The sequence below is a fragment of the Rhizobium sp. BK591 genome (assembly GCF_014195045.1).
Lineage (GTDB): Bacteria > Pseudomonadota > Alphaproteobacteria > Rhizobiales > Rhizobiaceae > Rhizobium > Rhizobium anhuiense.
Window position 1 is genome coordinate 338,530 of record NZ_JACIAZ010000005.1, and the last position, 57,671, is coordinate 396,200.

Annotated in this window: 49 protein-coding genes, 1 tRNA gene and 1 pseudogene (2 of these 51 only partly in view); 17 read left to right on the forward strand and 34 right to left on the reverse strand. The window is 60.8% G+C overall.

The window, feature by feature from the left end:
* On the reverse strand, nt 1-776 hold the 5' end (the start) of the coding sequence (locus FHX10_RS23600; RefSeq protein WP_028756525.1) for a helicase-related protein. 2,434 nt of this gene lie to the left of the window's left edge; the window shows 776 of its 3,210 coding nt (coding positions 1-776); the start codon lies at nt 774-776; the stop codon falls past the left edge of the window.
* Nucleotides 777-1,583: 807 nt separating this feature from the next.
* Between FHX10_RS23600 and FHX10_RS23605 the strand changes: the two genes are divergently transcribed.
* The 3 genes from FHX10_RS23605 to FHX10_RS23615 all read left to right on the forward strand — a co-directional run bounded on the left by FHX10_RS23605 (nt 1,584) and on the right by FHX10_RS23615 (nt 2,375).
* The gene (locus FHX10_RS23605) at nt 1,584-1,739 is read left to right on the forward strand and encodes a DUF3309 family protein (RefSeq protein ID WP_017962528.1); all 156 of its coding nucleotides are present in this window, start codon (nt 1,584-1,586) and stop codon (nt 1,737-1,739) included.
* A gap of 27 nt (nt 1,740-1,766) precedes the next feature.
* Nucleotides 1,767-2,024 carry a YMGG-like glycine zipper-containing protein gene (locus tag FHX10_RS23610; RefSeq protein ID WP_018244057.1) on the forward strand — a complete coding sequence of 86 codons (258 nt, stop codon included), beginning with the start codon at nt 1,767-1,769 and terminating at the stop codon, nt 2,022-2,024.
* Nucleotides 2,025-2,216: 192 nt separating this feature from the next.
* The gene (locus FHX10_RS23615) at nt 2,217-2,375 is read left to right on the forward strand and encodes a hypothetical protein (protein ID WP_176707329.1); all 159 of its coding nucleotides are present in this window, start codon (nt 2,217-2,219) and stop codon (nt 2,373-2,375) included.
* A gap of 81 nt (nt 2,376-2,456) precedes the next feature.
* Here FHX10_RS23615 and FHX10_RS23620 read toward each other — a convergent pair whose 3' ends face one another.
* Both FHX10_RS23620 and FHX10_RS23625 read right to left on the reverse strand, forming a co-directional pair.
* Nucleotides 2,457-3,182 (reverse strand): beta-ketoacyl-ACP reductase, encoded by a 726-nt coding sequence (locus FHX10_RS23620; RefSeq protein ID WP_063473842.1) that lies wholly within the window; start codon nt 3,180-3,182, stop codon nt 2,457-2,459.
* A gap of 71 nt (nt 3,183-3,253) precedes the next feature.
* The gene (locus tag FHX10_RS23625) at nt 3,254-4,435 is read right to left on the reverse strand and encodes an acetyl-CoA C-acetyltransferase (RefSeq protein ID WP_028756527.1); all 1,182 of its coding nucleotides are present in this window, start codon (nt 4,433-4,435) and stop codon (nt 3,254-3,256) included.
* A gap of 239 nt (nt 4,436-4,674) precedes the next feature.
* On the opposite strand from FHX10_RS23625, the gene phaR reads away from it, so the two are divergent.
* Nucleotides 4,675-5,247, forward strand: a complete 573-nt coding sequence (gene phaR / locus FHX10_RS23630; RefSeq protein ID WP_028756528.1) for a polyhydroxyalkanoate synthesis repressor PhaR — start codon at nt 4,675-4,677, stop codon at nt 5,245-5,247.
* Here the strand turns inward: phaR and FHX10_RS23635 are convergent.
* From FHX10_RS23635 to mtgA, 5 genes are all read right to left on the reverse strand, one after another.
* The gene (locus FHX10_RS23635; RefSeq protein ID WP_028756529.1) at nt 5,242-5,649 is read right to left on the reverse strand and encodes a hypothetical protein; all 408 of its coding nucleotides are present in this window, start codon (nt 5,647-5,649) and stop codon (nt 5,242-5,244) included. The genes phaR and FHX10_RS23635 overlap by 6 nt on opposite strands.
* A gap of 143 nt (nt 5,650-5,792) precedes the next feature.
* Entirely contained in the window at nt 5,793-5,978 is a 186-nt protein-coding gene (gene rpmF, locus FHX10_RS23640) for a 50S ribosomal protein L32 (protein ID WP_003543812.1), read from the reverse strand.
* Between the two features lie 155 nt (nt 5,979-6,133).
* Entirely contained in the window at nt 6,134-6,781 is a 648-nt protein-coding gene (locus FHX10_RS23645) for a glutathione S-transferase family protein (protein ID WP_028756530.1), read from the reverse strand.
* A gap of 13 nt (nt 6,782-6,794) precedes the next feature.
* Nucleotides 6,795-7,517, reverse strand: coding sequence for a DUF1868 domain-containing protein (locus FHX10_RS23650; protein ID WP_063473843.1), 723 nt, complete (start codon nt 7,515-7,517; stop codon nt 6,795-6,797).
* A gap of 222 nt (nt 7,518-7,739) precedes the next feature.
* Complete coding sequence (mtgA, locus tag FHX10_RS23655; protein ID WP_028756532.1) at nt 7,740-8,492, reverse strand: monofunctional biosynthetic peptidoglycan transglycosylase; 753 nt, start codon at nt 8,490-8,492, stop codon at nt 7,740-7,742.
* 136 nt (nt 8,493-8,628) lie between these two features.
* Here mtgA and FHX10_RS23660 point away from each other — a divergent pair, with 136 nt between their 5' ends.
* Nucleotides 8,629-9,543: a polyprenyl synthetase family protein gene (locus FHX10_RS23660; protein WP_028756533.1), complete on the forward strand. Its 915-nt coding sequence runs from the start codon at nt 8,629-8,631 to the stop codon at nt 9,541-9,543.
* A gap of 135 nt (nt 9,544-9,678) precedes the next feature.
* Here FHX10_RS23660 and hisC read toward each other — a convergent pair whose 3' ends face one another.
* The 4 genes from hisC to FHX10_RS23680 form a co-directional block, all read right to left on the reverse strand.
* Nucleotides 9,679-10,740, reverse strand: coding sequence for a histidinol-phosphate transaminase (hisC, locus tag FHX10_RS23665; RefSeq protein WP_028756534.1), 1,062 nt, complete (start codon nt 10,738-10,740; stop codon nt 9,679-9,681).
* A gap of 16 nt (nt 10,741-10,756) precedes the next feature.
* Nucleotides 10,757-12,007, reverse strand: a complete 1,251-nt coding sequence (gene ispG, locus FHX10_RS23670; protein WP_028756535.1) for a flavodoxin-dependent (E)-4-hydroxy-3-methylbut-2-enyl-diphosphate synthase — start codon at nt 12,005-12,007, stop codon at nt 10,757-10,759.
* Between the two features lie 199 nt (nt 12,008-12,206).
* Entirely contained in the window at nt 12,207-13,397 is a 1,191-nt protein-coding gene (locus FHX10_RS23675) for an MFS transporter (protein WP_028756536.1), read from the reverse strand.
* A gap of 65 nt (nt 13,398-13,462) precedes the next feature.
* The gene (locus FHX10_RS23680) at nt 13,463-14,239 is read right to left on the reverse strand and encodes a DeoR/GlpR family DNA-binding transcription regulator (RefSeq protein WP_028756537.1); all 777 of its coding nucleotides are present in this window, start codon (nt 14,237-14,239) and stop codon (nt 13,463-13,465) included.
* A 211-nt stretch (nt 14,240-14,450) separates the two neighbouring features.
* Between FHX10_RS23680 and FHX10_RS23685 the strand changes: the two genes are divergently transcribed.
* The 4 genes from FHX10_RS23685 (at nt 14,451) to FHX10_RS23700 (ending at nt 17,886) form a co-directional block, all read left to right on the forward strand.
* Entirely contained in the window at nt 14,451-15,320 is an 870-nt protein-coding gene (locus tag FHX10_RS23685; RefSeq protein WP_028756538.1) for a DMT family transporter, read from the forward strand.
* A 152-nt stretch (nt 15,321-15,472) separates the two neighbouring features.
* Complete coding sequence (locus FHX10_RS23690) at nt 15,473-16,246, forward strand: amino acid ABC transporter substrate-binding protein (RefSeq protein ID WP_017995516.1); 774 nt, start codon at nt 15,473-15,475, stop codon at nt 16,244-16,246.
* Nucleotides 16,247-16,447: 201 nt separating this feature from the next.
* Nucleotides 16,448-17,128, forward strand: coding sequence for an amino acid ABC transporter permease (locus FHX10_RS23695; RefSeq protein WP_012759450.1), 681 nt, complete (start codon nt 16,448-16,450; stop codon nt 17,126-17,128).
* Nucleotides 17,125-17,886, forward strand: a complete 762-nt coding sequence (locus tag FHX10_RS23700) for an amino acid ABC transporter ATP-binding protein (protein ID WP_028756539.1) — start codon at nt 17,125-17,127, stop codon at nt 17,884-17,886. Before FHX10_RS23695 ends, FHX10_RS23700 begins: the two co-directional genes overlap by 4 nt.
* Before the next feature lie 300 nt (nt 17,887-18,186).
* Here the strand turns inward: FHX10_RS23700 and FHX10_RS23705 are convergent, their stop codons facing one another.
* The 3 genes from FHX10_RS23705 to FHX10_RS23715 form a co-directional block, all read right to left on the reverse strand.
* Nucleotides 18,187-18,759, reverse strand: coding sequence for an NADPH-dependent FMN reductase (locus tag FHX10_RS23705; protein ID WP_028756540.1), 573 nt, complete (start codon nt 18,757-18,759; stop codon nt 18,187-18,189).
* Nucleotides 18,760-18,949: 190 nt separating this feature from the next.
* Nucleotides 18,950-22,414: a pyruvate carboxylase gene (gene pyc, locus FHX10_RS23710; RefSeq protein ID WP_028756541.1), complete on the reverse strand. Its 3,465-nt coding sequence runs from the start codon at nt 22,412-22,414 to the stop codon at nt 18,950-18,952.
* 216 nt (nt 22,415-22,630) lie between these two features.
* Nucleotides 22,631-23,386, reverse strand: a complete 756-nt coding sequence (locus tag FHX10_RS23715; RefSeq protein ID WP_028756542.1) for a helix-turn-helix transcriptional regulator — start codon at nt 23,384-23,386, stop codon at nt 22,631-22,633.
* Nucleotides 23,387-23,708: 322 nt separating this feature from the next.
* On the opposite strand from FHX10_RS23715, the gene FHX10_RS23720 reads away from it, so the two are divergent.
* Nucleotides 23,709-25,472 (forward strand): glucan ABC transporter ATP-binding protein/ permease, encoded by a 1,764-nt coding sequence (locus FHX10_RS23720; protein WP_028757674.1) that lies wholly within the window; start codon nt 23,709-23,711, stop codon nt 25,470-25,472.
* 405 nt (nt 25,473-25,877) lie between these two features.
* Nucleotides 25,878-26,231, forward strand: a complete 354-nt coding sequence (locus FHX10_RS23725) for a VOC family protein (protein WP_028757673.1) — start codon at nt 25,878-25,880, stop codon at nt 26,229-26,231.
* Nucleotides 26,232-26,280: 49 nt separating this feature from the next.
* Here FHX10_RS23725 and FHX10_RS23730 read toward each other — a convergent pair whose 3' ends face one another.
* The 13 genes from FHX10_RS23730 to FHX10_RS23790 all read right to left on the reverse strand — a co-directional run bounded on the left by FHX10_RS23730 (nt 26,281) and on the right by FHX10_RS23790 (nt 47,567).
* Nucleotides 26,281-27,519, reverse strand: coding sequence for an OpgC family protein (locus FHX10_RS23730; protein WP_063473844.1), 1,239 nt, complete (start codon nt 27,517-27,519; stop codon nt 26,281-26,283).
* Between the two features lie 100 nt (nt 27,520-27,619).
* Entirely contained in the window at nt 27,620-36,139 is an 8,520-nt protein-coding gene (locus FHX10_RS23735) for a GH36-type glycosyl hydrolase domain-containing protein (protein ID WP_063473845.1), read from the reverse strand.
* Nucleotides 36,140-36,745: 606 nt separating this feature from the next.
* Entirely contained in the window at nt 36,746-36,910 is a 165-nt protein-coding gene (locus FHX10_RS23740; protein WP_168333612.1) for a hypothetical protein, read from the reverse strand.
* A 127-nt stretch (nt 36,911-37,037) separates the two neighbouring features.
* Nucleotides 37,038-37,226 (reverse strand): hypothetical protein, encoded by a 189-nt coding sequence (locus tag FHX10_RS23745; protein ID WP_063473847.1) that lies wholly within the window; start codon nt 37,224-37,226, stop codon nt 37,038-37,040.
* Nucleotides 37,227-37,388: 162 nt separating this feature from the next.
* Complete coding sequence (locus FHX10_RS23750) at nt 37,389-38,138, reverse strand: ABC transporter ATP-binding protein (protein WP_063473848.1); 750 nt, start codon at nt 38,136-38,138, stop codon at nt 37,389-37,391.
* Nucleotides 38,135-38,968 carry an ABC transporter ATP-binding protein gene (locus FHX10_RS23755; protein ID WP_028757716.1) on the reverse strand — a complete coding sequence of 278 codons (834 nt, stop codon included), beginning with the start codon at nt 38,966-38,968 and terminating at the stop codon, nt 38,135-38,137. Before FHX10_RS23755 ends, FHX10_RS23750 begins: the two co-directional genes overlap by 4 nt.
* Nucleotides 38,965-39,900 (reverse strand): ABC transporter permease, encoded by a 936-nt coding sequence (locus tag FHX10_RS23760; protein WP_028757715.1) that lies wholly within the window; start codon nt 39,898-39,900, stop codon nt 38,965-38,967. Before FHX10_RS23760 ends, FHX10_RS23755 begins: the two co-directional genes overlap by 4 nt.
* Nucleotides 39,897-40,964: an ABC transporter permease gene (locus tag FHX10_RS23765; protein WP_028757418.1), complete on the reverse strand. Its 1,068-nt coding sequence runs from the start codon at nt 40,962-40,964 to the stop codon at nt 39,897-39,899. The genes FHX10_RS23760 and FHX10_RS23765 overlap by 4 nt, the downstream gene beginning before the upstream one ends.
* Nucleotides 40,965-40,983: 19 nt before the next feature.
* Complete coding sequence (locus tag FHX10_RS23770) at nt 40,984-42,627, reverse strand: ABC transporter substrate-binding protein (protein WP_028757417.1); 1,644 nt, start codon at nt 42,625-42,627, stop codon at nt 40,984-40,986.
* A 38-nt stretch (nt 42,628-42,665) separates the two neighbouring features.
* The gene (locus tag FHX10_RS23775; protein ID WP_028757416.1) at nt 42,666-43,724 is read right to left on the reverse strand and encodes a dipeptidase; all 1,059 of its coding nucleotides are present in this window, start codon (nt 43,722-43,724) and stop codon (nt 42,666-42,668) included.
* A 242-nt stretch (nt 43,725-43,966) separates the two neighbouring features.
* On the reverse strand, nt 43,967-44,992 hold the full coding sequence (locus FHX10_RS23780; RefSeq protein WP_028757415.1) for an ABC transporter permease: 1,026 nt from the start codon (nt 44,990-44,992) through the stop codon (nt 43,967-43,969).
* Between the two features lie 34 nt (nt 44,993-45,026).
* Nucleotides 45,027-46,568, reverse strand: a complete 1,542-nt coding sequence (locus FHX10_RS23785) for a sugar ABC transporter ATP-binding protein (RefSeq protein ID WP_028757414.1) — start codon at nt 46,566-46,568, stop codon at nt 45,027-45,029.
* Between the two features lie 69 nt (nt 46,569-46,637).
* Nucleotides 46,638-47,567 carry a sugar ABC transporter substrate-binding protein gene (locus tag FHX10_RS23790; RefSeq protein ID WP_028756155.1) on the reverse strand — a complete coding sequence of 310 codons (930 nt, stop codon included), beginning with the start codon at nt 47,565-47,567 and terminating at the stop codon, nt 46,638-46,640.
* A 372-nt stretch (nt 47,568-47,939) separates the two neighbouring features.
* Between FHX10_RS23790 and FHX10_RS23795 the strand changes: the two genes are divergently transcribed.
* Nucleotides 47,940-48,437, forward strand: coding sequence for a DUF1993 family protein (locus FHX10_RS23795; protein ID WP_028759213.1), 498 nt, complete (start codon nt 47,940-47,942; stop codon nt 48,435-48,437).
* Between the two features lie 122 nt (nt 48,438-48,559).
* On the opposite strand, the gene FHX10_RS23800 is transcribed toward FHX10_RS23795, so the two are convergent.
* Nucleotides 48,560-50,107, reverse strand: a complete 1,548-nt coding sequence (locus tag FHX10_RS23800) for an alkaline phosphatase family protein (RefSeq protein ID WP_063473849.1) — start codon at nt 50,105-50,107, stop codon at nt 48,560-48,562.
* Nucleotides 50,085-51,068 carry a UDP-glucose 4-epimerase GalE gene (gene galE / locus FHX10_RS23805; protein WP_028757679.1) on the reverse strand — a complete coding sequence of 328 codons (984 nt, stop codon included), beginning with the start codon at nt 51,066-51,068 and terminating at the stop codon, nt 50,085-50,087. The genes FHX10_RS23800 and galE overlap by 23 nt, the downstream gene beginning before the upstream one ends.
* 320 nt (nt 51,069-51,388) lie before the next feature.
* Between galE and FHX10_RS23810 the strand changes: the two genes are divergently transcribed.
* Nucleotides 51,389-52,033 carry a ThuA domain-containing protein gene (locus FHX10_RS23810; RefSeq protein WP_063473850.1) on the forward strand — a complete coding sequence of 215 codons (645 nt, stop codon included), beginning with the start codon at nt 51,389-51,391 and terminating at the stop codon, nt 52,031-52,033.
* 161 nt (nt 52,034-52,194) lie between these two features.
* Entirely contained in the window at nt 52,195-52,764 is a 570-nt protein-coding gene (locus FHX10_RS23815; protein WP_063473851.1) for a GNAT family N-acetyltransferase, read from the forward strand.
* A 33-nt stretch (nt 52,765-52,797) separates the two neighbouring features.
* Here FHX10_RS23815 and FHX10_RS23820 read toward each other — a convergent pair whose 3' ends face one another.
* Entirely contained in the window at nt 52,798-53,052 is a 255-nt protein-coding gene (locus FHX10_RS23820; protein ID WP_028757237.1) for a DUF2934 domain-containing protein, read from the reverse strand.
* A 200-nt stretch (nt 53,053-53,252) separates the two neighbouring features.
* Here FHX10_RS23820 and FHX10_RS23825 point away from each other — a divergent pair, with 200 nt between their 5' ends.
* On the forward strand, nt 53,253-54,689 hold the full coding sequence (locus FHX10_RS23825) for a DUF6880 family protein (RefSeq protein WP_063473852.1): 1,437 nt from the start codon (nt 53,253-53,255) through the stop codon (nt 54,687-54,689).
* Nucleotides 54,690-54,725: 36 nt separating this feature from the next.
* The gene (locus FHX10_RS23830) at nt 54,726-55,280 is read left to right on the forward strand and encodes a DsbA family protein (RefSeq protein ID WP_028758422.1); all 555 of its coding nucleotides are present in this window, start codon (nt 54,726-54,728) and stop codon (nt 55,278-55,280) included.
* 60 nt (nt 55,281-55,340) lie between these two features.
* Here FHX10_RS23830 and FHX10_RS23835 read toward each other — a convergent pair whose 3' ends face one another.
* From FHX10_RS23835 to FHX10_RS23840, 3 genes and pseudogenes are all read right to left on the reverse strand, one after another.
* On the reverse strand, nt 55,341-56,972 hold the full coding sequence (locus tag FHX10_RS23835) for an ArnT family glycosyltransferase (protein ID WP_063473912.1): 1,632 nt from the start codon (nt 56,970-56,972) through the stop codon (nt 55,341-55,343).
* A pseudogene (locus FHX10_RS35245) lies at nt 56,967-57,089 on the reverse strand (ATP-dependent DNA ligase); the annotation flags it as partial. The pseudogene FHX10_RS35245 and the gene FHX10_RS23835, both read right to left, overlap by 6 nt.
* Before the next feature lie 185 nt (nt 57,090-57,274).
* A tRNA-Ser gene (locus FHX10_RS23840) sits at nt 57,275-57,364 on the reverse strand.
* Nucleotides 57,365-57,669: 305 nt separating this feature from the next.
* Here FHX10_RS23840 and rplU point away from each other — a divergent pair.
* Nucleotides 57,670-57,671 carry a 2-nt sliver of a 50S ribosomal protein L21 gene (rplU, locus tag FHX10_RS23845; protein WP_003543907.1) on the forward strand. 316 nt of this gene lie beyond the right edge of the window, so a 2-nt sliver of its 318-nt coding sequence is all that appears in the window; the start codon is cut by the window's right edge — 2 of its three bases fall inside, at nt 57,670-57,671; its stop codon lies off the right edge, out of view.

Sequence of the window (57,671 nt, forward strand, 5' to 3'; positions counted from 1 at the left end):
TTGAGATTGCGGAACTGGTAACCGTCGAATTTCCGGTCTTGGGCAAAGGCGACGTGATCGACATCGAGGTTGAGGCCCATGCCGATCGCATCGGTCGCCACCAGATATTCGACGTCGCCCGCCTGATAGAGTGCGACCTGCGCATTGCGGGTGCGCGGGCTGAGCGCGCCGAGCACGACAGCCGCGCCGCCACGCTGGCGGCGGATGAGCTCGGCGATGGCATAGACCTCGTCGGCCGAAAACGCGACGATGGCAGAACGCTGCGGCAGCCGGGTGATCTTCTTCTGGCCGGCATAGAAAAGATGCGAAAGCCGCGGCCGCTCGACGACAGTGATGCCCGGCAGGAGCTGCTGCAGGATCGGCCGCATCGTCGCCGCGCCAAGCAGCAGCGTTTCCTCACGGCCGCGAAGATGCAGAATGCGGTCGGTGAAGATATGACCGCGCTCGAGATCGCCGGCGAGCTGAACCTCGTCGATGGCAACGAAGGCGGCCTTGGTCTCACGCGGCATCGCCTCGACGGTACAGACGGAAAAACGCGCATTGGGCGGCGAAATCTTTTCCTCACCGGTGACCAGCGCCACATTCTGCACGCCGACCTTCTCCACCACCCGCGTATAGACCTCGCGCGCCAGCAGCCTGAGCGGCAAGCCGATCACGCCGGTCCCGTGCGCGACCATGCGCTCGATGGCATAATGGGTCTTGCCGGTATTGGTCGGTCCGAGCACCGCGGTCACACCGCGTCCACTCAGAATCATCGGCTGCGAAGTCAGAGTCATGGGTCCATGCAAATGAGGCGGGTGGCCCCAGGAAAATCTCAGCCCCACGAGGGAAGCTAAAGAACACATGGACAGCTGCCGCCGCAAACGCAAGGGCAGATTTCAAAATGCACCGGGGATTACGACCTTTGCGAGTCTTGTGGAACGTCTGAATTCACGATTCGGAACAGCGTGAGAACGAATCAGCGACGAATCGCTGACTCCAGCTGATTCAGCTTTTGTTCACGGCTAAGTATTGATTTTGAATCACTTTTTCCCACTAGATGCTGAATCGCGAGACTCCCTCCCATTCGCATTTTCGCCGTCGTGAGCGACGATTCCCGCGCCGATTTTGAACAGGCGAGAGCGTCCCGAAATTAACCTCTCGACCAAAGCCGGAACGAATCGGAGACGAATCGCTGACTCCGCGGTTTTCGCCTTTCGTTCACGACCAAATCTGGTGGCATCACCAGGTCCGGACGCTAGATGCGGAATCGGCAGCGGAACTCTTCGCCCGCCTCCTGGCATAGGCATTAATCTTTTTGAAGCCGGATTCAGACAGCGTTAAGTCAAGGCGGCCAATCGCGATGGGTCGATCAAAAGCGGAACGAATCGCTGACGAATCGGCGACACCGCGGCTTTCCCTCTTTGTTCACCGCAACATATTGTATTTAAATGTAATTTTAACCATAGCGGCAATTTTCCGAGATGACGGAAATTAACCGTGAATCACGCCCTTGTCACATTTCCAAGCTTAACCGGGAACAAAAATCGCCAATGCGTGTTTCTGGTCCATCCAAATTGCGGATGAAATGAAGGAAACACACCATGCTTGGCACGATACTTCTAATTATCCTCATTCTGCTCTTGATCGGAGCCTTGCCGAATTGGGGTTACAGCCGTGGCTGGGGCTATGGACCTTCTGGCGGTTTGGGGCTAGTTCTCGTGATTATCATTATCCTTGTACTAATGGGCCGCATCTAAAGGCCAACGAACCTGGGGAGTTACGACATGATGAAGAAGATTGTTCTTATTGGTGCGCTGGTCGGCGCTCTGGCATCCTGCACAGCAACCGAGCAAGGTACGGCGATCGGCGCCGGCACCGGTGCGGTCATCGGCGGTGTCGTCACCAACAGCTGGGGCGGTGCCGCCGTCGGCGCCGTGGCCGGCGGTCTAACCGGCGCTCTCATCGGCCACTCGGTCGAACGCCGCGGCTACTGCGTCTATCGCGACCGCTACGGCCGCCGCTACGAGGCTCGTTGCCGCTAATCGGCAAAACCATATCGGACTCCCAACGGGCGCTTCTGCGCCCGTTTTTTTGGCCTGCCGCATCCGTCAACGAGACGTTGACAATCGGTTATGAAAGCCACACCTACTGCTACCCAACAGGCAGGCACATATTTCCTTCACCAGCGCAACGGACAGGCACAGCCGCCCGGCGCACCGGAAAGGAACGCTTTCATGATCCAGATTTTCCTGAATTCCCTTGTCGCCGTTCTCATCGCATCGGCCTCTCTGACGACTGCGATAACAGCCCTTAGCAGCCAGGATCGCTCGCTGCGGAAAGTACCGGTCAAGGTTCGGACAGAGCGGCAACCGAATGCCGACCGCCGCTCTTAATCCCGTAAATGATCAAAGCGATGGCGCGTCCTGCCGGACGCGCCATCGCTTTGATCTGCGTATAACCGTTTAAAGGAATAATTAGGCGAAGAACTGTCCGCCATTGGCCGTCAGCGTCGAACCGGTGATGAAGCCGGCATCGTCGGAGATGAGGAAGGTGACGCAGCGCGCGATCTCTTCCGGCTCGCCGAGACGGCCGACGGGGATCTGCGGAATGATGCGTTCGTTCAGCACCTTCTCCGGCACGGCAAGCACCATTTCCGTGCCGATGTAACCGGGGCAGATGGCGTTGACGGTGATGTTCTTGGCTGCCCCTTCCTGGGCCAGCGCCTTGGTGAAGCCGAGATCGCCCGCCTTGGCCGCCGAATAATTCACCTGGCCCATCTGGCCCTTCTGGCCGTTGATCGACGAGATATTGACGATGCGGCCGAAGCCGCGATCGCGCATGCCGGTCCAGACCTGATGCGTCATGTTGAACAGGCCGGTGAGGTTGGTATTGATCACCTCGTGCCACTGCTGCGGCGTCATCTTGTGGAACATCGCGTCGCGGGTGATGCCGGCATTGTTGACGAGGATTTCGACCGGCCCGATCTCGCTTTCGATCCTGGCGATCCCTTCGCCGCAGGCAGCGTAGTCGGAAACATCCCATTTGAACACCGGAACGCCGGTGACATCGTGAAAGGCTTTGGCCTTCTCGTCGTTGCCGGCATAGCTGGCCGCGACCCTGTATCCGGCATTTTTCAGTGCCATGGATATTGCCGCGCCGATGCCGCGTGTACCCCCGGTGACCACAGCCACTCTGCTCATGCTTCGCTCCCCTTTTGTTTTTCGCCCCGCCGCATGGCGGGATTTTCAATCAATCCTGGATCGTATGCTATTTAAAGCGCTTCAAAGCACATGGCCACACCCATGCCGCCTCCGATGCAGAGCGTGGCGAGACCCTTCTTGGCGCCGCGGCGCTTCATTTCGAACAGCAGTGTGTTGAGAACACGCGCGCCGGACGCGCCGATCGGATGGCCGATCGCGATCGCGCCGCCATTGACGTTGACGATCGCCGGGTCCCATCCGAGATCCTTGGTGACAGCGCAGGCTTGCGCCGCGAAAGCTTCGTTCGCTTCGACGAGATCGAGATCGTTCACCGACCAGCCGGCCTTTTCGAGCGCCTTGCGCGAAGCCGGGATCGGCCCGGTGCCCATAATGGAAGGATCGACGCCCGCCGTTGCCCAGGAAACGATGCGGGCGAGCGGCTGGATGCCGCGCCGGACGGCTTCCGCTTCGCTCATCAGCACCGCCGCAGCGGCGCCGTCGTTAAGGCCGGATGCATTCGCGGCCGTCACAGTGCCGTCCTTGTCGAAGGCCGGGCGCAATTTCCCCATCGCTTCCAGTGTGGCGCCGTGACGGATATATTCGTCGGCATCGACCGTAACGTCGCCCTTACGTGTCTTGATGACGTAGGGGATGATCTCGTCGGCAAAACGGCCGGCCTTTTGCGCCGCTTCCGCCTTGTTCTGCGAAGCCACGGCGAACTGATCCTGGTCGTCGCGCGACAGCTGCCACTGACGCGCGACATTTTCGGCGGTGATGCCCATGTGATAACCATGGAAGGCGTCGGTCAAACCGTCCTTGATCATCGTGTCGACCATCTTCATGTCGCCCATCTTGACGCCGCTGCGTAAGTGCGCGGCATGCGGGGCCATCGACATGGATTCCTGGCCGCCGGCAACGATGATCTTGGCGTCGCCGGTGGCGATCTGCTGCATGCCGAGCGCGACCGCGCGCAGGCCCGAGCCGCAGAGCTGGTTGACGCCCCAGGCAGTCGCCTCCTTCGGAATGCCGGCCTTTATCGCCGCCTGGCGGGCCGGGTTCTGGCCCTCGCCGGCGGCAAGCACCTGGCCGAGGATCACCTCATCCACCTCGCCGGCATCGACGCCGGCGCGCTCGAGCGCCCCCTTTATGACCGCCGCCCCGAGCTCATGCGCGAGGACCGTCGCGAAAGCGCCGTTGAACGAGCCGACTGCTGTTCGCCCTGCACTGGCGATGACGATGGATGAATTGCTCATGGGGACGCTCCTCGTTTTCGTCTCACTTACATAAGGAGAAACTGGCAAAGCTTGGAGCACAAGTCAAACGCGAAGACCGGCTGCCGCCATTTTTCAGCCGAAGCGCTCCCAAGCCCGATTCATCTGCTCTGTTAAAGGTTTGCCGCATCGCACAAAGAGATTGTCACCGGCCTTCTTTTGCGTTTACAGTCTCAAGTGGAGGAAGATCCATAAATCAGACGGGGGTTCAGGAGACTGATATGGCGAAGCATGAGGGTCAGATCGTTATCAAGAAATACGCCAATCGCCGCCTATATAACACCGGCACCAGCACCTATGTGACGCTGGAAGACTTGGCGGAGATGGTGAAGAAAGGCGAAGACTTCACCGTACAGGATGCAAAAAGCGGAGATGACATCACCCATTCGGTGCTGACCCAGATCATTTTCGAACAGGAATCGAAGACCGGCAACACGTTGCTCCCGATCTCCTTCCTGCGCCAGCTCATCACCTATTACGGCGACCAGATGCAGATGGTGGTGCCGAGCTTTCTCGAACATTCGATGCGCGCCTTCACCGAACAGCAGTCGCAGATGCGCGAGCAGGTGAACCGCGCCTTCGGCGAGACGCCGCTCGGCAAGAACCTGCAATTGCCGATGCAGATGGTCGAAGATCAGGTTCGCCGCAACACCGAGCTGTTTCAGCAGGCGATGCAGATGTTCTCGCCCTTCATGACGCCGCCTGCCAAGGAAAGCCGCAAGGCCGAGGCCAAGGATATCGATGAGCTGAAGGAACAGCTCCGCGCCCTTCAGAACAAACTCGACAACCTATAATCCGATCGAGACATCACGCCCGGCGCTCCGGATCGAGACGGCAAAACCGCCGATCACATCGATCAGGGCGATCGTCATCAAAATGAAGAATACCTGCGTCGCAGCATCCCGGACGAGCAGAAACTCGACCAGGAAGGCGATGAACACCAGCATCGACAACATATGGTTGACGAGATTGCCGGGGCCGGTTCTGGTCGCCTTGAGGATTTCGAAGAACAGCACGACAAGGGCGATGACGATGAACAGATCGCCGAGCGCCATGCTCCAGATCGCGCCCGAGATCATCGACAGCACGATGACATCATGCTGCAGGGCCGGAATGCCGCCATCGCCCATCAGGCCCAGCATCGCCAGATTGTAAAGAATAAACGGGATAATCATCAGCGGCATTGCGGCTATCATCGGCAGTCTCCTCAGCGCAAGAAGAATACTGCCGCAAACCGCTGCCAGACCGCAAGTCATTGCAAATATTATACCGTCGAAATAGAAAAGGCCGGCGTGACGCCGGCCTTGAAACTTTCGATCGGACAAGCCGGATCAGGAAATTATGCGCTTTCCTTCGGCGTCAGAACCTGGCGGCCGCGATACATACCGGTCTTCAGGTCGATATGGTGCGGGCGGCGCAGTTCGCCGGAGTTCTTGTCTTCGACATAGGTCGGAGCCTTCAGTGCATCTGCCGAACGGCGCATACCGCGCTTGGACGGGCTTGTTTTTCTCTTCGGTACAGCCATTTCTCTTACTCCACTTGCGGGCAAAACATTCCCACGGCCAGACTGGCGGCCGAAACGGACATGTCGCGATTTCGGAATTTGGCGCGCTTATACATGCAAGGGGTGGCCTTGACCAGTCCCCATGCGTATTTTTTGCGAAGCCGATGATTCCGGGCTCAGACTTCGTCTTCCGGCACGATCCAAGGCTCCGCGCGGGCCGCCTCTTCCCATTTTCGCCAGGCCGGATGCGCCTTCATGGTCTCCATATAGGCCAGCGTATCGTTTCGGCTGACGAGATCATAAATGTCGAAGCGGTTGACGACGGGCGCAAACATCGCATCCGCCCCGCTGAACGCACCAAAGAGAAACGGTCCGCCGGATTGCTGCAACAGGTCGCGCCAGATTGTCTCGATGCGGCTGATATCGGCGTCGACACCATCCGGCAATGCGATCTTGGCCTTCGGCCGGCGGATATTCATCGGGCAGGCGTTGCGCAGCGCCCGAAAGCTCGAGAGCATTTCCATCGAAACCGAACGGGCAAGCGCCCGCTCGGCCCGATCCCCAGGCAGAAGGCCGGCCTCCGGATAAAGCTCGGCGGCGTATTCGATGATCGCCAGCGATTCCCAGATCTTCAACGCGCCGTGCTTGAGAAGCGGCACTCGCCCGGTCGGCGAAACCGCCTTGATATGGGGATTGCCACCAGGATAATCGAAGGGGATCAGGACTTCCTCGAAATCGATGCCGACGCCCGTCAGCGCCATCCAGGGCCGAAACGACCAGGAGGAATAGTTCTTGTTGGCGATATAGAGCGTCGGTTTGTCCATGGGCCTCCTCCGTTCAGGCTTCGAAATCAAAGATCAGCAATTCGTGGAAATGGTTCATGTCCTCGAACACGCAGAATGCCGGCGGGGTAAGCTCGAAAACGGGAGCCTTGCGGCGGATATCCTCGGCCACGTCATCGAGCATCGCCTGCCAGCGCGGCAAGGCTCCGTCCTCAAGCCGTTCGACCGCATAGGCGAAGGTCATGTGGAACTTATAATCCTCGTGGTTCGGCTGGCGATAGCCGAGAAGATCGGCCAGCGCGTTGCGCCAGGCGCGCATGACCTTGCGGTCCGTCTCCGTCGCCCCGTCGACGAGCAGGCCCGACGGGCGAGCTTCGACGATCGCGACCCTGAAGGGGTCAGCCATCGAGAAACCTTCGAGCCTGGCCGCCATCAACTCGGTCATGTCTTCGATCGGCGTATCGAGCGGCAGATCGCCCGGCCAGCAATCCTGCCGGCGCCGGGTTTCGATGACGCCTTCGAAAAGTGTCATGTGAAGACTTGATATCGGCGTAAAGAGGAACTGCGGAGCCTCGGGCATGGCCAGATATGTCTCGCGCGCCTCGATCAGCGCCATCTGCGTCTGCGAACCCTTCTCGATATGGCAGACGATGGTGTTGCCGGCTTCCGGGAGAAAGCCGCCGATTTTGCGATAGCGGCTGCCGAGATGGGCGGGCGGGTTCGGATTGTGCGTCTTCGAATAAGAGAGAAGCTCGGGCGAAAATGTCGTGATGGTCATGGGCGAATCAGGGCTCTGGTTGGACTGCATCCGTCCATATGGCAGAACCAAGAATGTCAGATGACGCTTACCGCCTCTAGAGCATGATGCCGAAAAGTGTGCGCGGTTTTCTCATGACATCACGCTCTCACAATATAATTTAGAACAGGATTCAGATTTCAGGCCGCCCCCGGGCTAAAATCATCCTGTTCTGACGACAAGTTCTGATGTCAATCTCTGATGTCAATCATAGATGCACTTGATGTAATCGCCCGAACCTTGCGCACGCCTCTCGATCACGCCGGCAAGCCGGCGAAGGCCGCGTCCGGGCTTGCCGGCATTGCGGTCGATCGGGTTCGGCAGCGAGACGGCTAGCAGCGATGCCTGGCGCCGCGTCAGCTTCGAGGCCGGCACCTTGAAATGATGCTGGGCGGCCGCCTCGATGCCGTAGATGCCGGGGCCCCATTCGGCGATATTGAGATAGATTTCCATCAGCCGCCGTTTCGACAGGACGAAATCCGTGGCGACCGCAAGTGGAAGCTCCAGCGCCTTGCGCACAAAGGAGCGGCTGTTCCAGAGGAAGAGGTTTTTCGCCGTCTGCATCGGGATGGTGCTGCCGCCGCGCGTCGCCTGGCCTTTCAGCGTATCCTCGACCAGCATGCGCATTTCAGCCCAGTCGACGCCGCCGTGAAAGCAATATTGCCCGTCCTCCGACATCATCACCGACTGCACCACGACCGGGGCGATGTCATCCAGCGACACCCATTGCCTGTCGTAACCGCGCAGCAGAAGAAGATCGCGCAGCATCAGCGTCGAGACGGGGTGAATGAAGGGCAGCAGATAGAAAAAGATCAACGCGTAGGGAAGGATCAGAAAGACCAGGACGGCAAGAACAATGCGTTTCAACACGCGCCGATCTCCGAACCGCCGATCTCCGAACCATTGCCGACGAACCGGCATGTCGACGCTGTCCTCTCTCTCCGGCGCTATATCCAATGTTCCCCAGTCCGATTTCGCTCCTCTCGTTCTCATAGCGCCTGTACAGAGCTTATGCCAGAGTGCGTGGTGAATCTTGCCGCTGTCATCGACAATTCCGTTGCAAGCCCGGGGGCGCTCATGCCAAACAGCGCCCATGGACGCGAACCGGGACACTTTCGAAACGAGGCTGAAGAACAACGCCCACGAGATCGAGGCGCTGCTCGACGCATTGCTTTCACCAAGCATCCTTTCCGATGAAATCGCCAGGCCCGAAAGGCTGCGCGATGCCATGCATTATGCCGTGCTGAACGGCGGCAAGCGGCTGCGCCCATTCCTGGTCGTCGAAAGCGCTGCCCTTCTCGGCGGCAACGCTGAGGCAGCACTTCGCGTCGGCGCGGCACTCGAATGCGTCCACTGCTATTCCCTCGTCCATGACGACCTGCCGGCCATGGACGATGACGACCTGCGCCGCGGCAAACCAACGGTACACATTAAATTCGATGAAGCGACCGCGATCCTCGCCGGCGACAGCCTGCTGACCTACGCCTTCGATATCGTCGCCGCGCCGGAAACGGCGCTTCCCGATACCAGCAAGGCATCGCTGGTGCTGGCCCTTGCCCGCGCCGCCGGTCTTGGCGGCATGGCCGGCGGCCAGGCCCTCGATCTGGCAGCGGAAAAACAAGCCCCTGACGAGGCCGGCATCATCCGCCTGCAGGCGATGAAAACGGGCGCGTTGATCCGCTTCGCCTGCGAAGCCGGCGCCATCATCTCGGCAAGTGCGCCGGAAGACCGCCGCCGCCTGCGCGCCTTCGGCGAAAAGATCGGCCTTGCCTTCCAGCTGGCCGACGACATTCTTGACCTGACTTCGGACACCGAGACCATGGGCAAGGCGACCGGCAAGGACGCAGCCCGGGGCAAGGGAACGCTCGTCGCCCTGCGCGGTATGGAATGGGCCGAGCGCCAGCTCCACCAGCATGTCCGCGATGCCGAGGCGCTGCTTACCCCTTACGGCGCCCGTGCCTCGACCCTTACCGCTGCGGCGCATTTCATCGCCGACCGGAAGAGCTAGAGCAATTCCAGGAAAAGTGCGAAGCGGTTTTCCCAGGCAAAGCGCGACGCGTTTTTACCGGGAATTACGTAAAACAAAGGAATAGAGTGGTTCTGCGCTTCCGTTAAAAGCTGAACCGCTCTATCCCTTTCCAGGTCAGGCTGCCAATATTTCCGTGAGAGCCGAAACCAGGCGGGCACATTCCTCGTCCGTGCCGATGCTGATCCGCAGGAAGTCCGAAATACGCGGCTTGGCAAAAAGCCGGACGAGAATGTTCCGCTCGCGCAGGGCGGTGAGAAGCGCTGCACCCGACTGACTTTGGTGCCTTGCGAAAACGAAATTCGCCTGGGACGGCAAGACCTCGAAATCCAGCGCTTGGAGTTCGGAGACGAGGTTTTCCCGGCTGGCGATAAGCTTCCTCCGGCATGTCTCGAACCACGCCTCGTCCTTGATCGCCGCCGTCGCGGCGACCTGCGCCAGGCGATCGAGCGGATAGGAATTGAAACTGTCCTTGACGCGCACCAGCGCCTCGATCAGTTCCCGCTGCCCCAGCGCGAAGCCGACGCGCAGGCCTGCGAACGAGCGGGATTTCGACAGGGTCTGAATGACAAGCAGATTGGGATATTTTGAAATGAGCGGGACGGCGCTTTCGCCGCCGAAATCGACATAGGCCTCGTCGATCACGACGACCGCATCCGGGTGAGCGGCGACAAGCGCCTCTATGTCGGCACGCGGCAGGCCGATCCCGGTCGGTGCATTCGGATTGGGGATGATGATCGCGCCGCACGGCCTGTCGTAATCCGCCAGTCGGATCTGGAACCCGTGATCGACAGGCACTTCGATCGCTTCGACATCGTATAGCAGGCTATATGTCGGGTAGAAGCTATAGGTCACATCGGGATAGAGAAGCGGCCGTTCGTGTTTCAACAGCGCCTGAAACGCGAGGGCGAGGACCTCGTCGGAGCCGTTGCCAACGAATACTTCTTCTGCCATCAGGCCGAAACGGGCGGCGATCGTCTCGCGCAATTCCGTCGCCGCGGGATCGGGATAGAGCCGCAGACGATCGTCCGTCGCTTGCCGGATTGCCTCGAGTGCCTTCGGAGACGGCCCGTAGGGATTCTCGTTGGTGTTGAGCTTGACCAAGCCGGCGATACGCGGCTGCTCTCCGGCGACATAGGGCCGAAGCTTGCTGACGATATCAGACCAGTACCGGCTCATTCGAACTCGCGGGCGTTCATTCCGCCGCCGTCCGCTGGCCGAAACGCTTCTCGATATAATCGACGACAAGCGCCTCGAAGTCGGCGGCGATATTGGGGCCGCGCAGCGTCAGCGCCTTACGGCCATCGATGAAAACAGGGGCGGCCGGCGTCTCGCCGGTGCCTGGAAGCGAAATGCCGATATCGGCATGTTTGCTTTCACCCGGCCCGTTGACGATGCAGCCCATGACGGCGACGTTCAGCGCCTCGACTCCGGGATACTTTTCGCGCCAGACCGGCATGTTCTTGCGAATGTCGTTCTGGATGTTCTGGGCAAGCTCCTGGAACACCGTCGAGGTCGTGCGTCCGCAGCCCGGACAGGCGGCAACGACCGGTATGAACTGGCGGAAGCCCATGACCTGCAGGATCTCCTGCGCCACCTGGACTTCGCGGGTGCGGTCGCCATTCGGCTCGGGCGTCAGCGACACGCGGATCGTATCGCCGATGCCATGCTGCAACACGAAGCCCATGGCCGCCGACGAGGCGACGATGCCCTTGGTGCCCATGCCGGCTTCGGTCAGACCGAGATGCAGCGCGTGATTGGAGCGTTCGGCGAGCATCGAATTGACGGCGATCAGATCCTGCACCTGGCTGACCTTGGCCGACAGGATGATGCGGTTGCGCGGCAGGCCGATCTCCTCGGCAAGGGCTGCCGAAAGCAGCGCCGACTGCACGATCGCCTCACGCGTCACCTGCCGGGCCGAAAGCGGCGAACCGGCCGCGGCATTCTGGTCCATCAGCGCCGTCAGCAGATCCTGGTCGAGCGAACCCCAGTTGACGCCGATACGCACCGGCTTGTCATGGCGGATCGCCATCTCGATGATCTCGGCGAACTGCTTGTCCTTCTTGTCCTTGAAGCCGACATTGCCGGGGTTGATGCGGTATTTCGCCAGCGCCGCGGCACAATCGGGATGATCGGCGAGCAGCTTGTGGCCGATATAGTGGAAGTCGCCGATCAATGGCACGTCCATGCCGAGCCGCAGCAGCCGCTCGCGGATCTTCGGCACGGCAGCCGCACTCTCGTCACGGTCGACGGTGATACGCACAAGCTCCGAGCCAGCCCGGAACAGGGCGGCGACCTGCGCGACGGTCGAGTCGATATCGGCCGTATCGGTATTCGTCATGGATTGCACGACGACCGGCGCCCCGCCGCCGACGATGACGCCGCCGACATCGACGGCAACGGAAGCGCGGCGCGGTTTCGGATCAAAATCGGCGGCTGACAACATGAAGAGTTCTTGCACCCCTAAAGCATGTCGCGCAAAAGTATGCAGCGGTTTTGCGATCACGACATGCGCAAAATAAAGACCTAAAGCGCGAGAAGCAAATCTGAAAGATTGCGACGCGCTTTAGAAACAGCGCCTTTCAGGTGGATCATGACCGCTTTCTTGTCAACCGCCCCCGATATCACTTTTGGTTGGAGGCGGTTCAGTGGCCGCCTCCGGAGGTCCCATCGGCATAATGGGCCAGTTTGGAAAACAGGAGGACGACGAGCAGCAGCACCGGCAGCGCCATGAAGACCGCAGCGAAGCCGACATGCTCGGCGACGAAGCCGATCAAGGACGGTGCGACCAGCATGCCGGAGTAGCCCATGGTCGTGACGACCGAGATGCCGATGCCGGGCTTGAGGCCGGGAATATTGCCCGCCGCCGAGAAAGCGATCGGCACCATGTTGGAAATCCCGATCCCGCAAAAGGCAAAACCCAGGATAGCGATCTCGGCATTGGGGGCCAAGCCTGCAAGCAGCATGCCGACGATCGCAAACAGCGTGCAGATGCGCAGCGTCTTGACGCCGCCCAGACGGTCGCGCACCAGATCGCCGGCAAAGCGCATGATCGCCATGGTCGCCGAAAAGGCTGCGAAACCAAGACCGGAAAGTGCCACGGATGCATCCATTTCCTGCCGGAGATAGAGCGCGCCCCAGTCGAGAACCGCACCTTCCGGCACCATGCTGAACAGCGCCATCAATCCGAGCAGCCACGGCAGCGGCACCATCGGCAGCTTCGTCTTTTCCTTCTTGGTGTCGGGATGCGGCGGGTCCGCAAGGATCATCGGCCATGCCAGAGCAAGGAAGATTGCCGCCAGCACCGTCGCCAGTTCCGCATGACCGAGAATACCGAGCTTGGAAATCACGATGCCGCCGAGACCTGAGCCGATCAGTCCACCAAGACTCCAGAACGCATGGCAGGACGACATGATGGCGCGGCGCATGGATTTCTCGACCGACACCGCATTGGCATTCATCGCCACATCCATTGCGCCAATGAAGCCGCCGAACAGGAAGAGCGAGATGGCCCCGGTGATCACATTTGGCGCGAGCGTCAATGCCAGCAGCAACGGCAGCACGCAGACAGCCGTCACCTGAACGACGATACGCGAGCCGTGCTTGGCAATCTGCGCACCGGCAATCGGCATCATGACCAGCGAGCCGACGCCGAAGACGAGGATCATCAGCCCAAGCTCGAACTTGCTCAGCGCCAGACGCTCGGCAAAGTCCGGAATCTTCGGCGCCCAGCAGCCGACGACGAAGCCATTCATGAGAAAGAGCAGGGAAACCGCCGCCCTGCTTCTGGTAACGAAGCCGCTCCGGACCCCCGGCGCACTTACATGACTGTCCATTTCTCGGTCTTTCCTCATTGCCGGGCTTGCAAGCGCCCGATTTCCCTAAACTCTGTGACGTCGCCTCAGTTCGTTTTCTCGGCGATAACAGTCCTGCATCCGCGCTCGCGGTAGCGGCCGAGAATTGCCGGATCGGCATCGTGTTCGACCACCAGACATTCGCAATGGGCAACCGGCAGGACACTATGGGGGGCGGCAGTGCCGAATTTCTCCGAGGTTGCAGCCACCAGCACCCTTTTGCTCCTCGACGTCGCAAACCGCTTGAACTCCGCATCCTCGAAACCGAACACCGTGATGCCGGCCTCAAGGTCGACGCCGCAGGCGCCGAGAATGCAGAGGTCGGGCGAAATCTGCTCCATATCGCGCAGGGCCTTGGCGCCGAGCGCACCGCCCGTCTGCCGATCGACCATCCCGCCGATCAGGATGACGTTGATGGCAGGCTTGTCGATCAGCGCTGCGGCAATCGCCGGCGCATTCGTCGCAGCCGTCAGCGCAAGATCGGCCGGCAATGCATGGGCAATCGCCAGATTGGTGCTGCCGGCATCGAAGAACACGGTCGAACCGGCGGCGATCTGCTGTGCCGCAGCGCGCGCCAGCGCCTGTTTCCGGTCGGCGGCAAAGCCGATGCGCTGCGTCAGGCTTCCATGCGCCGGCGAGACCGGCAATGCGCCGCCATAGACCCGCTCGCAGAGCCCCGCGGCCGCCATCTCGCGCAGATCGCGCCGCACCGTATCCTCGGAGACGCCGAATTCGAGCGCAAGTTCCGCCGCCAGCACGCGGCCATTCATCCGCAACCTCTCGGAAATCACCCCTTGACGCTCGCGTAATAGAAAATCCTGCATGTTCCTACCGGATCGACATCTCACAAATCTAGAAACGTGCATAAACACTTATGATCGTGCAGGCAATACGCATTGCTACACGTTTTCTGACGTTTTGAAACAAAGTCACTACCAGAGCGAAATATGTCCTATTGACCGGTCTAAGAGGCAGGAATATCGATTCATCATTCCCGATTCCCTCCGGCATATCCGCCATCTGGTGCGTCTTCCTGTGAAAAACTCCGTCAGCCTGGGCATCCTGCTCACGACCGTCGCCTATATGGCGTTTACCTTCCATGACGCGATCATCAAGATCCTGACTTCAAGCATTCCCGTCTGGCAGATCCTGTTTTTCCGCAGCCTCACGATCTTCCTCGGTTGTCTCGCCTATGGTCGCGGCAAACTCGTTCGCCAAACGATCACATCGCCGATCGTCAAGCCGATGATCGCCCGCAGCATCCTTCTTCTTTGTGCCTGGCTTTCCTATTATTCCGCGGCAAGCCGCCTGCAGCTTGCCGAAGTGACGACGCTTTATTACGCCGCACCTGTCGTCGGTACCCTGCTCGCATGGGTCATCCTGAAGGAAGAGGTCACGCCGGCGCGCTGGCTGGCCGTCGGCGTCGGTTTCGTCGGTGTCTTGATCGCCTGCAATCCGGTCGGCCTCACCATTTCCTGGCCGGTCTATCTTGCGCTGCAGGCGGCCGTCCTCTGGGCATCCGCCATGGTGCTGCTGCGCAAGACGTCGCTGCACGAAAAGACCATCGTGCAGCTCACCGTTTCCAACGTCTTTTTTCTTGCCCTGACCGGCCTTGCCGTTCTCTACACCTGGCAGACCCCCGATATGACGCAGCTCGCGCTGCTCATTGCCACAGGCATCGTTGCCGGCTGCGCCCAGTTCGCCCTTTTCGAAGGCATGCGCCAGGCGCCCGTCTCCGTGCTTGCACCATTCGAATACAGCTCTCTCGTCTGGGCCTTCCTCCTGGGCTATCTGATCTGGGCCGACATCCCGACGCACAATGTGGTCGTCGGCGCGGCCCTGATCCTCAGCGCCGGATTGATCATCATCGTCAGCGAAAGGCTGCGCCGCCGGGCCGGAGCATGATGCCTGTTTCCGCAGGATTCATGGTTGGAACGGCCGCTTGAGAAAATTATTTGCAGTTGCTGCTTTTATTCGCAGTTTTCTACGCTTCCGGCGCCATAATTTTCTGCAAAGTATCCCCATCCGATGACAACCTCCCAAGGATGGATAAAACAATGAACTGGTTGAAAACCGTCGCCGCTGCCGCCCTCATTCAGGCTGCGGCCCTCCTGCCTGCCCATGCCGGCGAGAACCTCGCCGCCATCAAATCGGCCGGCGTCTTCAAGATCGGTACCGAAGGCACCTATGCGCCCTTCACCTATCATGACGAAAGCGGCAAGCTCGTCGGCTTCGATGTCGAGATCGGCGAAGCGATCGCCGCCAAGCTCGGCGTCAAGGCCGAGTTCGTCGAAGGCAAGTGGGACGGCCTGATCGCCGGCCTCGATGCCAAGCGCTACGACACCGTCATCAATCAGGTCGGCATCACCGAAACCCGCAAGCAGAAATATGATTTCTCCGAGCCCTATATTGCCTCCAAGGCCGTGCTGATCGCCCGTGACGGCGATGACAGCATCAAGTCCTTCGCCGATCTGAAGGGCAAGAAGGCCGCCCAATCACTGACCAGCAACTTCGGCAAGCTCGCCACCGAAGCCGGCGCCGAACTCGTCGGCACCGACGGTTTCGATCAGTCGATCCAGCTCGTGCTGACCAAGCGCGCCGACGCCACGATCAACGACAGCCTCTCCTTCCTCGATTTCAAGAAGCACAAGCCGGACGCGCCGGTGAAGATCGTCGCCGAACAGGAAAATGCCGACTACTCCGGCGTCATCATCCGCAAGAACGAGCCGGAGCTTCTCGCCGAAATCAACAAGGCGCTTGCCGACATCAAGGCCGACGGCACCTATAAGAAGATCGCCGACAAGTATTTCGGCCAGGACGTTTCCAAGTAAGCTTCGTTCAAGAAAAGAACCCCCGCCCCCACAAGGGCAAGGGGGTTCGATGCCGCGCCGCCTCATCTCAGAACAGCCTCCCCGCCACAGTACGGTCGCTATTTGGCGCGCCGAAGGCCCCGATAAGCCCCTCCCCCTTGTGGGGAGGGGTTGGGGAGGGGTATTCCACTTCGACGCACCAACCGACCAGAAGGAATTCCCTTGGCGCACTGGCTCCAACTGATGGCGGAATCGCTGCCTTCGCTCCTGTGGGCGGGGCTGATCTTCACGATTCCGCTGACCCTGCTCTCCTTCGTCTTTGGCCTGGCCCTCGGGCTCGCCACCGCGATCGCCCGACTCTTCGGGCCGATGCCGCTCTCCGCCGTCGCGCGCTTCTATGTCTGGGTCATCCGCGGCACGCCGCTGCTCGTTCAGCTCTTTGTCATCTTCTACGGCCTGCCGAGCCTCGGCATCCTGCTCGATGCCTTCCCGGCCGCCCTCATCGGCTTCACCCTGAATATCGGCGCCTATAGCTCCGAGATCATCCGCGCCGTCATTTCCTCGGTGCCGAAAGGCCAGTGGGAAGCTGCCTATTCGATCGGCATGAGCTGGCGCCAGGCGATGAGCCGCACCATCCTGCCGCAGGCCGCCCGTGTCGCCGTGCCGCCTTTGTCGAATACTTTCATCTCGCTGGTCAAAGACACTTCGCTTGCCGCCGCCATCACCGTGCCGGAACTCTTCCAGGCGGCGCAGCGCATCGTCGCCACCACTTATGAGCCGTTGATCCTCTATATCGAGGCGGCGCTGATCTATCTCGTCCTGAGCTCCGTCCTCTCGCAGCTGCAAGTGCGGCTGGAACGCCGCTTCGCGCGTTATGGCGGTATGCTGGAGGCAAATGCATGATCGAGCTTTCCAACATCGAAAAGCGCTTCGGCGATGCGGTCATCCTGAAGGATATCAGCATCCGCATCCCCGAAGGCAGCGTCACCGCGCTGGTCGGACCTTCCGGCGGCGGCAAGAGCACGCTGCTGCGCTGCATCAACCTGCTCGAAATTCCGACAGCAGGCGCGATCCGCCTGGGAGAGGAAACGCTGGCCTTTACCCCGGACAAACGAACGAGCTGGCAGGCGATCCAGAAGATCCGCCGCCAGACCGGCATGGTCTTCCAGAACTTCCAGCTCTTCCCGCATCAGACCGCGATCGAGAATGTCATGGAAGGTCTGGTGACGGTGCTGAGATGGCCGAGGGAAAAGGCCCGCGAACGCGCAATGGAATTGCTGACCAAGGTCGGCATGACCCACAAGGCCGACGCCTGGCCTTCGACACTATCGGGTGGCCAGCAGCAGCGCGTCGCAATTGCCCGGGCACTGGCGCCATCGCCGCGCGTGCTTCTTTGCGACGAGCCGACATCCGCGCTCGATCCCGAACTTTCGGCCGAGGTGGTCGATGTGCTTGGCAAGCTTGCCAGCGAAGGCACGACGATGGTGATGGCGACCCATGATCTCCGGCTCGCCTCGAAGATCGCCAATGACGTCGTTTTCCTGGAAGCCGGAAGCGTGGTGGAAACGGGCAGCGCCAGGGCGATCTTCAATACGCCGGAGCGCGAGCGCACCAAGCGCTTCATCTCGACGATCAACGCCGCCAATACTTACGATATCTGAGCTAGAGCCTTTCCGGGTTAGATTGCAGCATTCTGTTGGCTCAAACGGAGTCGGATGGTCGACCGGCCGGCGCGCGTCGTAGCCCGGCTCTACGGCCAAGCCGGCCCGTTTCAGCCAACCCTCCCGCAGATTTGCCTTGCAAATCTGCAAGACTTTAGAAGCGCCGGACGCACCTATTGCTTCGCATAGTGAAGCAGTGCGGCCGGTGGGCCGGGCATCTTTGCGCCGGCAGAATGCTGCAATCCAACCGGGAAAGGCTCTGGTGCCGGGATGCGAACATCCCGGCATTGCTCGCTGCAATCAGGAGGCCGTAACGACGGCGCGCGCGGCCTTCAGCGCATTGCCCCACCAGGTGAGCTGATCGAGCATGTTCTTGGCGGCCTCATTGAGATGGGCGTAATCACCGAGGCTCTTGCCTTCCTTGAGAACCGCAAGATATTCGCTGAACGCGATGTGGACGGCGGTCTTGACGGACGCTGCGCTCATTTCGACGAAGATCAGGCGAAGCTGCTCGACCGCACGTGCGCCGCCGACGCCGCCGTAACCGACGAAACCGACCGGCTTCTGAATGAATTCGCCGAGATCGATCGCGTTCTTCAGAACCGCGGTCGGCGCATGGTTATATTCGGCGGCGGTAAAAATGAAGCCGTCGAACTCGCGCAGCTTCTTCTTCCAGTTCTCTGCGGTTTCGCTTTCCGCCGTGGTGGCGCGCTCTTCCCCGAAGAAATGCATGGGGTAGTCGAGAAGGTCGAGAACTTCGACTTCGAGATCAGAGCGCTGGCTGGCGAAATCTGCGATCCACTTGGCCGGATGCTGGGCAAAACGGCCAATACGCGTGCTGCCGACAATGACGGCAATCTTCAACTTGCTCATAGACGATTTCCTGATGGGTCTTGGGGGCGGGTGGTGAGCGTGCCAATCTATGAGAAAGCCTCCTCGCCGGGCAAGGCAAGGAGGCCGCTCACTTTTCACAAAATCAGCTTTTTAACAGCCCGACCGTACACAATCGGGTGATCGGTAGCATGGCCGAATGCAACCCTTCGGAAACATCGACCCCGCCTGCTCAGCCGGCGTAGACGACGAGCAGGTCCTTGGCGTCGATCTGATCGCCGGCGCGCACCAGCACCTCGGAAATCGTGCCATCCTTTTCCGCGTGCAGCGCCGTTTCCATCTTCATCGCCTCGATGGAGACGAGCACGTCGCCGGCATTGACGACCTGGCCGGGCGAGACGAAGACACGGCTGATGACACCCGGCATCGGCGCACCGACATGGATGGCATTGCCCGGCTCGGCCTTGCGGCGGACGGCGGCACCCGTCGCCCCATGAGCCCGGTCCGGCACCTTGATGCGGCGCGGCTGGCCGTTGAGCTCGAAGAAGATGGTCACCATGCCCTGGCTGTCCGTCGCGCTCATCGCCTGGTTGACGATGACGAGCGTCTTGCCGCGTTCGATATCGGCAAACAGTTCCTCGCCATCCTTGAGACCGTAGAAATAGGCCGGCGTCGGCAGCACCGAGACCGGGCCGTAGGTGTCGGAGGCGAGCGCGAAGTCGGTGAAGACCTTCGGATACATCAGATAGGAGGCAAACTCGAAGTCGCTGATCTCTCGCTCGAGTTTCGTCTCGATGACTTTACGCTCGGCATCGAGATCGGCCTCCTTGAGCAGCGAGCCGGGGCGCACGGTATAGGGCTTGTCACCCTTCAACGCCTTCTTCTGCAGCGCTTCGGGCCATCCAGACGGCGGCTGACCGAGATCACCCTTCAGCATCGATACGACCGATTCCGGGAAGGAGACTTCCTTGTCGGGGCTGACGACATCGGCGACCGTCAGGTCCTGCGAAACCATCATCAGCGCCATGTCGCCGACGACCTTGGAAGACGGCGTCACCTTGACGATATCGCCGAACATCTGGTTGGCGTCGGCATAGGCCTGCGCCACCTGATGCCAGCGGGTCTCGAGGCCGAGCGAGCGAGCCTGTTCCTTGAGGTTGGTGAACTGGCCGCCCGGCATTTCGTGCAGATAGACTTCGGATGCCGGACCCTTCAGATCGCTTTCGAAGGCCGCATACTGGTTGCGCGCCGCTTCCCAATAGAAGGAGATACGGCGGATCCATTCCGGATCGAGGCCCGGATCGCGCTCCGTACCGCGCAGCGCCTCGACGATCGAACCGAGACAGGGCTGCGAAGTATTGCCGGAAAGCGCATCCATGGCCGCATCGACGGCATCGACACCGGCATCGACGGCGGCAAGGACGGTCGCAGCCGCAATACCCGATGTATCATGCGTGTGGAAATGGATCGGCAGGCCGGTCGCCTCACGCAGCGCCTTGAACAGAACCTTGGCAGCCGCGGGCTTGAGCAGGCCCGCCATATCCTTGAGCGCGATGATGTGAGCGCCGGCCTTTTCGAGCTCGACCGCAAGGTCGGTATAGTATTTCAGATCATATTTTGGACGGGCCGAGTTCAGGATATCGCCGGTATAGCAGATCGCCGCCTCGCAGAGCTTGTTCTCCTCGGCAATGGCATCCATCGAGACGCGCATGTTCTCGACCCAGTTGAGGCAGTCGAAGACGCGGAAGAGATCGATGCCGCCCTTGGCCGCCTGGCGAACGAAATACTTGACGACATTGTCGGGATAATTGGTGTAGCCGACGCCGTTGGCGCCGCGCAGCAGCATCTGCAGCAGAAGGTTCGGCGCCCCCTCGCGGATCAGTGCCAGGCGCTCCCACGGATCCTCGGTCAGAAAGCGCATGGAAACGTCGAAGGTCGCGCCGCCCCAGCATTCGAGCGACAAAAGATTCGGCAGCGCATGCGCATAGGTGCCGGCGATGCGGGCGATGTCATAGGTGCGCATGCGGGTGGCGAGCAGCGACTGATGGCCGTCGCGCATCGTCGTGTCGGTCAAGAGTACGCGCTTTTCGTTGCGCATCCATTCGCCGAATTTCTTCGGGCCGAGCGTGTCGAGGAGCTGCTTGGTACCGTCCTTGACCGTATTGCCGTTGGCATAGGGAACCACCGGTTCGGCCGCGTTATCAAGCGGCCGCGGCCGGTCCTTGGCCTCGGGATGGCCATTGACGGTGACGTCGGCGAGATAGGTGAGCAGCTTCGTGGCGCGATCCTGGCGCTTGACCTGCTGGAAAAGCTCCGGCGTCGTATCGATGAAGCGGGTCGTGTAGCTGTTATCCCGGAACTTCGGATGGCCGATGATCGCTTCGAGGAAGGTCAGGTTGGTGGCGACGCCGCGAATGCGGAATTCGCGCAGCGCCCGGTCCATGCGGGAAATCGCTTCGGATGGATTTGGCGCCCATGCCGTGACCTTGACGAGAAGCGGATCGTAAAAGCGGGTGATGATGGCGCCGGAATAGGAGGTGCCGCCGTCGAGCCGGATGCCGAAACCGGAGGCCGAGCGATAGGCGGTGATCCGACCGTAATCCGGAATGAAATTGTGCTCCGGATCTTCCGTGGTGATGCGGCACTGCAGCGCATGGCCGTTGAGACGGATATCCTTCTGCCCGGGCACGCCCGATTCCGGCGTGCCGATTGCAAAGCCGTCGAGGATGTGGATCTGCGCCTTGACGATGTCGATGCCGGTGACGACTTCGGTCACCGTATGCTCGACCTGGATACGCGGATTGACTTCGATGAAGTAGAATTTGCCGGTATCGGCATCCATCAGGTATTCGACGGTGCCGGCGCCGATATAATTGGTCGCCGCCGCAATCTTCAACGAATAGGCGGCAAGCTCCTGGCGCTGCGCTTCCGAGAGGTAGGGGGCCGGTGCGCGCTCGACGACCTTCTGGTTACGGCGCTGGATCGAGCAGTCACGCTCGAAGAGATGCACGACATTGCCGTGCGTATCGCCGAGAACCTGGCTTTCCACATGGCGGGCGCGCTCGACGAGCTTTTCCAGATAGACCTCGTCCTTGCCGAAGGCGGCCATCGCCTCGCGTTTGGCCTCCGTCACTTCGCGGGCAAGGTCCTTCGGATCGCGGATGGCGCGCATGCCGCGCCCGCCGCCGCCCCAGGAAGCCTTGAGCATGACGGGATAGCCGATCTCCTCGGCCATCTTGGCCACTTCGGCCATATCCTCGGGCAAGGGGCCGGTGGCCGGCACCACAGGCACGCCGACCGAGATCGCCAGGTTGCGCGCTGCAACCTTGTTGCCGAGCTGGCGCATCGTATCGGCCTTCGGGCCGATGAAAATGATGCCGGCCTTGTTGCAGGCATCAACGAATTCGGGGCTTTCCGACAGCAGGCCGTAGCCGGGATGGATCGCGTCCGCGCCCGAAAGCTTGGCGACGCGGATCACCTCCTCGATCGAGAGATAGCTCTCGATCGGACCCATATCCTTGGCGAGATGCGGGCCGCGGCCGACCTGATAGCTCTCGTCCGCCTTGAAGCGGTGCAGTGCCAGCTTGTCCTCTTCCGCCCAGATGGCCACCGTTTTTATTCCAAGTTCGTTGGCCGCGCGGAACACGCGAATGGCAATTTCGGAGCGGTTGGCAACGAGAATCTTGGAAATGGGCAAAACGGTCTCCTCATACGTTCAGACGCGGGCATGCTGCACCCGCGAAGAAAATTCTTAACTTCTTGTCACAGGAAGTTCAATTTCTCTTGCGACTGCGAAATGCACTTTCTCGCCATTCTGAAGCGCATAGCATCGGACTCGCGTCATTTGACGCGCTTATCTTATGATCATGCATGTCGTTGTCCAAAGCCGCTGCCCCGTTTTGGACGACATGCGTCAGCTTATCAGGCCATGGCGGAAGGCAAGCGCCACCACTTGCTGCCTGTTTTTCGCCTTCAGCTTGTCCTGCAGGCCATTCATATACCAATCGACGGTATGGTTTGAGATCTTCAGCATCTTGCTGATCTCCATCGAGGTCATGCCTTCGGCGAGATAGTGCAGGATTTCCATCTCGCGTCGGGTCAGCGGCGTCTCGGCCGGCAGCACGGTCTCCAGCGCCTGCACTTCGCCTTTCAGGTCGAGCAACCGCCAGAAGGCCTTGCGCGCCACCGCCTCGAACAGTGCGATCTCCACCGGTGACAGCTCGATCGGCTTGCCGGCGAGATTGAGGCTGCCGAGAATGCCGTTTCGTCCGTGGATCGGAAAGATGTAGCCATCTTCCAGTCCATGGCCGAAGGCATCGACCATCATCTGCTCCATACGGCGTTGCTGCCCATCCTTGCTGAACGCCGCCATGCTGTCTCGCCAGCGGAAAGGCCGCTGGGCATGGGCGAGATAACGCACCATCGGATCGATCAGCACATATTTTTTCGCGGTATATATCTGCGGCCATTGTTCCGGCCAGCGGCCGGCAAGCGCCGCAGCCCAGGGTTCCGGATTCGGCTGCGCCGGATTCTGCGGCACATGGCGCAGCAGGCCGTAATAGTCGAAGCCGCAGCCGTGGATGCCCTGCTCCAACTCGGTGACGACGACCTCAGGATTTGAACATTCTTCCAGAATTATAAGCAATTGAATTAACGAATTAATATTCACAAAATGCCCCTTGCCCGGACTTGACGCCCGCATCGAGGCCGTCGGCGGCTTTTCAAATTGGTCGCGAAACGGTCTTCTTCAAAAAATGCAGTCACTAATTTAATGCTGTGCTAAACATTTAATAAAATGCAAGCGCAAATTGTTGCGAGATATGTTCATGCAGCAATTTCAGCGCCATAGCCATCTCGTCGCATCCTGCGATAGTATGATCGGGTTTAATCGTCGCGACGATCGATGCCTGAATGCTCCGTTAATCGCCGGTTCAGGTAGCCTTTTGTAGCATCGCATCATCCCGTTTTCGCAGATGCACAAGAGGTTCGACGTGACGCTATTCAAGGTCTATGCAAGAGCTCTGCGCTATCTTGGCGCCTACAAGCTGCGCGTATCCCTGGTCGTTATCGCAAACATTGTTCTGGCGACGATCACCATTGCGGAGCCGATCCTGTTCGGTCGCATCATCGATGCGATTTCCGGCAAGGGAGAGGTCAAGCCTATCCTCTTCATGTGGGCGACTTTCGCGGTCTTCAACACCATCGCCTTCGTCCTGGTGGCCCGCGAGGCCGACAGGCTGGCGCATGGACGCCGGGCAACGCTGCTGACGGAAGCCTTCGGCCGCATCATCTCCATGCCGCTTGGCTGGCACCACCAGCGCGGCACCTCCAACGCGCTGCATACATTGCTGCGTGCCTGCGAAACGCTGTTCGGCCTCTGGCTGGAATTCATGCGCAACCACCTGTCGACGGTTATCGCGCTTACCCTTCTGGTGCCGACCGCAATGTCGATGGACTTGCGCCTTTCCGCCGTGCTCATGGTGCTCGCCATCGCCTACTGGCTGATCGGCCGCGTCGTCATGAGCCGCACCAAGGACGGCCAGGCTTCGGTCGAGAACCATTATCACACCGTCTTCTCGCATGTCAGCGACTCGATCAGCAACGTTTCGGTCCTGCACAGCTACAACCGCATCGAGGCTGAAACCCGAGCGCTGAAATCTTTCGCCGACCGTCTGCTCGAAGCCCAGTATCCGGTGCTCGACTGGTGGGCGATCGCCAGCGCGCTGAACCGCATGGCTTCGACCATCGCGATGATGGTGGTCCTGATCATCGGCACCATGCTCGTCCAGGCCGGCCAGCTGCGCGTCGGCGACGTCATCGCCTTCATCGGCTTCGCCAACCTGCTGATCGGCCGCCTCGACCTGATGCGCCAGTTCGCCACGCAGATTTTCGAGGCTCGCTCCAAGCTCGAGGACTTCTATACGCTGGAAGACTCGGTACGTGAACGTGAAGAGCCGGCTGGCAACGGCGAGATCAAGGACGTCAAGGGTGCGATTGAATTCCGCGACGTCTCCTTCGGCTTCGGCAACAGCTCGCAGGGCCTGCACAATGTCTCCTTCTCGGTGAAGGCAGGCCAGACGGTCGCGATCGTCGGCCCGACCGGCGCCGGCAAGACGACGCTCGTCAACCTGCTGCAGCGTGTCTACGATGCCCAGGGCGGCAAGATCCTCGTCGACGGCACCGATATCACCAAGGTGACCCGCAAGTCGCTGCGTCGCCACATCGCCACCGTCTTCCAGGATGCGGGCCTGCTGAACCGTTCGATCAGCGACAATATCCGCCTCGGCCGCGAGGGCGCCAGCGAAGAGGAAATGCGCCGTGCGGCCGAAGCCGCCGCCGCCGCCGACTTCATCGAGACCCGTGAGGATCGCTACGATACGCATGTCGGTGAACGCGGCAACAAGCTCTCCGGCGGCGAGCGCCAGCGCATCGCGATCGCCCGCGCCATCCTCAAGGACGCCCCGATCCTGGTGCTCGACGAAGCGACCTCGGCGCTCGATGTCGAGACCGAAGCCCGCGTCAAGGCCGCGATCGACAATCTGCGCCAGAACCGCACCACCTTCATCATCGCCCACCGCCTGTCGACGGTTCGCGAAGCCGATATGGTGCTCTTCCTGGATGACGGCCGCGTCGTCGAACAGGGCAGCTTCGACGAACTCAGCCACAGCAACGGCCGCTTCGCCGCCCTGCTGCGCGCCAGCGGCATCCTGACGGACGAAGAGGTCCGCAAGGCCCACGCCACCGAAGCCGCCTGATCGGTTCGGTTTCAAGATAAAGGCCGGAAGGGTAGCTCCCTTCCGGCCTTTTTGTTTGCTTTGAGCCCTGGGAGCGACGTCTTACCGTGTGGCCCCCCTCTGCCCTGCCGGGCCCGGGGTCGAGCCACGGGTCTCGACCCGTTCTTCGGACCCCCGCAGGTGGGGAGATCACAAGCAGCTTGACCTTCCTGTCCATCTGCCGTTTCGCCATGCTGGACGCTCATTGTTTGGGGAAGCCGGTGAGCCCAGCCAACCTCCCCACCTGTGGGGGAGATGCCCAGCAGGGCAGAGGGGGGTATCCCACGCCACAACGTCTCCGGTTTAAGCCAGATGCGACCGGACAGATTGATCACCCCGCCGATCTTCCCTAACCTTCGTCAGTCAACGAGCATAGGGAGAAAAGCCATGAAGGTCCTGCGCATCGTCGCCAATATCCAAGCTCCCGACATCACGCCGGCCCGGCGTTTCTATCAGGATATCCTCGGTCTCGACGTCATCATGGATCACGGCTGGATCACGACGTTCGGCGCATCGCGCTCGATGAGCGTTCAGCTCAGCATTGCCAGTGAGGGCGGTTCCGGAACACCGGTGCCCGACCTCTCGATCGAGGTCGACGACCTGGATGCTGCTTTCGAGGCCATGTCGGCCTCAGGCTTCCCGATCGAGTACGGCCCAGTTGATGAGCCCTGGAGCGTCAGGCGATTCTATGTGCGCGATCCCCTGGGAAAGTTGGTGAACATCCTCGTTCATAAAAAATGAGCCGGCGGCCATCGGCCACCGGCTCCTTCATCCGACAAAAATCCGAACCCTATTTCCGATCGTTCCGGCGATAGGCATTGACCGTTCCGCCGATACGGACGGGAACCGGGATGGTGGCGGTATCGGTGACGCGTTTTCCTTTGACCTTGCCCTGCTGGCGCTTACGCTCGAGATAATATGCATAGGCGAATTGTATCGCGACCCCTGATATCACGAAGAGCGGGCCGACCAGCGGGTCCTTGTTGGTGAGGTAGAGCACCACCTGGCCGATCATGGCGAGGATCGTGCCGGCGACGAAGATGTTCAGCGAATGGCGCCCGAGGATCGTCAGCGGATGATCCGCAGAACGGCGCAGGATCCGCGAGAGCGCCGGGATGCTGATGACGAGATAGGTCAGCGCCAGCACATGCAGCAGCCGCGGCAGCGACAGGAACGTCTTGTCGAAACCGGTGATAACGGTCGGCAGGCCAAGTGCGGCCAGCGAGTTGCCGAAAATCCAGAGATGGCCCGTCACCCAGACGAAGGACAGTAAGACGTAAGCGGCAGCGGCAGCCAGCAGCAGCGGATGCCGCGGGATCGTGCCGCCGCGCTTGATATGCAGCATCGAGACGATGCCGATCGAAAACAGGAACTGCCAGGAGAGCGGATTGAGGAACCAGTAGCCCTCGATGAGCATGTTGTGCGGCGCCACCTCGTAGATCCCTGCAAGCAGCCAGACGGTGCCCGAGACACCGAGCGCCAGCAACGGGCTCCGCGCATTCAAGAAGAGGATAATAGGCACCATCAGCATCAGCGCGCCGTACATCGGCAGGATATTGTTGTAACCGATCTGATGGCCGAGCAGGAGCAGAGCCGGAATGCCTTCCTTCAGGTTCATCAGAACCGCCAGGATATTGATTTCGACCAGCAATCCCGGTCGGTGGAACAGCCAGGCACCGCAGATGAACAGCGCCAGCGTCATGAAGGTGGTGATCATATGGGCGAGATAGAGCGTGAAGGCGCGCTTCGCTGCCTTGATCGCCACCTTGAGCCGGTTCCCCGGCTGAAAGCGAGCCCCATAGGCAAGGCCGACGGCAATGCCCGAGATCAGCACAAAGGCCTCGGCGGCATCGGAGAAGCCGAAATTCTTCGTCGTCACATATTCGAAAATCTGTCCGGGAACATGATTGATGAAGATCATGATCAGGGCCACACCGCGCAGGACGTCGAGCCTTGTGTCGCGCGCTGGCGCAGCTGCGGATAGAGTACTGCGCCCAGGGACGATGGCTTCGGACGGCGTGCTTGCCATGGGTCTCTCCTTATTATCCGATTTGCAAACGCGACGACGGCCAAAAGGGTTCCCTTTTGGCCGTCGCGAATCGCCGTGTTTTTCAGCGTGGAGAACGCTGTTATCCGAGCGGATATCCCTCTTCGGGATCGGTGACTTCGCAGCCGTTGATCGACAGAGTGTAGCCGCGATCATTGGACGCTTTTGAGACCGAAATGCGGTATTTGCCGCCGCCTTGCTCCACCTCTGCCGCAAAACCGTCCCATTCGGACGGGAGCGCCGGACGCACGTAGAGCCGGCCGTCCTTCAGCCGGATGCCGAGGATGCCCTCGACGGCGGCGCGGTAGAGCCAGCCGGCCGACCCGGTATACCAGGTCCAGCCGCCGCGTGATGTGTAGGGCTCATGGCCATAGACGTCGGCGGCCACGACATAGGGCTCGACGCGGTATTGCTCCGCTGAAACCTTGTCGAGCGCATGGGTGATCGGGTTGAGGATCTGGAAGCAGCGGAAGGCATCGTCACCCCGCTTCAGCTGCGCTAGCGCCATCACCACCCAGGTCGAGGCATGGGTATATTGCCCGCCATTTTCGCGCACACCCGGCGGGTAGGCCTTGATATAGCCGGGATCCCTGGCGGAATTGACGAAAGGCGGCGTGAACAGCCGGATGATCCGGGCATCCTCGTCGACCAGTTGGTCGAGCACGGCCTCCATCGCCGTGACGGCGCGGGCCGGATCGCCCTCGCCCGAGAGTACGCTCCAGGACTGCGCGATCGAATCGATCCGGCATTCGGGGCTTTCCTTGGAGCCGAGCAGCGCACCGTCGTCGAAGGTGCCGCGGCGATAGTAGCCGCCATCCCAGGCCGCAGTTTCGAGCGCCTTCTTCAGTTCGATGAGATGCGCCGACCAGCGCTCCGTGCGGGCGGTGTCGCCGCGCTCTTCGGCATAGGGAATGAAGGAGCGCAATGCACCCGCCAGGAACCAGCCGAGCCAGACGCTGGTGCCGCGCCCGCCGATGCCGACGCGGTTCATGCCGTCGTTCCAGTCGCCGCCGAGGAACAGCGGCAGGCCATTGGTCCCCTTGCGGGCGATGGCGAGATCGAGAGCCAGCGCCGCATGTTCGTAGACGCTCGCCTTGTCCTCGGAAATCTCCGGCTTGTAGAAGGAGTCGTGCTGGCCTTCGAGCAGTGCCGGCCCTTCCAGGAAGGCGATCTCCTCGTCGAGCACGTTCTTGTCGCCGGTGACGCTGCAATAGTGATGGATCGCATAACTCAGCCAGACGACGTCGTCCGAGATCAGCGTGCGCACGCCCGCACCCGTTCCCGGCAGCCACCAATGCTGCACGTCGCCTTCGCGGAACTGGCGCGAAGCGGCATTCAGGATCTGCCGGCGGGCAAGCGAGGGTTCGTGCAGCACGAAGGCGAGCGTATCCTGCAACTGGTCGCGGAAGCCGAAGGCGCCGCTTGCTTGGTAGAAGGCGGTGCGGGCCATGATGCGGCAGCCGAGGCTCTGATAAGGCAGCCAGGTGTTGACCAGATTGTTCATCCCGCGATCCGGCGTCGATATCTGCAGTCTGCCGGTGAAGTCCCGCCAGAAGGCGCGGTTAGCCTCGACGGCGTCGTCGAACGAAACCTTGCGGATATCGGCAATGACAGTGCGCGCCTCTTCTTCCGTCGGCGTGTCGCCGAGGAAGAAGGTGAAATCACGCTCCTCGCCGGCGCCAAGTTCGATGTCGATCGCAAGAGCCGCGGCCGGATCGCCATCGAGTTCGGTGCCGCCGGAAAGGGCGGCGGCCGAGATGACGGCCTGCGGCGCCTGGATCGTCCCCGCCTTGCCGATGAATTCGCGCCGGCTTGCCGAGAAACTCGAAACCGTCTCGCTCGCCGCGAAGAAGGCGGTTCGGTTGGAGAAATCGATGCTGTAGGGATTGGTGGCAAACAGCGCCCCCGTCTCCTCGTCATGGCTCGACAGGATGAAAGGCACCGTGCGTGCCGGATTGCTGCCGAGGATCCATTCGACATAACCGTAGAGGCGCAGCTTGCGGCTGGCCGAACCGGTGTTGCGCAGGCGCAGGCGCTGCAGTTTCACCGGCCTTTCGCGGTCGACCGTCTGCGTTAGTTCGAGCGCGATATCGTGCTGGACACTGGAGAAGACGGAATAGCCGAGCCCGTGGCGGGCTTCGAAACGAATGTCCGGCCGGCGGGAAAGCGCAGCGAAAGGCGTCATGACGGCACCGCTGTGGAGATCGGTGAGATAGAAGGCCTCACCCGAACGGTTGACCACGGCATCGTTCGACCAGGAGGTCAGCTGGTAGTCGCGCGAATTGGCGCTCCAGGTAAAGCCGGAGCCCTCCGCCGACACGTGGAAGCCGAACCTGTCATTGGAGATGACGTTGATCCAGGGCTGCGGCGTTGCATGACCGCCAGGCAGCCGAACGACATATTCGCGTCCGTCGCGGGCAAAGCCGCCGATGCCGTTCCAGAAGTCGAGATCGCCTTCCTCCTCGATGACAACGGCGGGCACGACAGGCGGCGGCACCGGCACGACACGCTTGACGGGGGCCTTGTTGCGCTCGGCCCGTTCCATCTCCTGCAGCTCCTCCTTGGAGGGTGCAAACAGCGCCACGGCGCGGTTGATCTGGTCGACCACCTTGCCGTTCTTGGTATGCAGCGTGACGCGGGAGGCCGCGATCAGCGCATGATAGGTGCTCTCCTCCATCAGGTCCTTGCGCACCGCAAAGATATGCTGGCGCAACCCGTCGGCCTGGCCCATGCGACGGACGTTCTCGCACATGGCGTCGAGCGCATGTTGCATGTCCTGCGCATAGGAAGAGGCGCGTTCGTTCATGATGACGAGATCGGCGGTGACGCCGCGCGAGCGCAGATACTCCTGCGCCAGCAGCGCCTCCCGGGCGATATCGAGATCCATGTCGTCGTTGATGCGCAGCGTGAAAATCGGGAAGTCGCCGGAGATCGCCAGCGGCCAGAGCGCCGATTGCGACTGCAGGCCGGCCTCGACGGTCGCCTCGTCCTTGCGCAGCTGCATGTCGGGATAGACGAGGTAGCGTCCGAGATGCTGGAAGGCCGCCGCCTGCTGCGAGGTGACGCCGACATGGCGCATCTGCACCTGCGTGCGTGTCCAGGCCTGGACGAGTTCGTGGTTGAAGGCGTCGGGATGGCGATAGCGATTGACCGCCTTGTCGACTTCGTCGCGGCTGGGCGCCGCGATCGTCCAGAAGATCACGCTGACTTTCTTGCCGGCCGGCACGCGGACGGTGCGACGCAGCGACATGACGGGATCGAGCATGAAGCCGTCGCTGCCCGAAAGTGTCGCGCCCGGATCGAAGGCCGCCGCATCGGCAAGACTGCGGCCACGGCCGATGAACTTGCGGCGGTCGGTCTCGAATTCGGTATGGCGGGTGTCGCCGGCATTGTCGACGATCAGATGGGCGATGCTGATGTTCGGCTCGTTCGGGTCGCGCTTGTTGCGTTCGGCACGGATGACGTCGCCGCGCTTGCCGATCTCGGTCTTGACGAACATGCGGGCGAATGCCGGATGCGCATTGTCGGTATCATCGGAGGTGATCACCGGTTCGAGATAGGAGGTGACTTCGATGAAGCGGTCTTCCGTGCCCATGTTGAGCAGGGTGACGCGGCGAGCCTCGGCATCATGCTCGGTCGCAATGATGCACTCCACTTCGCTGGTGAGGTCACCGACCGTCTTGGTGAACTGTGCCTTCTCGTCGGCGAATTCGACCTTGATCTTCTCGCCTTCGACACCCTTCGGCTCAGCCGTCGCCGACCACCATTCGCTGGTGGCGGTATCGCGCAGGAAGATGAAGCTGCCCCAGCGGTCTTCGGTCGGATCGGCTTTCCAGCGGGATACGGAAAGGCCGTTCCAGCGTGAATAACCAGCACCCGTCGCCGTCAGCATCAGCGAATAATGACCGTTCGACAGGAATACGAGTTCGCGGTCGCGCGAAGCCGGATCGTTGATCTTCCGGAGCTCCGGTCGCAGGAGATCGTCCTGGATGCTGGCCGGCGTGTCGGATTCGTGTTTGCCGCTCATGACCGGGATGTCGCGCGGCGCCTTTTCCTGCAGCAGCAGCTCGGCCGCCTCGATGACCGGATCGGAGTGGAAGAGCTCGCGCAGATGACCGTTGAAGGCGACGTTGGCGACAGCCGCGATCGACATGCCGTGATGGTGGGCATAATAATTGTAGACCACCGCGCATTTCTTGCCTTCCGGCACGCGTGTCGGCGTGAAGTCGACGGCGTCATGGAAGCCGAACTTGCCGAGCGCGCCGACCTTGCGCAGCCTCTGCAGGTTTTCCAGCGCACCCGGCGGGTCGTACTGACTGGCGAGCAGCGATGCGTAAGGCGCGATGACGGCATTGTGGCCAAGGCCGCGCTTCAGGCCGAGCGTCGGTACGCCGAAATTCGTGTACTGATAATTGAGGTTATGGTCGCGGGCATTGAAGGCCGCTTCCGAAATGCCCCACGGAATGCCGAGCTTGCGGGCGTAATTCATCTGCTCGACGACGACCAGATTGTTGGTCTGGTTGAGAATGCCTCCGCCACGCTCCTGCATGACGAGCGGCGGCATCAGATATTCGAACATTGAGCCGGACCAGGAGACCAGCGCGCCGCGTGACCCCACAGGCACGACCTGGCGGCCGAGGCGATACCAGTGTTCGGTCGGCAGGTCGCCCTTGGCGATGCCGAAGAGGCTGGTCAGGCGGCATTCCGAGGCAAGAAGGTCGTAACACGCCTGGTCGAGTTCGCCGCTTTCGACGCGGTAGCCGATCGACAGCAGGCGCCGCTCCGGCCGGAACAGGAAGCCGAAATCCATCGAGAAAGCCAGATCACGGGCCTTGTCGCGCAACGCCACCAGGCGCGGCCGCAGCGCATCGACCTTGGAAAGGTCGAAGGTGCTGTCGGAAATATGCGCCTCGCAGACCTTTACCAGCGATGCCGCCCATTGGGTGACTTCTTCGCTCTGCTTCGACTTGACCTCATGGTCGAGATTGGCGGCAAGCTTCTCGATGTCGCGCGCGAGAACGGCGAGGTTGATGATGCGGATCGAGGCGAATTCATGCTCGCGTTTGACGGCGGCAAGTGCGTTCTGGAAGCCGACGATGCGCTCCTCCAGGCGCCGGCGCAGCGGGCGCACGGTCTTGCGGTCATCGGGCAGGTCCGCCAGCACTTCGCCGAGAATGCCGGCGGTGTCGCCGACGCCGTCGAGATTGCCCTGCATATGCGCCGACGGCGCCTCGGCCCAGTTGCGGCAGGCCGATGAAATGGCGATCAGATGGCCGGCGAGATTGCCGCTGTCGACGGCCGAGACGTAACGAGGCCCAAGCGTCTGCAGCGTATCGGTGTGATACCAGTTGAACAGATGGCCGCGGAATTTCTCCATCCTGTCGATCGTCGCGATCGTCTGCTCCAGCCGCTCGAGCGTCTCCTCGAAGGAGAACCAGCCGAAATGCCGGCCGGAAACGACGGAGAGCAGATAGACGCCGATATTGGTCGGCGAGGTGCGTGCCGCGACGATCACATGCGGCGTTTCCTGGATATTATCAGGCGGCAGATAGTTCTGCTCGGCCGTCGTGAAGGTCTCGAAATACCGCCAGGTGCGCCGGGCGATCTTGCGCAGTTCGCTCGACACGGAATCGGCGACTTCGAGCCGGTCTTCGGTCTCCGCCGACTGGCTGACATACCAGGCGACAACAGGCGACAGGACCCACAGCAGGGCGAAGGGAATGCCGACGAGGAAGGCGTTGTCGCCGGGAAGGGCTGCGAAACCGAGCGCCAGCAGCGCCAGCACCGGCGCATGCCACATCGCCTTGTAGTAGGAGATCAGCGTCCCCTGGCCGCCGGCCTGGACGCTGGCGGCGGTGCGCCACTGCAGCATCAGCTTGCGGCTGACGAACAGGCGGTAGAGCGAACGGCCGATCGCATCCGCCATCATGCAGGCCGAGTCGGCGATGAAGACGATGCGCAGCGCAACTTGTGCATTGGCCGCCGTGATATCGGACCAGACCGTATAGAGATGGGCGCGGGCGATGATATCGCTGGTGCGCGGGATGATGCCGTTGATGAGCGACAGCGTCGGTGCGACGAAAAGGCAGAAGATCAGCAGAATCTGCCAGATGAGTGCGCCGAGCGGGCCCATGAAATACCAGCCGAGCACGGAGGCGAAGAACCAGGCGATCGGCGTCAGCGAGCGGCGCAGATTGTCGAACATCTTCCAGCGGCCGAGTGCCGTGACGCCGTATTTCGGATTGAACATGTAGGGCAGAAGCTGCCAGTCGCCGCGCGCCCAGCGATGCTGGCGCGAGGTTTCCACCTCGTAGCGGATCGGGAAATCCTCAACCAGTTCGAGATCGGTGACGAGCGCGCAGCGCGCCATCGAGCCTTCGAGAAGATCGTGGCTGAGCACGGAATTCTCGTCGATCCGGCCCTTCAGCGAGGCTTCGAAAGCGTCGACATGATAAAGCCCCTTGCCGGTGAAAGTGCCTTCGCCGGCGAGATCCTGATAGACGTCGGAAACGGTGAAGACATAAGGATCGAGGCCGCGATTGATCGAAAAGACGCGCTGGAAGACCGAGGCGTCCTTGCCCGTCGTCAGCGACGGGGTGACACGCGGCTGCAAGACGCCGTAGCCGCTTTCGACACGGCCGGTTTTCGGATTGATGACCGGGCGGTTGATCGGATGATAGAGCTTGCCGACGAGCTTGGTGACGGCATCGCGCATCAGGCGCGTATCGGCATCGAGCGTCATGACATACTGCACATTGGCCGGCACCGCATTGGCGCCCGGCAGATAGGTCGTGTCGCGGTCGCCGCGCAGCAACATGTTCAGTTCGTGCAGCTTGCCGCGCTTGCGCTCCCAGCCCATCCACACGCCTTCCGAAGGATTGTAGAGGCGGCGGCGATGCAGCAGATAGAAGCGCGTCTTGCCGTCATAGGCATAGCGGGCGGAAAGATTGGCGATCTCACGCCGCGCATAATCGAGAACCTCGAGATCGGCAGCCGTTTCCTCGACCTCGCTGTCCGGCCAGTCGCTGAGCAGTGCGAAATAGATCTCGCCGCGCGGGTTGGCGAGATAGTGAACCTCGAGATTGCGCACGTGGTCGTCGACGCTGTCGCGGTTCGAGATCAGGCAGGGCACGACGAGCAGCGTGCGTGCGTCCTCCGGAATGCCTTCCTTGAACTCGTAACCGACAAGGCGCGCCGGCGTCACGAAGAAAGAAAGCAGAGTGTTGAAGAGACCCGTCGCCCCTTCTGACGCCGGTACCGAGAACATGATCAGCAGCACGGCGATTTCGATCGCCCCCATGCCGGCATTGGCCATGAACCTGCCGACGATCGCCATGGCGATGATCGTCAGCAGCATGACCGGCAAGGCAATCGCCAGCCAGTTGAACTGGCGCACGGCGCGCACGAAATGCTGGATGATCGTCGGGCGATAGTTCGCCCGCGCCTCGAGCTTCGGCCGCTGCGCGCCCGACAGGAAACCACCGACATTCGGTTCATGCGGCTGCGGCTCGTCCGAAGCTTTGGCGGCATCGGTCATGTCGAGCGCCAGCTGGGCGATTTCCATTTCCGTCAGCGGCGAGCGCTTGGCCAGCTTCTCGATCTGTTTTCGATATTTGTTGCGCGAGCCGGAATCGAGGATGCCGTAATCCGAATGCTCCCAGAGCAGCCTGTCGACATGGCTGACCTGCTCGACCCAGACCGACCATTCGGCATCATCGATCTCGCGAAGGCTGCGGATGATGTTGCCCATCGTCACGTTGCCGGAAGACAGGCGGCTATGTTCGGCCGTCGTCGCCTCTTCGGTGTTGCGGCCGAGTTCTTCCAGCCGCTCGTCGAGCCAGGTGATCGCCAGGCTCGACGTCTGTGAGCCGTCGCGCAGGCGATAGAGGAACTGCGTCGAGAATGTATTGTCCTCGGCAAGCGGTTCCAGCGTCTTCAGATAGGCGGCCGCTCCGGCCGGATCGGTCAGGCGCACCAATTCGTCGGCCGCCTCATTGGCGCGGCGGCGCATGCGGCGGCTGGCTTCGACACGGCTGGAAATGCGGCGAAGGTTTTCGACGAGCACGTAACGCACCAGCGAAGGCAACGCCCAGAGTTCGCCGATCTTCAGCGTCTCGCTGGCCTGGAAGCCATCGACCAGCGCCGTCAGGCTTTCCTGCGAGATCGTGCTGTGGGTATGGGCGACATAGAGCCAGGCAAGCACGAGGGTGCGCGGTACCTCGACGCCGCCGACGACCATGGTCGGCAATTCGCGATAGAAGCGGCGGGGGAAGTCGCGCCGCACCTCCTGGATCGCCTCTTCGACGATATAGTGATTGTCCAGCAGCCATTCTGCCGCCGGCGTGATCGTCTCACCGGCCTCGACATCAGTCGCCGTGGTCCGGTAGACGCGCAGGATTTCCTTCTCGTTTTCCTTATGGCGCGCGAAAAAATCGAAGGGAGCAAAGGCCGGCAGCTTGTCGACGCCGTTCCGGGCGACCCCATCGCCCATCGCCTTGATGTCCTCGATGGCAAGATAGGTCGAGCGGATCGAATCGTTGTGATCGATCTGCTTCGTCTCGGTTTCGCGCGAAGGGCTCGGAGAAAGATGTGAAATAGACATGGGTTCGGTTCTGGATCCAAACGAAGTTATGGCTGTTTTGCTCAGCCTTTTGCACTGCTTATCATGACTGCTACATGAACGGAGCCCTATTCTTCAAAGATCGAAGAAACCGGGGCGAATGAGACTTGGGCCAAGCGAGGCAAACGGGCTAAGCCCCGGTTCAGGATGTGGTCCGAAGGCTGATCGCGGCCATCGATATCCTCTCCGCGAAAGCCATGGCGAAAATTTGGACACTATCGGAATAATTCAAGCCAAGAGGCATCAGCCGCCGCCGGCGAGCTCGTCTGGCGGCAATGCGAAAGCTTCGATTTCGGAAAAAGGAAAGGGCAGGATCGATAGACCATGTGCCGGGGGGCGGCGCTTGGGGGCAGCTTTCGACCCTTGTCCTTTGCCGCTCCGTCGCCGGTATTCAGATGCGTGAAAAAAGTACAGAAGAATGATGATGGGGATCGGAATGCCGATCAACCACAATAAGATGCCCTCATGGCCACTCTCCCTTTGACATTCGAGTGCCAGGAGAATGCCGAGACACATCAAATGTTCGGAATTCTATAGGGGCGGAAACCGCCGCAGCGCCGGCACTTGCCAACGCTTACCATTCGCCGATTAGCCGACGACGCCGCAAACCATGGCGACGACGAACAGAAATGCCGCAGTGAAAATCGCTCCATGGAGCAGCGCCTGAAGCCTGTGACGCGTGGTGAGTGGCTTCTTGGCCGGTATGGAACCATATTGGTTCACGTGAGCATGCGAAATACCCAGATCTGCCATATGTCGCCTCCGTTGTTCTCGTGCGGCCGGTTGTGCGGCTCGCGCTTATATTCTTATTTTCTCTATCAAGTAGGTAGAGATAAATTTCCGTCCAGAGCGAAAGGAAGAGAAAATTCAACCAGCCTTTTTAGCAGAGCGTGCGCCACGCCCAGATCCAGGAGCGCTCGACGGCACTCTCATTCTCAGGCAGGTTGGAGGAAGTCTCGATCAGCCGGCGGTCCTTTTCCGCAGGAAGAGATACCGAAGCCTGTTCTTGGCGATCGGTTTTCACGGGAGGATCGAGGTAGCCCATGGTCATCCCACCGAGAAAGAACATGCTTCAACCTCCATTGATCACGAAAGCTAACAAACGTTAACAGGATCATGACAGAAGCAAGGCAGCTGTCAATAGTCTAGTTGAATGGTCGTCTTTTAGCAAAGCGTTATCCTTAACGCCGCTATCGATCTTTCCTTTTCAAGGGCTTGAAAAGATTGCCGTTCAGGCTTTGACGAAACCCTTGCTCGCGATCATCAAATTTCGCGTGTAGTCCTCGTGAACCGCGCCGCCCGCCAGTTCCTGAGAGCTCAGCCGCTCGACGACGGCGCCGTTGCGCATTACCGCGAGCCTTTCACACATGTGGGTGACGACGCCGAGATCATGACTCACCATCACGAAGGTGAGTTTGCGGTCACGTCGGATCTGCTCCAGCAGGTTCAGCACTTCGGCCTGCACCGAGGCGTCGAGCGCCGATGTCGGCTCGTCGAGCAGCAGGATCGACGGTTCCACGATCAGCGCCCGGGCGATCGCCACGCGCTGCCGCTGGCCGCCGGAAAGCTGGTGCGGATAGCGGAACCGGAAACCATTGCCGAGGCCGACTTCGTCGAGTGCGCGGGCGATGCGCTTGTCGCTGTCGTCGATGCCATGGATCGCGAGCGGTTCGAGCAGAAGCCGGTCGATCGTCTGGCGCGGATGCAGAGAACCATAAGGATCCTGGAAGACCATTTGCACGCGGCGATAGAAAGACTTGCTGCGTTTCGAACCCTTCAGCACTTCGCCATCGATGTTGATCGCGCCGCCGCTGATCGGCGCAAGTCCGGCAACAGCCCGCAACAAGGTCGATTTTCCCGATCCGGACTCGCCAACGAGACCGAAGGATTCGCCGCCTTCGACGGCGATGCTGACATCCTTCAGCGCATGAAAATGGTCGTAGACGACGCTGAGATCGTCGACTTGGAGAGCTGCGCTCATGCCGCCCACTCCGGCCTGCGGTCGAGCACCGGCAGCGGGTGACGGTTTGAGCCGATCTCGGGCATGCAATTCAGCAAGCCTTGCGTATAGGGATGTTGCGCATGTTTGAGATCGGCAGCCGCAAGCTCCTCGACGATCTTTCCGGCATACATGACGATGACGCGATCGCAGAAGGAAGAAACCAGCCTCAGATCATGGGAGACGAAGATCAGCCCCATGCCACGCTCGGACACCAGCCTGTCCATGATCCTCAACACGTCGAGCTGGACCGTCACGTCGAGCGCCGAGGTCGGCTCGTCGGCAATCAGCAATTCTGGCCCGGCAATCAGCATCATGGCGATCATCGCCCGCTGTCCCATGCCGCCCGACACCTCGTGCGGATGCAGGTCGAAGACACGCTGGGGATCACGAATCTGCACCGCTTCCAGCATGGCGAGCGCGCGCTCGCGCGCCTCGGCCTTGCCGACCTTCTCATGCGTGCGCAGCGTTTCGCAGATCTGCCGCCCGATCGACATGACGGGATCGAGCGAATATTTCGGATCCTGCAGGATCATGGCGATGCGCTTGCCGCGCAGCCTGCGCCTTTCGCCCGCCGGGGCATTGATCAGATCGATGCCGCTGAAATTCAGCCTTTCGGCCGTGACGACGCCGTGTTTCGGCGTCAGACCCATGATCGCCCGTCCGGTCTGCGACTTGCCGGAACCGGATTCGCCGACAATGCCGAGCCTTTCCTTGCCGAGCGTGAAGGAGACGCCGCGCACGGCCTCGATCACGCCGGTGCGCGTGGGGTAGCTGACCTTGAGCTTATCAACCGTCAGAAGTGTCGTCATTGGCCACTCTCCTTCGGATCGAGCGCATCGCGCAGGCCGTCGCCGAGGAGATTGAAGCCAAGGCTGACGATGAGGATGGCGATGCCGGGCATCGCCGCAACCCACCATTGATCGAGGATGAAGCGCCGTCCCGAGGCGATCATCGCCCCCCATTCCGGCAGCGGCGGCTGTGCGCCCAGGCCAAGGAAACCGAGACCGGCCGCCGTCAGGATGATACCCGCCATGTCGAGCGTTACGCGGACGATCAGCGAGGAAATGCAGAGCGGCATAACATGGCGCACGATGATGCGAAGCGGCGAGGCGCCCATCAGCTTCACCGCCGAAATATAGTCGGAGCGCCGGACCGTCAGCGTCTCGGCACGCGCGATGCGGGCATAGGGCGGCCAGGAGGTGATGGCAATGGCGATGATCGCGTTCTGGATGCCAGGCCCGAGGGCTGCGACAAAGGCGAGCGCCAGCACCAGCTTCGGAAAGGCCAGGAAAATATCGGTGATGCGCATCAGCGTCGCATCCACCCAGCCTCCGGCATAACCGGAGACCGTGCCGACGATCAGCCCGATCGGCGCCGAGATGATGGCGACGAGCGCGACGACGAGCAGCGTCAATCGCGATCCGTAGATCAGCCGTGAATAGATGTCGCGGCCCTGGTCGTCCGAACCGAGCAGGAATTCCCCGGTTCCCGGCGGCAGCAGCCGGGCATTGCGCAGATCGCCGACAACGGGATTATGCGTGGCGATGACATCGGCAAAGGCGGCGGTCAAAAGCAGCGCCACGATGATCAGCAGGCCGAGGACGGCGAGCCTGTTTGCCGTAAACTGCCGCCAGGTGACATAGGCGCGGCCGAGGCGAGCCTGCAGGCGCGATTGCGGCCGGTCGGAAAGCAGCCAGTCGCGGCGGCTCATCGCAGGAGGTGGGCTGGCGGAGGCCGTCATCGGTTTCGCGTCCTCGGGTCGAGCGTCCGGTAGAGAAGATCGGACAGAAGGTTGATGCCGATGAAGACCGTCCCGATGACGATCGTGCCGCCGAGCACAGCGTTCATGTCGGCGTTCTGCAGCGAATTGGTGATGTAGAGTCCGATGCCCGGCCAGGAAAAGACGGTCTCGGTCAGCACCGAGCCTTCGAGCAGGCCGGCATAGGAAAGCGCAATCACCGTGACGAGCGGCACGGCAGCATTGCGCAGCGCATGGCCCCAGATCACCCGCGTTTCCGAAAGCCCCTTGGCGCGCGCGGCAACGATATATTCCTGGGAAAGCTCGTTCAGCATGAAGCTTCGCGTCATGCGGCTGATGTAGGCGAGCGAGAAATAACCGAGCAGGGATGCCGGCAGGATGATGTGGCGGAAGACATCGTAGAAGACATCCCATTGTCCCTGCCAGGCACTGTCCAGGAGATAGAAGCCGGTGATCGGCGTGAAGGTGTATTCGAAAACGATGTCGATGCGGCCGGGAAAGGCCACCCAGCGCAGTTGCGCGTAGAAGATGACGAGCGAAATCAGCGCCAGCCAGAAGATCGGCACCGAATAACCGATCAGGCCGATGACCCGCACGACCTGGTCGGCGATGCTGCCGCGGCGCACCGCGGCGAGAACGCCGAGCGGCACGCCGACGAAAGCGCCGATCAGCGTTCCGAGCGTTGCAAGCTCCACCGTCGCCGGAAATGCACGGCGAATATCGACCATGACAGGATTGGTCGTCAGGACCGAATTGCCGAAATCGCCGGATAGGATGCCTTTGATATAGATGAAGAACTGCTGATAGAGCGGCAGATTGAAGCCCATTTCCTGGCGTACGCGCTCGACGACATGATTGGGCGCGCGGTCGCCGAGGATGGCGAGCACGGGATCGATCGGCACGACGCGGCCGATAAAGAAGGTGACGGCCAACAGGCCGAAATAGGTAGTGACAGCGGCAAACAGGAACCGCCCTAGCGCCTTTGCGAAGGCGCTGGCACGGCCCCTTCGGGGCCGCGCCTCCTGTGGTGTTTCGACGGTGCTCAAGCCCCTCAATCCTGCCGGATTATTCCTTGGCGATCGGACCGACGAAATTGGTATCGAAGCTCGGACCCAGTTTGAAGTCCTTCAGGCTCTTGCGGTAACCGGCCACCTCGGTCTGCTGGAAGATGAAGACGAAGGGGCTGCTGGCCAGGTACTTCTTCTGGATATCCTGATATATGGCGGCACGCTTGGCGGCGTCGCGTTCCAGAAGTGCGGCCTTGGCTTGCTTGTCGAGTTCCGGCGCTTCCCAGCTGTTGCGCCATGCGAGCGTCTTCACCGTGCCGGCATCGGAATTGTCGGGATTGCCGGTGAAGGTATCGGCATTGGAGTTCGGATCGAAATAGTCCGAACCCCACTGGCCGATATACATGTCATGGGTGCGGGCGCGGTATTTGGTCAGTGTCTGCTTGCCGTCCCCGGGGATGATTTCCATCTTCACGCCGGCCTGCGCCAGCGTCTGCTGCATGGATTCGGCGATACCCGTCACCGGCTGGTTGTTGCGCACATCCATGGTGACCGAGAAACCGTCGGGCAGGCCCGCCTTGGCGAGCAGTTCCTTGGCTTTGGCGACATCGAGCTTATAGGGATTCTCGTCGAGCGCGCCGAGCTGGCCCTTCGGCAGGAAGGTCTGGTGGATTTCGCCGATACCCTTGATCAAGGTCGCGCCGATCGCATCGTAATCGACCAGATATTTGAAAGCTTCCTGGACTTCCGGCTTCTTGAGGTTCTCGTTCTTGTTGTTCAGGCTGACATAATAGATCGTGCCCTTCGGCGCACTTGTCGTCGCGAGATCGGCATTTTTCGAAACGGCGTCGATATCGCCCGGCTCGAGGTTGCGGGCGATATCGATATCGCCGGCTTCGAGCGCCAGCCGCTGGGCAGAACTTTCCTTCATGTAGCGGTAGATGACGCGGTTGAGCTTCGCCTTGTCGCCGTAATAATTGTCGTTGCGCTCCAGCACGACGACTTCGTTGGCACGCCATTCGCGCAGCTTGTAGGCGCCGGAGCCGGCATAGCCGGTCTTCAGCCATTCATTGCCGAAATCATTGTCGTATTTGTGCTCGGCATCCGGCGTCACCGCCTTCACGTGTTCCAGCACCAGCTTCTTGTCGACGACGGAAGCGACGGTTGCCGTCAGGCAGTTCAGCACGAAGCTCGGCGCATAGGCCTTGTCGACCGTGAAGACGAAGGTGCCGGCATCAGCCGCCTTGGCCTTTTCCGTGACGTTGTCGCCGGTGAGGCCGAACTGGGTGAGGATGAAGGCCGGGCTCTTGTCGAGCTTGACGGCGCGCTCGAACGAATAGGCGACGTCTTCGGCGGTGATCGGATTGCCCGAGGCGAATTTCAGGCCGGGCTTCAGCTTGAACGTATAGGTGAGGCCGTCATCGGAAACGCTCCAGCTCTCGGCCAGATCGCCCTTCACCTTCGACGTATCGTCCATGTCGAGACGGACGAGCAGGCTGTAGCTGTTGCTGGTAATCTCGGCGGTCGAAAGCTCGAAAGCCTCGCCCGGATCCATCGTAATGATATCGTCGATGGCAAAACCTTCGACCAGCGTATCCTTCGGCGTCTCGGCGAAGGCGGCGGGTGCCGCCATCATCAGGAGCGAAAGCGCGGCTCCGGCGGAAAGCATGCGAAAATTGCGGCTGAGTTTGGTCATCATCATGATCTGTTCCCCTGTTTTTTGATTGGATTAGGAAAGGCTTAGGCGCGGTCCTCCCGCCAAGCTTGGGCCAGAATGCGAAGCCAGTTTTCACGGGCAAGTTTTGCGAGGTCGGCATCAGCATAGCCAACCTCTTTGAGAGCGGCAATCAGCTTCTGATTGCCAGCCGCATCACCGATTTCCTCGGGAATGGTGGCCCCGTCGAAATCCGATCCGAGCGCCACGCATTCGATGCCGATGCGGTTCACGAGATAGTCGATATGGCGGATCATGTCGGCAAGCGGCGTATCGCTGTCCGAGCGGCCGTCGGCACGCAGCATGGCGGTCGCATAGTTGATGCCGACGAGCCCGCGGCTTTCGCGGATCGCATCGAGCTGCTTGTCCGTCAGGTTTCGTGCGACCGGCGTCAGCACATGGGCATTGGAGTGGCTGGCGACCAGCGGTTGGTCCGTCGTCTTCGCCACGTCCCAGAAACCCTTCTCGGTGATATGGGCCAGATCGATCAGGATCCCGAGGCGATTGCATTCCCTGACCAGTGCGAAGCCGGCATCGGTCAGGCCGGGGCCTGTGTCCGGCGACATCGGGAAGGCGAAGGGCACGCCGTGACCAAAGACATTGTGCCGGCTCCAGACCGGCCCGAGCGACCGCAGCCCCGCTGCGTAGAATACCTCGAGTGCCGAGAGATCGGCGCCGATCGCCTCGCAGCCCTCCATATGCATGACGGCGGCGAAAATGTCGTCCACCATGGCGCCGCGGATGTCTTTCACCGTCCGGCAGAGCCGCCAGGCGCCTGCCTGGTCGAGCCGCAACGCGATCGCCGCCATTTCATTGGCAATGGCAAGGGAAGGCAGCGGATCAAGGGGGGCGGCCATCGGCGTGATATAGCGACCGTTGGCATCCGGATCGGCGAAGACGAGATCGCCCGAGGGAATGTAGATGGCACAGAGACCGCCGGAAAGACCGCCCTCTCTGGCCCGACGCGCATCGATATGGCCGACCGTCGTGCCGTCCGCGAATTCTGCGATCGGATCGCTGCCGTCTTTTGAATGTGTCCAGAGTCGAAGGAGAACGTCGTTGTGACCGTCAAATACGAATTGCATCTGTCTTCCTGCGCTGCCCTACTGCATAATTCCTTAAATCGGAATCGATTTAAGGACAAATTATGCAGCATTCAAAGTGCTACAGCCTCCGTAGCGCGTCTTTTCAGACGCGCGGCGCCGTAGAGGGCGAATGAAGCGGCAGAATAGAAAAGCTGACGGGATTCGCCACCCCTTTTTTTAAAATCCGTCATGGTGCGGAAAACAGAACGGGGGCCGAAGCCCCCGTAAAAAACCATGAGAGATCAGTGCTTGCGTCGTTTCTTCTGTCTGTAGACGTCGATGACGACAGCCGCGACGATGATGAGACCCTTGACGATCTCCTGGTAATAGGCGTCGATCCTGAGGAAGGTGAAGCCGGAGGTCATGACGCCGAGGATGATGGTGCCGATGACGGTGCCGGTGATGCGCCCGACGCCGCCGGTCAGCGAGGTGCCGCCGATGACGGTCGCGGCGATCGCGTCGAGTTCGTAGCCGACGCCCATGCTGGCCTGTGCGGTTTCAGCACGTGCCGCCGTGACGATCCCGGCGAGACCGGCAAGCAATCCGGCAATCACATAGACCTTGACGAGATGCGCCTCGATGTTGATGCCGGACACGCGTGCCGCCTGCGGGTTCGCGCCGATCGCATAGGTGAATTTTCCGTAGCGGGTATAGCGCAGCGCAATGTGAAAGATCAGCGCAACGACCAGGAAGACGACAACCGGCCAGGCTTTCGTTCCGATGAAATGAAACTGTTCGGTGATCCCGGAAACCGGCTGTCCCTTCGTATACCACTTGGCGACACCTCTGGCCGAAACGAACATGCCAAGCGTTGCAATGAACGGCGGGATCTTCGTATAGGCGATGAGTGCGCCGTTCGCCAGACCGGCTGCCGCTCCGATCAGCAGGCCGATTATGATCGGCACGAAAGCCGGCAGGTCGGTCAGCGACGGAAAGACGGCCCGTCCCCAGGTCGACGACTGGGCGAAGCTTGTTGCAATCATCGCCGTCATGCCGACGACAGAGCCCGACGAAAGGTCGATGCCGCCGGTGATGATGACCTGCGTGACGCCGACGGCGATGATGCCGATGACGGAGACCTGAAGGATCATGATCGTCAGGCGCTGCGAATTCATCAGGAAACTTTGGCCGATGAACATCCAGCCGAGCACCTCGTAGATGAGCGCGATGCCGACGAGCACGAGGAAAATGCTGAGCTCGGTCGGTATGCGCCGCCGCCTTTGCCGGGTTGCGAGCGGGGCTCCGCCCTCTGCTGCCTTGGTAGTCATGTCAAGCCTCCCTTGGGCGATTGCCGGTGACGCATCACTGCGCAGCCAGTTCCATCACCTTGATCTGCGTTGCTTCGTCGCGATTGAGGAAACCGGTCACGCGTCCCTCATGCATGACCATGATGCGGTCGCTCATGCCGAGAACCTCAGGCATCTCGGACGAGATCATCACCACCGCCACGCCGTTGCGCGCCATCTCCACGACCAGCCGGTGGATTTCCGCCTTGGCGCCGACATCGATGCCGCGCGTCGGCTCGTCGAGGATAAGGATGCGCGGATTGGTGAGCAGCCAGCGTCCGATCAGCACCTTCTGCTGGTTGCCGCCCGAAAGATTTTCCACCCGCTCGTAAAGATTGGGCGTTTTCACGCGCAGTTTCTTTGCCATGTCTTCACAGGTTGCCTCGATAGCGCCCTGCTGCACGAAGCCGCGCTTGACGTATCTGTCCTGCAGAACGGCGATCTGCATATTCTCGAGAATATCGAGGATCAGCAGGCAGCCGGTATCTTTCCGGTCCTCGGTCAGGAACGCCATCTGGTGACGGATGGCCTCGGTCGGAGAAGAAATCGTCACCGGCTTGCCGTGGAGTTCGATCGAGCCGGAGCTTGCCGGCGTCACGCCAAACAGCGTTTCGGCAACATTCGATCGGCCGGAACCGACAAGGCCTGCCACGCCGAGGATCTCGCCGGCTCTGACATCGAAGGAAACGTCGTGGAAGACCCCCTTGAGACAGAGATCCTTGACGGAGAGCACGACCTCGCCGATCGGCACCTCTTCCTTGGGAAACATCTGGGTGATCTCGCGCCCGACCATCATGCGGATGATGTCGTCGCGGGTGACGTCGGTCGAGGCATGCGTGCCGATATATCGGCCGTCGCGGAAGACGGAGAACTCATCGGCGATCTCGAAAAGCTCGTTCATCTTGTGGGTGATGTAGACGATGCCGATGCCCTGGGCCCTGAGGTCGCGGATAATACGGAAAAGATGCTCGACCTCGCGCTCCGTCAGCGCCGAGGTCGGCTCGTCCATGATCAGCACGTCGGACTTATAGGAAACCGCCTTGGCGATCTCGACCATCTGCCGGTTGGCGACCGACAGGTGCCGGACCTCGATATCGGGATCAATCTCGATATTGAGCCGGGCAAACAGCTCCTCGGTCATGCGATGCATGAGGCCGTGATCGATGAAACCCAAGCGGTTTTTCGGTTCGCGACGAATCCAGATATTTTCCGCGACCGTCATGAACGGCATCAGGTTCAGTTCCTGATGGATCATGGCAATCCCGTTCTCCAGCGCATCGAGCGGAGATTTCAGCCGGATCTCGACCCCTTTCAGGCGGATATCGCCTTTGTCGGGGATATAAATGCCGGCGAGGATCTTCATCAGTGTCGATTTGCCGGCGCCGTTTTCGCCCATCAGCGCATGCACCGAGGCGCGCTTCAGCCGGAACTGCACGTCGTCGAGCGCGACGACACCCGGAAATTCCTTGCGAACGCCCTCGGCGCTCAAGAGATATTCCGCATTCGGAACTGCACCACTGGCGCGCACGGCGGCCATGGTTGTCGGGCTGACGGCCATATCATCTCCTCCGGATACGGACAGGCGGAAAGGATGCGGGCAAGGCCCGCATCCTGCTTGGCATTCGCCTCAGTTCTTGGTGACGAAGTCCTTGACGTTCTCAGGCGTGACGAGCTGGAAGGGAATATAGACCTTCTTGTCGACCTTTTCGCCCTTGGCAAGCTTCAGCGCCGCGTCGAGCGAGCCCTTGCCCTGGCCGGCGGCATCCTGGAACACGGTGACGTCAAGATCACCCGCCTGCATGGCGGCAAGCGCGTCCTGGGTGGCGTCGACGCCGCCGACGACGACCTTGGTCATATCCTTGCCGGCTGCCTTCAGCGCCTGGATGGCGCCGATCGCCATTTCGTCATTGTTGGAGATGACGGCGTCGAATTCGATGCCGCTGGAGAGCCAGTTGGTCATCAGGTCGGCGCCCTGGGTGCGGTCCCAGTTGGCCGTCTGCTCTTCGACGATCTCCAGCCCCTTGCATTCATCCGTCTTGATGACGTCATGAATGTCCTGGGTGCGCATGCGCGCAGCCTGGTTGGAGAGCTCGCCCATGATCACCACGGCCTTGCCCTTGCCGCCGAGAATGCGGCAGATTTCCTTGGTTTCCAGCGTGCCGGATTCCTGCTCGTTGGAGGCGACGAAGGCCTGCTTCTCCGGCAGCGTGTCGACATTGACCGGCTGACGGTTGACGTAAACCAGCGGAATGCCGGCATCGGCCGCGAGCTTCGACATCGCCGTCGTCGCATCGGTATCGACAGGGTTGACGATGATCGCATCGACCTTGGAGGCGATGAAATTCTGGATCTGGCTCTGCTGCTTGGACACGTCGTTCTGTGCGTCTTCGACCTGCAGCGTCACACCGCTGAGTGTCTTTGCATAATCGGTCATGCCGTTGCGCAGAACCGTCAGGAAATTATCGTCGAACTTCGCCATCGAGACGCCGACGGTTTCTGCGTGAGCCGCCGTCGACATGACGAGCGCCATCGCAGTGCCCAGGATAAACTTTTTCATTTCACTTCCTCCACAAAGCGGTGCCCGGCTGCACCCTCCTCACGCCGGAGCTCCAGGCATTTGCCCTGAAGCCGCAATTTCCCCGCGCCACCTCTCCCGCGGCGCTCTGCAAAACGGAACAAACAAACCGTCAAATCCGCTATGCGGAATATTCATTCCATTTTCTGGGAACGGCGTCAAGCCTCTTTAGCGGCGACCGGATATGGATGAAGCGCAATGCCGTGGGCCTTCACGGCCAGCACCTGCATTTCCGCCGTTGTGAAAGACGAAGCGAGCATCCATCTATGCGAGGTCGAAGACAGGCCCAGAGCCGCAGGCATCTTTGATCTTTTGCCGCGGCCCAATCATTTGAAGATTTTGGAGACAGGACACATGTCCATTTCGATCTACCGCCTCACCGTTCCGATGTTCCAGCGCGGCATCGCCAGCCTGAAAACCTACCTCGACAAGGCCGAAGCCTATGCCAGGGAAAAGAATATCGATCCCGCCATATTGGTCGCCGCTCGACTTGCGCCCGACATGCTGCCGCTCTCCGGCCAATATCAGCGCGCCAGCGACACCGCCAAATTCGCGCTCGCCCGCCTGACCGCGACCGATGCCCCGAGGTTCGAAGACAACGAAACGACGCTCGATGCCCTGCGCGAGCGCCTGGCAAAAACCGAAGCCTATCTCGCCGGCTTCTCGGCCCAAGCGCTGGAAGGCACGGAAACCCGCCAGATCACCCTGCCGGGAAAGAGCGGTATCGTGCTGCCCGGTGACGAATATATCGCCACCTTCGCCCTGCCGAACTTCTATTTCCACGTTGCGACGGCTCACGCCATTCTGCGCAACCAGGGCGCCCCGATCGGCAAGCGCGATTATCTCGGCTGAACAAAGCAATTCCAGCAAAAGCGTGCAGCGGTTTTGCCAGGCAAAGCGTGAAACGCTTGTGCCGGGAATTGCGTACAAAGCGAAAGAGAGCATTGCCGTCATTCGAAGAAGACGGCGATGCTCTACCAGGGTCGGTGCGTCACCGGCCCTCTTTCCGTCAGCTCGGTATAGGCAAGCGTCTGGTCGAGATGCCGTGCCCGCAGCGACAGAAGCTTCTCGGCATAATCGAGCCGTATCGCCGCATAGGCCGGATCCGCCGCGACATTGTCGAGTTCCATCGGATCGTTGCGAAGATCGAAGAGCAGCGGCGGCAATGCGGTAAAATGCACATATTTGAACCGTCCGTCGCGGATCACCGCCAGATTGCATTGGTTGGACCGGAGCCCGAAATGCCGCTCCGCCTCGCCATGCGCAATGTCGCGAAAATCGAATTCCCAGAATGCCGCGTCCCGCCAGCCCGGTCCGCTCCCACCCCTGACAAACGGCATGAGCGACTGGCCATCGAGCCCGTTCTTCGCGTCGATGCCGAGCCTTTGACAAAGGGTGGGAAAAATATCGGCAGCGCTGGTGAATTTGTCGACGACCCTACCCGCAGCACTGCTTGCGGGATCGCGAATGACAAGAGGAATATGATAGCTGCCGTCGAAGAAACCGCCCTTGCCGAGCATCCAGTGATCGCCCGCCATCTCGGCGTGGTCCGAGGTGAAGACAATAAGCGTGTCGTCCCAGGCGCCCGCATCCTTCAGGGCTTGCCAGATGCGGCCGAGTTGCGCATCGACCTCTGATATCATCCCGTAATAGATCGCCCGGATCGCGGCAAAATCCTCAGCGTTCCAGCCGCTGAGCGGCCCCGTTGCCCCGTAGATGAAGTTGCCCTTGCCAGAGCGTGGCATCTCGTAGGCGAGATAAGGATGACTATTCTGTTCGGCGTCGCGGTTTGCAGCGCGGGCAAAAGCCGGTCCCTCGTCGGGCTTGAACATCCGGTTGAACGGCTCCGGCACGGAAAATGGCGGATGCGGACGCAAGAAAGAGACATGTGCAAACCACGGCCTGTCCTGTTCGCCCACCCAGCGAATGAACTCGCCGGCCAGGAACGCCGTCTGGGTCTCGTCGCGCGAATAGGCCGGCGCCGCATTTGAAATTTCGCCTGCTTCGGCACCGACCGGAATATGGATGTCGCGGCTGACGGCATTCGCATGGCCGCGGGACCTGAGCCAGGAGAGCCACTGTTTTTCATGCTCGGGCAGAAGCTGGCGGGCCGTAAAGCCCGGCAGCACGCCTTCATAGGTCGTCAGATGCGGATCGCCGGCATCCATGCCGCGCGGATCGGGCGCGGTATCCGTGTAGCCGAACAGGGTCGGATCGTATCCGGCCCGCCGGGCGGCGAGCGCCAGATTGTCGAAGCGGGCATCGAGCGGCGAACCGTTGCGGCAGACGCGGTGGTTCATCTGATAAAGGCCGGTATAGAGTGTGGCCCGCGCCGGCGAGCAGGGTGCCGCCCCGGCATAGTGCCGCCGGAAGAGCGTGCCTTCCCGCGCCAGCGCATCGACACCAGGTGTCTTTACGCAAGCGTGACCGACGGCCGACAGGCTATCGCCACGCCACTGGTCGGCCGTGATCAGCAGGATGTTCGGCCGGCGCGCCTTCTCAATGCTGGTTGGATTTTGCATGCCAGGCCCAGGCGGAGCGGATGATCTCGGACAGATCATATTGCGGCACCCAGCCGAGCACGTCGCGCGCCTTGTCGTTATTGGCAACCAGCGTATGCGAATCGCCTTCACGACGGCCGATATATTCGACGGGGAAAGGCCGGTTCGACACTTCCTCGATCGCGCCGAGCAATTCCCTGACTGTCGTGCCGGTGCCGGTGCCGAGGTTGAGCGCGACGGAATCGCCGCCCTTCAGCAGATATTCGACGGCGCGCACATGCGCATCGGCAAGATCCAGCACATGGATATAGTCGCGCACGCAGGTGCCGTCGCGGGTCTCGTAGTCGCTGCCGAACACCTTGAAACCCTGGCGGCGGCCGAGGGCTGCGTCGATCGCCAGGGGTATCGCATGCGTTTCCGGCTGGTGCCATTCGCCGATCCGGCCCTCGAAGTCGGCGCCGGCCGCATTGAAATAGCGCAGCACCACCGAGCGCAGGCTCTTATATTGGTCGTAATCAGCAAGCGCCTGTTCGACGATATATTTCGTCCGCCCGTAGGGATTGATCGGCACCTGCCGGTGCGTCTCGTCGAGCGGCACGCTCTGCGGCAGACCGTAGGTGGCGCAGGTGGAGGAGAAGACGAAGGCGTTGATGCCGGCAGCCTGTGCCGCCGAAAGCAGCGTCAGCGTGCCGATCACATTGTTCTCGTAGAAGGAAACCGGATCTTTCACCGATTCGCCAACCTCGATCAGCGCCGCGAAATGCAGGATCGCCGCCGGTTTGTGCTTTGCCAGCACCTCATCCAGCCGGGCGCGATCGCGAATATCGCCCTCTTCGGCCGGCCCCCATTTGACGAACTCGCGATGGCCGTTCGAAAAATTGTCGAAGACGACAGGCGTATAACCCTTGTTCGCCAAGTCGAGACACGTATGCGACCCGATATAGCCGGCGCCGCCGACAACAAGAACCGTTTCACCTGCCATGCACCACCCTATTCTTCGTGAGAGATGAGGGAAACCTAGACGAGATACACGTCAATAAAAAGAAAGAACTGCGATCGGCGTGAACAGACAATACGTCAAATGCCGATGCCACTTCAATCGATGCGCGATTCGTCGCCATGGCGGCCCTATCGATGACTTCAACTCCAACGCCGAACGACAATGACGCCGCCCGCCCCGCAATTTGGGCCGCATCGGCGATATTCGAAAATTATTCGCGTGATTTGCATAGCCGCCCGATCTAAGGGCCTTGTACCACCATGTGATGCAACGGTCTGCAACATCAGCCAGGGAGGGCACGAATGAGAAAGGCATTGGTCGTTTGGGGCGGCTGGCAGGGTCATGAGCCGGAGCAATGCGCTCATATCGTCGCCGACCTGCTGCGTGAAGACGATTTTACGGTCGAGGTGACCGGCGATCTCGGAATATTCGGATCACCGACGCTGGCGCAGGCCGATCTGCTGGTGCCCATCATTACCGGCGAAACGCTCGAAAAGCCTCATGCCGCGGCCCTGGTCGAAGCCGTGCGCGGCGGGCTGGGGCTCGCCGGCCATCACGGCGCCCTTGCCACGTCCTTCAAGGAAAGCGCGCCTTTCCGATATGTTTCCGGCGTCACCTGGGTGGCCCATCCCGGCAATATCATCGACTTCCGTGTCGCCGTCACCCGCCAGGACGATCCAGTGATGGAGGGCATTCCCGACTTCGACTACCGTTCCGAGCAATATTATCTCCACTATGATCCCACGGTCGAAATCCTTGCGACCACCACCTTCACCGGTGCCTACGATCCGGCGGCCCGCAATGTCGTGATGCCCGTCGTCTTCAAGCGCCATTTCGGTGCCGGCCGCATCTTCTATTCCGCCCTCGGCCATATCGCTGCCGAATTCGACCATCCCTATATGCCGCTCATCCTGCGGCGGGGTTTGAGCTGGGCCGCACGCCAGTAGCGTCAGGACGGGCCGCGCGCCGAAGAATGCCGACCGGCGGCGACAGCCGGGCGACGTCGGCCGCTGAAGAATGAGTATTTCAAGCTGGAGAGCAACCTCGCCTGATCGTCCGGCACGGGCGACCGCTTGCCGATCGTCCGTCTGCGTCATAATTTGCCCGGATGCAGGATCGCTTCTCTTTCTTCCCCGCCACCGCCGACCGCCTGGCTGATCTAGAAGAGGTGTTCGACGATTGCTCGGGCGGCCGGAATTGTCGCTGCGCCTACTGGTATCTTCCGAATGCCGACTACAAGGCAGGATGGGGCGAGGGAAATCGCAACTGGTTTCGAAGCCTCGTCGCCGGGCCGCGCCCGCCAGGCATTCTCGGCTACCACGAGAACGAGCCGGCCGGATGGTGCGGTATCGCGCCGCGCGCCGTATTCGACCGGCTGCGCCGCTCAAAGCCCTTCGCGCCGGTCGACGACAAGCCGGTTTGGTCGATCAATTGCTTCATCGTCCGCAAACCGTTCCGGCGGCAGGGCCTGTCGCGATTGTTATTGAAACACGCCGTCAAATTCGCAAACGCGAATGGCGCTGAATGCCTCGAAGCCTACCCCGTCGATCAGGCAGCCCGCGCTTCGAACGGAGCCGAGCTCTATCCGGGAGCGCTCTCGATGTTTCTGGATGCCGGCTTCGTCGAAGTGGCAAGACGCCTGCCGGCAAGGCCGATCGTCCGCCTGGAATGCCGCTGAATATTTCGGCAACCCAGGGATTATAAATACAGGCTAGCGAACCGCCTTGATCTGCCGGTCATTCTCGACGGCGGGAACCGTCTCGTCATAGACACGCATCAGCCGCCCCGCGGCCTTCAGCTTCTCGATAAGATCATTTCCATCAGGCGAGGCCTTCGTCAGCTCCAGCTGCTCGAACTCCCGTAGCGCCTGCGCCCAATGGCTTTCCCCGCGCCCATCCGGCCTGCCTTCCGATTCCCACAGCGAATAAGCGCGCTGGCTGACCCAGGCGTCCTTATTATGACTCATAATCAACCCCAGCGAGAAATTTGGAAGCAATATTCGACAGGCAACAAGGTGCCAAAACCGGCTTTAGGAGTCGTTACGAGGCAGCGTTAGTTTTTAGCTAATATCGAGGAGCAGGGGATTATCCCTCGCATGCATTCCCCGACCTTGGCCTCGTACCGGCTCCAGGGTAGGGTCAGCCGCAGAAACGACAGCGATGACCGATGGCAGCCAAGACAACACTCAATGCCAAGAATCTCGAATCCCTCGGTGTCCAGCGCCTTGCCGAGCTGCTGATCGAGATCAGCACGGGCAGCGCCGCCCACAAGCGACGGCTTCGAATGGAGCTTGCCGGCAATCACGGCAGCGCCGAAGTGGCGCGTGAGGTGCGAAAGCGGCTTGCCAGCATTACCCGCGCTCGCACCGTCATAAACTGGCACAAAGCGAAGGCGCTGAAGACCGATCTGGAAACTCAACGCAAGACGATCTCAGAGACGATTGCCGCCGATGATCCCCGGGAGGCTTTCGAACTGATATGGCAGTTCCTCGCAATGGCGGATTCGATCTTTGAAAGATCCAACGACCGCGGCGGCTCACTGATCCAAAGTTTTCACCAGGCTTGCGAGGATGCTGCTGCAATCGCCAGGCTCGTCAAAATTGACGTCAATGTTCTGGCCGATAAGGTGTTCAAAGCCGTGCAGGACAATGGTTACGGCCAGTACGACAACCTGCTTGCGGCGATGGTGCCGGCCCTCGGCAAGGATGGTATCGATCGGTTGAAAACCCTCTTCGTCCAATGGTCCAAGGAGCCGAAGGACAAGCCGGCGGAAGATGAGCGCAAGGTCATCGGCTGGGGCGCGGGAGGCCCGATTTACGAGGATGAGATCTACGGCACTCACCGGGATCTGACGGTGCGCATGGCCTTACAGCAAATTGCCGACGCCCAGGGCGATGTTGATGCCTACATTGGCCAGCACCCCGAGGAAACGCGCAAGGCGCCGATGATTGCGGCCGATATCGCCAATCGCCTGCTCTCGGCCGGGCGGGCGAAAGAAGCGCTTGAGACGTTGGATGAGGCCGACGCTAGAGGCTGGGCCAACATGCCATTCGAATGGCAGCTCGCTCGCGTCGCCGCGCTCGAGGCCCTGGGGCGCGCCGAAGAGGCCCAAACCTATCGATGGGGGCGCTTCGAGCAGGCGCTGGATGGCGAGCATCTCAGGGCTTTCCTCAAGCGGCTGCCGGATTTCGACGATCTCGACGCCGAGGAGAAGGCATTTGCCCATGCCCGGGCTTTCCCGAACGTCCATCAGGCGCTTGCCTTTTTCCTGAATTGGCCGGCGCCTGCCGAGGCGGCAAAACTGGTGGTGATCAGGAAAGCCGAACTCGACGGCGATCTCTATGAGCTGATGACGCCGGCGGCCGAAGCTCTGGCGGAGAAACATCCGCTCGCGGCGACCATTCTCTTGCGCTCCATGATCGATTTCGCCCTCGATAACAACAGGCCCAGCCGCTATAAACACGCCGCAAGGCATCTTGCGGACTGCGCGTCCCTTACGCCTCATATCGATGACTTTGGCAACACAAGATCCCATGACGTCTATGTCGCGGACCTCAAGCGCCGGCACGGCAAGAAGCATGGCTTCTGGAGCCTGGTGACCTAAGTCGCTTCAAATACCTTGCCTTCAGAGAGGAATCCCATGACGACCACCGCCTGGCACGCAGATCCGCTCACCTGGGGAACTGGCTCCCGCATCTTCGAAGCCTTTCTGGAGCCGACTTGCCCTTATTCGGTCAGGGCGTTCAACAAGCTCGACGAATTGCTGAGCCGAGCCGGCGAAGACAGGATCACCGTGAAGATCCGTCTGCAGTCGCAACCCTGGCATATGTATTCGGGCGTCCTTGTCCGCTGCATCATCGCAGCCTCAACGCTGGAAGGCGGCAAGCAGACAGCCAAGAAAGTGATGGCCGCCATTGCCGCCCATCGCGAGGATTTCGAGTTTGAACGCCATGCCGGCGGCCCGAACATGGACGTGACGCCGAACCAGACCATCGAGCGCCTGGAAACCTACAGCGGCGTCAGGCTGAAGGAGGCCTTCGCAATTCCGGATCTCGACCGGGAGATCAAATGGCATTGCAAATATGCCCGGCAGAACGGCATCCATGTCTCGCCGACCTTCATGATCGATGGGCTGGTGCAGCCCGATCTGAGCAGCGGCGATGAGGTCGGAGTCTGGGTGAAGAAAATACAATAAAACAGAGATCAAACGGCTCTGACATACAATGAGAGCGCCCGCAGCGACTGTTGTCGGCTCTCATGGACGAGTGATCCTGTAGACCAGCAAATCATCCGAATCCACAAGCTTGGTTGCGGTCTTGTCCAGATAGTCGATGACCCCGTCATGATGCTCGACGAACAGCAGGTCCTGTTTGTCGGTGGCGTTCTTGGCAACGCCGAACAGATCCGCGCCTTGCGCGCGCAACTCCTCCAGCTGCGCGATCGCAATGGCGTCATCGGCGACGAATTTCGACCATTCCTCATCGCCTCCGCCGGGCGGGAACACCCAGCCCCGCGCCCTGCTGTAGTAGATTGCGACGGGATCGCCGACCTCGGGCGCGATGGCGACGACGAGGTCGCCCGGTTGCGCCAGCCGCGCCAGTTCCTCGCCAAGCAGCTTGCCCTTCATGGCGATTGGCTTCTTCATCGTCCTGACGAGGGGAAGGGTCGACCAGGCAAGTGCGACCGCCACGATGCAGATCGAGCGAAGCACGACCGCCGGCGTTAGAACGGTTCTCGATGCAAGGGTTGCCAGAAGAAGCGCGCCGCGGCCTGAGAATATCGCGACCGGTACATGGAAGATGTGGAAGTTCCACACATTGCCGGTGATCTCGCCGGCCGCCGCCAGATAGACGATCACGGCCGCAGCCAGCCACACATAGGGAATGCGCGAAAGGGTGCGTCGCCTAGGGTCTTCGGCAGGTCTGGGCGGTATCCACAAGCCGACCGCAAACAGCACCATGAACGGATAGCCGTAGAACCACAAAGCCGAGGTGTTCCACGCGGATTGGAAATAGAACCTGTTTCTGAGGTATGTCCGGAAGCCATCCTCCCAGATATAGCCGCCGGTGCCGGCGACATGAAACGGCGGATAGCTGCGGCCGAGATAAATCGCCCAGCTGAAATAAGCGCCGATGACGGCCAGGCTCAGGAGCCCCGACAGGAAGACCCCACTCGCCTGCTTCCACTTCTTCTCCAGAATCCAGCAGACCATCAGATAGAAGATAATGGCACCGGCGGCGAGGCCTGGCGGCTTTGACAGTGCGCCGAGCGAGAAGCTGACCGTGGCGAACGGCAAGAGCCAACCGCTGCCGCCGGCCCAATATCTGACGAACAGCCAGACGCCGAGAGTGACCAAGGCCAGCATCGCGGGATCGGGAAGAAACGAGCTGTCGATCATGATCGCCGCCGGCATCAGCGCGTAGGCAAGTGCTGCCGCGTGGGCGTGCATCTCGCCCCAGCAGCGCGCCGTCAGCCTGTGCAGCGAAAACACCGTCACCAGGCTGAAGAAGGCCGCAACCATGCGGCCGAACCAGTCGTGCCAGCCGAACAGTTGGTAGAGCAGGGCTGTGAGATAGCTGACGATCTGGAACTCGCGGCCCTGATAGCTTGGCCCGGGCCCGGTCCAGCTGACCTCCGGAAAGAAGATGTTCCAGCTGCGCTGCTGGAAATTGTCGGCCATCATTGCGGTGCTGACCTCGCGCCAGCTGAAGCCGTCGACCAGCGGCAAGGTGATCTTGTGGAACCTGAAGACGATCGCAATGAACAAGATCCCCAGCAAGATCGCCGTGTTGAAGCTCAGGAAGTTGCGAGCCGCCATGTCCCGGTCGGTCGCCCGCTGCGGGTATGGCTGACCTTCGGCCTGGTTCAAATCCGGGTCGTCCGGCATCGGATCGAGAGGAAGATTGGGCTGAGCGGGATCTCGCAGCCAGTGCGGTCGGCTGCGGAGCGGCTCGTAGGCTTCACCGAGCAGCGGCTTGGAAGGCTTGCGGGGCGGCTTTGTCATGCCGGCACTTCATCAGCAATGCCTTAAAAAGCAATTCGCCCAGATTGATTATTGACGCATCCGCACTGGAACTGCGACACCGCAGTCCGGCATCCGCTTGTCCGCCGAAAGAGCTACGGCGCCTTCCCGCTCTGATGTCTCGGTATTTCAGCGGTTTGCAGGAAAATTATGCGCTTGAAGCGTTATGGCGGAGAGGGTGGGATTTGAACCCACGATACCCTTGCAGGTATGCCGCATTTCGAGTGCGGTGCATTCGACCACTCTGCCACCTCTCCGCGGTCTGGTCGGCGCTTGTTCGGCGCGGGCGTTCTCATAACGAGCATATGACAGGTTGGCAAGCCGAAAAGTCGAAGCATTCCATCCTTTTGCCTTGACACTTTTTTGTCGCTCGCGTATCTCGGCTGCGCAATAGGTTTGGAGAAATCCGTGCCTTGCTTGTCCTGCGCTTGCGTGGGGCGTTTCACCGGCAGGAAGAGTTCGAGGTTTCCCTCTGAAATCCCTGCTTAACTTCGACTGATAAAAAGACGGCCACCTTGCTCAAGGAGCGAGGAGAGCTGGAACGAACATGAAAGGATAAAAAAT

Bases quoted from the DNA above. Each gene is read 5' to 3' on its own strand.
- FHX10_RS23815 (WP_063473851.1), top strand. From the start codon at position 52,195: ATGCAGGATCGCTTCTCTTTCTTCCCCGCCACCGCCGACCGCCTGGCT.
- FHX10_RS23830 (WP_028758422.1), top strand. From the start codon at position 54,726: ATGACGACCACCGCCTGGCACGCAGATCCGCTCACCTGGGGAACTGGC.
- galE (WP_028757679.1), bottom strand. From the start codon at position 51,068: ATGGCAGGTGAAACGGTTCTTGTTGTCGGCGGCGCCGGCTATATCGGG.
- FHX10_RS23780 (WP_028757415.1), bottom strand. From the start codon at position 44,992: ATGACTACCAAGGCAGCAGAGGGCGGAGCCCCGCTCGCAACCCGGCAA.
- FHX10_RS23760 (WP_028757715.1), bottom strand. From the start codon at position 39,900: ATGACGGCCTCCGCCAGCCCACCTCCTGCGATGAGCCGCCGCGACTGG.
- FHX10_RS23650 (WP_063473843.1), bottom strand. From the start codon at position 7,517: ATGACCATCACGACATTTTCGCCCGAGCTTCTCTCTTATTCGAAGACG.
- FHX10_RS23730 (WP_063473844.1), bottom strand. From the start codon at position 27,519: ATGGCAAGCACGCCGTCCGAAGCCATCGTCCCTGGGCGCAGTACTCTA.
- FHX10_RS23785 (WP_028757414.1), bottom strand. From the start codon at position 46,568: ATGGCCGTCAGCCCGACAACCATGGCCGCCGTGCGCGCCAGTGGTGCA.
- FHX10_RS23725 (WP_028757673.1), top strand. From the start codon at position 25,878: ATGAAGGTCCTGCGCATCGTCGCCAATATCCAAGCTCCCGACATCACG.
- FHX10_RS23755 (WP_028757716.1), bottom strand. From the start codon at position 38,968: ATGACGACACTTCTGACGGTTGATAAGCTCAAGGTCAGCTACCCCACG.
- FHX10_RS23740 (WP_168333612.1), bottom strand. From the start codon at position 36,910: ATGGCAGATCTGGGTATTTCGCATGCTCACGTGAACCAATATGGTTCC.
- FHX10_RS23790 (WP_028756155.1), bottom strand. From the start codon at position 47,567: ATGAAAAAGTTTATCCTGGGCACTGCGATGGCGCTCGTCATGTCGACG.
- FHX10_RS23770 (WP_028757417.1), bottom strand. From the start codon at position 42,627: ATGATGATGACCAAACTCAGCCGCAATTTTCGCATGCTTTCCGCCGGA.
- FHX10_RS23610 (WP_018244057.1), top strand. From the start codon at position 1,767: ATGATGAAGAAGATTGTTCTTATTGGTGCGCTGGTCGGCGCTCTGGCA.
- FHX10_RS23735 (WP_063473845.1), bottom strand. From the start codon at position 36,139: ATGTCTATTTCACATCTTTCTCCGAGCCCTTCGCGCGAAACCGAGACG.
- FHX10_RS23615 (WP_176707329.1), top strand. From the start codon at position 2,217: ATGATCCAGATTTTCCTGAATTCCCTTGTCGCCGTTCTCATCGCATCG.
- FHX10_RS23645 (WP_028756530.1), bottom strand. From the start codon at position 6,781: ATGGACAAACCGACGCTCTATATCGCCAACAAGAACTATTCCTCCTGG.
- FHX10_RS23835 (WP_063473912.1), bottom strand. From the start codon at position 56,972: ATGCCGGACGACCCGGATTTGAACCAGGCCGAAGGTCAGCCATACCCG.
- FHX10_RS23635 (WP_028756529.1), bottom strand. From the start codon at position 5,649: ATGATAGCCGCAATGCCGCTGATGATTATCCCGTTTATTCTTTACAAT.
- FHX10_RS23605 (WP_017962528.1), top strand. From the start codon at position 1,584: ATGCTTGGCACGATACTTCTAATTATCCTCATTCTGCTCTTGATCGGA.
- FHX10_RS23750 (WP_063473848.1), bottom strand. From the start codon at position 38,138: ATGAGCGCAGCTCTCCAAGTCGACGATCTCAGCGTCGTCTACGACCAT.
- FHX10_RS23700 (WP_028756539.1), top strand. From the start codon at position 17,125: ATGATCGAGCTTTCCAACATCGAAAAGCGCTTCGGCGATGCGGTCATC.
- FHX10_RS23775 (WP_028757416.1), bottom strand. From the start codon at position 43,724: ATGCAATTCGTATTTGACGGTCACAACGACGTTCTCCTTCGACTCTGG.
- FHX10_RS23705 (WP_028756540.1), bottom strand. From the start codon at position 18,759: ATGAGCAAGTTGAAGATTGCCGTCATTGTCGGCAGCACGCGTATTGGC.
- FHX10_RS23825 (WP_063473852.1), top strand. From the start codon at position 53,253: ATGGCAGCCAAGACAACACTCAATGCCAAGAATCTCGAATCCCTCGGT.
- ispG (WP_028756535.1), bottom strand. From the start codon at position 12,007: ATGTTGTCAGCCGCCGATTTTGATCCGAAACCGCGCCGCGCTTCCGTT.
- FHX10_RS23800 (WP_063473849.1), bottom strand. From the start codon at position 50,107: ATGCAAAATCCAACCAGCATTGAGAAGGCGCGCCGGCCGAACATCCTG.
- FHX10_RS23690 (WP_017995516.1), top strand. From the start codon at position 15,473: ATGAACTGGTTGAAAACCGTCGCCGCTGCCGCCCTCATTCAGGCTGCG.
- phaR (WP_028756528.1), top strand. From the start codon at position 4,675: ATGGCGAAGCATGAGGGTCAGATCGTTATCAAGAAATACGCCAATCGC.
- FHX10_RS23795 (WP_028759213.1), top strand. From the start codon at position 47,940: ATGTCCATTTCGATCTACCGCCTCACCGTTCCGATGTTCCAGCGCGGC.
- FHX10_RS23660 (WP_028756533.1), top strand. From the start codon at position 8,629: ATGGACGCGAACCGGGACACTTTCGAAACGAGGCTGAAGAACAACGCC.
- FHX10_RS23625 (WP_028756527.1), bottom strand. From the start codon at position 4,435: ATGAGCAATTCATCCATCGTCATCGCCAGTGCAGGGCGAACAGCAGTC.
- rpmF (WP_003543812.1), bottom strand. From the start codon at position 5,978: ATGGCTGTACCGAAGAGAAAAACAAGCCCGTCCAAGCGCGGTATGCGC.
- FHX10_RS23620 (WP_063473842.1), bottom strand. From the start codon at position 3,182: ATGAGCAGAGTGGCTGTGGTCACCGGGGGTACACGCGGCATCGGCGCG.
- FHX10_RS23820 (WP_028757237.1), bottom strand. From the start codon at position 53,052: ATGAGTCATAATAAGGACGCCTGGGTCAGCCAGCGCGCTTATTCGCTG.
- hisC (WP_028756534.1), bottom strand. From the start codon at position 10,740: ATGAGCCGGTACTGGTCTGATATCGTCAGCAAGCTTCGGCCCTATGTC.
- FHX10_RS23675 (WP_028756536.1), bottom strand. From the start codon at position 13,397: ATGGACAGTCATGTAAGTGCGCCGGGGGTCCGGAGCGGCTTCGTTACC.
- FHX10_RS23810 (WP_063473850.1), top strand. From the start codon at position 51,389: ATGAGAAAGGCATTGGTCGTTTGGGGCGGCTGGCAGGGTCATGAGCCG.
- FHX10_RS23680 (WP_028756537.1), bottom strand. From the start codon at position 14,239: ATGCAGGATTTTCTATTACGCGAGCGTCAAGGGGTGATTTCCGAGAGG.
- FHX10_RS23745 (WP_063473847.1), bottom strand. From the start codon at position 37,226: ATGTTCTTTCTCGGTGGGATGACCATGGGCTACCTCGATCCTCCCGTG.